Annotated in this window: 50 protein-coding genes and 2 pseudogenes (1 of these 52 running past the window's edge); 25 read left to right on the top strand and 27 right to left on the bottom strand. The window is 49.3% G+C overall.

The genetic code is table 11. From position 1 onward, the window contains the following. Positions 1–252 carry the beginning of an ADP-glyceromanno-heptose 6-epimerase gene (gene rfaD, locus E6C74_RS16725; RefSeq protein WP_136487192.1) on the bottom strand. 690 nt of this gene lie to the left of the window's left edge, so only the first 252 of its 942 coding nucleotides appear in the window; it begins with the start codon at positions 250–252; the stop codon falls past the left edge of the window. A 416-nt stretch (positions 253–668) separates the two neighbouring features. On the opposite strand from rfaD, the pseudogene E6C74_RS21165 reads away from it, so the two are divergent. The 10 genes and pseudogenes from E6C74_RS21165 to E6C74_RS16675 form a co-directional block, all read left to right on the top strand. Then, a pseudogene (locus tag E6C74_RS21165) lies at positions 669–929 on the top strand (glucose-1-phosphate thymidylyltransferase); the annotation flags it as partial. A gap of 171 nt (positions 930–1,100) precedes the next feature. Further along, entirely contained in the window at positions 1,101–2,228 is a 1,128-nt protein-coding gene (gene wecB / locus E6C74_RS16715) for a UDP-N-acetylglucosamine 2-epimerase (non-hydrolyzing) (protein ID WP_136487191.1), read from the top strand. 54 nt (positions 2,229–2,282) lie between these two features. After that, positions 2,283–3,443, top strand: coding sequence for a glycosyltransferase (locus E6C74_RS16710; RefSeq protein ID WP_136487190.1), 1,161 nt, complete (start codon positions 2,283–2,285; stop codon positions 3,441–3,443). Continuing rightward, on the top strand, positions 3,440–4,789 hold the full coding sequence (locus tag E6C74_RS16705) for a hypothetical protein (protein WP_136487189.1): 1,350 nt from the start codon (positions 3,440–3,442) through the stop codon (positions 4,787–4,789). The genes E6C74_RS16710 and E6C74_RS16705 overlap by 4 nt, the downstream gene beginning before the upstream one ends. A gap of 91 nt (positions 4,790–4,880) precedes the next feature. After that, complete coding sequence (locus tag E6C74_RS16700; protein ID WP_168797049.1) at positions 4,881–6,014, top strand: glycosyltransferase family 4 protein; 1,134 nt, start codon at positions 4,881–4,883, stop codon at positions 6,012–6,014. A 5-nt stretch (positions 6,015–6,019) separates the two neighbouring features. Beyond that, on the top strand, positions 6,020–6,616 hold the full coding sequence (locus tag E6C74_RS16695; RefSeq protein ID WP_136487187.1) for an acyltransferase: 597 nt from the start codon (positions 6,020–6,022) through the stop codon (positions 6,614–6,616). Further along, positions 6,606–7,094: a PssD/Cps14F family polysaccharide biosynthesis glycosyltransferase gene (gene pssD / locus E6C74_RS16690; protein ID WP_136487186.1), complete on the top strand. Its 489-nt coding sequence runs from the start codon at positions 6,606–6,608 to the stop codon at positions 7,092–7,094. The genes E6C74_RS16695 and pssD overlap by 11 nt, the downstream gene beginning before the upstream one ends. Then, a complete protein-coding gene (pssE, locus tag E6C74_RS16685; RefSeq protein WP_136487185.1) occupies positions 7,094–7,558 on the top strand; it encodes a PssE/Cps14G family polysaccharide biosynthesis glycosyltransferase in 465 nt (154 codons plus the stop codon). Before pssD ends, pssE begins: the two co-directional genes overlap by 1 nt. Positions 7,559–7,699: 141 nt before the next feature. After that, on the top strand, positions 7,700–8,803 hold the full coding sequence (locus E6C74_RS16680) for a glycosyltransferase (RefSeq protein ID WP_136487184.1): 1,104 nt from the start codon (positions 7,700–7,702) through the stop codon (positions 8,801–8,803). 6 nt (positions 8,804–8,809) lie between these two features. After that, positions 8,810–9,742 (top strand): glycosyltransferase family 2 protein, encoded by a 933-nt coding sequence (locus E6C74_RS16675; protein ID WP_136487183.1) that lies wholly within the window; start codon positions 8,810–8,812, stop codon positions 9,740–9,742. Between the two features lie 63 nt (positions 9,743–9,805). Here E6C74_RS16675 and wecA read toward each other — a convergent pair whose 3' ends face one another. After that, positions 9,806–10,858 carry a UDP-N-acetylglucosamine--undecaprenyl-phosphate N-acetylglucosaminephosphotransferase gene (gene wecA, locus E6C74_RS16670; protein ID WP_136487182.1) on the bottom strand — a complete coding sequence of 351 codons (1,053 nt, stop codon included), beginning with the start codon at positions 10,856–10,858 and terminating at the stop codon, positions 9,806–9,808. A gap of 281 nt (positions 10,859–11,139) precedes the next feature. Between wecA and E6C74_RS16665 the strand changes: the two are divergent. Continuing rightward, a pseudogene (locus E6C74_RS16665) lies at positions 11,140–12,228 on the top strand (MBL fold metallo-hydrolase); the annotation flags it as partial. 49 nt (positions 12,229–12,277) lie between these two features. On the opposite strand, the gene E6C74_RS16660 reads toward E6C74_RS16665, so the two are convergent. The 8 genes from E6C74_RS16660 to E6C74_RS16625 form a co-directional block, all read right to left on the bottom strand. Beyond that, positions 12,278–13,051 carry an ETEC_3214 domain-containing protein gene (locus E6C74_RS16660; RefSeq protein ID WP_136487181.1) on the bottom strand — a complete coding sequence of 258 codons (774 nt, stop codon included), beginning with the start codon at positions 13,049–13,051 and terminating at the stop codon, positions 12,278–12,280. A gap of 2 nt (positions 13,052–13,053) precedes the next feature. Then, positions 13,054–13,236 carry a hypothetical protein gene (locus E6C74_RS16655; RefSeq protein WP_136487180.1) on the bottom strand — a complete coding sequence of 61 codons (183 nt, stop codon included), beginning with the start codon at positions 13,234–13,236 and terminating at the stop codon, positions 13,054–13,056. 52 nt (positions 13,237–13,288) lie between these two features. Beyond that, on the bottom strand, positions 13,289–14,893 hold the full coding sequence (locus tag E6C74_RS16650; RefSeq protein ID WP_136487179.1) for a transglycosylase SLT domain-containing protein: 1,605 nt from the start codon (positions 14,891–14,893) through the stop codon (positions 13,289–13,291). A gap of 156 nt (positions 14,894–15,049) precedes the next feature. Beyond that, positions 15,050–15,646: an LPP20 family lipoprotein gene (locus E6C74_RS16645; protein ID WP_136487178.1), complete on the bottom strand. Its 597-nt coding sequence runs from the start codon at positions 15,644–15,646 to the stop codon at positions 15,050–15,052. A gap of 3 nt (positions 15,647–15,649) precedes the next feature. Next, complete coding sequence (locus tag E6C74_RS16640) at positions 15,650–16,663, bottom strand: hypothetical protein (protein WP_136487177.1); 1,014 nt, start codon at positions 16,661–16,663, stop codon at positions 15,650–15,652. Positions 16,664–16,760: 97 nt separating this feature from the next. Further along, positions 16,761–17,735 carry an LPP20 family lipoprotein gene (locus tag E6C74_RS16635; RefSeq protein WP_136487176.1) on the bottom strand — a complete coding sequence of 325 codons (975 nt, stop codon included), beginning with the start codon at positions 17,733–17,735 and terminating at the stop codon, positions 16,761–16,763. Positions 17,736–17,840: 105 nt separating this feature from the next. Further along, positions 17,841–18,485, bottom strand: a complete 645-nt coding sequence (locus E6C74_RS16630) for a uracil-DNA glycosylase family protein (RefSeq protein WP_136487175.1) — start codon at positions 18,483–18,485, stop codon at positions 17,841–17,843. Next, positions 18,485–19,411 carry a D-2-hydroxyacid dehydrogenase gene (locus E6C74_RS16625; RefSeq protein WP_136487174.1) on the bottom strand — a complete coding sequence of 309 codons (927 nt, stop codon included), beginning with the start codon at positions 19,409–19,411 and terminating at the stop codon, positions 18,485–18,487. Before E6C74_RS16625 ends, E6C74_RS16630 begins: the two co-directional genes overlap by 1 nt. Before the next feature lie 72 nt (positions 19,412–19,483). On the opposite strand from E6C74_RS16625, the gene E6C74_RS16620 reads away from it, so the two are divergent. Together E6C74_RS16620 and E6C74_RS16615 are read left to right on the top strand one after the other, a co-directional pair. Continuing rightward, complete coding sequence (locus tag E6C74_RS16620) at positions 19,484–20,089, top strand: DUF416 family protein (RefSeq protein WP_136487173.1); 606 nt, start codon at positions 19,484–19,486, stop codon at positions 20,087–20,089. Positions 20,090–20,472: 383 nt separating this feature from the next. Further along, positions 20,473–21,768 (top strand): mechanosensitive ion channel family protein, encoded by a 1,296-nt coding sequence (locus E6C74_RS16615; protein WP_136487172.1) that lies wholly within the window; start codon positions 20,473–20,475, stop codon positions 21,766–21,768. Between the two features lie 85 nt (positions 21,769–21,853). Here the strand turns inward: E6C74_RS16615 and E6C74_RS16610 are convergent, their stop codons facing one another. Continuing rightward, positions 21,854–22,933 carry a hemolysin family protein gene (locus E6C74_RS16610; protein WP_136487171.1) on the bottom strand — a complete coding sequence of 360 codons (1,080 nt, stop codon included), beginning with the start codon at positions 22,931–22,933 and terminating at the stop codon, positions 21,854–21,856. Between the two features lie 330 nt (positions 22,934–23,263). Between E6C74_RS16610 and hupA the strand changes: the two genes are divergently transcribed. Together hupA and E6C74_RS16600 are read left to right on the top strand one after the other, a co-directional pair. Beyond that, a complete protein-coding gene (gene hupA, locus E6C74_RS16605; protein WP_136487170.1) occupies positions 23,264–23,536 on the top strand; it encodes a nucleoid-associated protein HU-alpha in 273 nt (90 codons plus the stop codon). Positions 23,537–23,578: 42 nt separating this feature from the next. Continuing rightward, on the top strand, positions 23,579–24,286 hold the full coding sequence (locus tag E6C74_RS16600) for a DUF1481 domain-containing protein (protein WP_136487255.1): 708 nt from the start codon (positions 23,579–23,581) through the stop codon (positions 24,284–24,286). A 133-nt stretch (positions 24,287–24,419) separates the two neighbouring features. Here E6C74_RS16600 and purD read toward each other — a convergent pair whose 3' ends face one another. From purD to E6C74_RS16585, 3 genes are all read right to left on the bottom strand, one after another. Continuing rightward, positions 24,420–25,712: a phosphoribosylamine--glycine ligase gene (gene purD, locus E6C74_RS16595; protein ID WP_136487169.1), complete on the bottom strand. Its 1,293-nt coding sequence runs from the start codon at positions 25,710–25,712 to the stop codon at positions 24,420–24,422. A gap of 63 nt (positions 25,713–25,775) precedes the next feature. Beyond that, positions 25,776–27,368, bottom strand: coding sequence for a bifunctional phosphoribosylaminoimidazolecarboxamide formyltransferase/IMP cyclohydrolase (gene purH, locus E6C74_RS16590; protein WP_136487168.1), 1,593 nt, complete (start codon positions 27,366–27,368; stop codon positions 25,776–25,778). A gap of 107 nt (positions 27,369–27,475) precedes the next feature. After that, positions 27,476–27,604: a phosphoribosylamine--glycine ligase gene (locus E6C74_RS16585; protein WP_136487254.1), complete on the bottom strand. Its 129-nt coding sequence runs from the start codon at positions 27,602–27,604 to the stop codon at positions 27,476–27,478. 74 nt (positions 27,605–27,678) lie between these two features. Between E6C74_RS16585 and zntR the strand changes: the two genes are divergently transcribed. Next, positions 27,679–28,077, top strand: coding sequence for a Zn(2+)-responsive transcriptional regulator (gene zntR, locus E6C74_RS16580; RefSeq protein WP_136487167.1), 399 nt, complete (start codon positions 27,679–27,681; stop codon positions 28,075–28,077). Positions 28,078–28,209: 132 nt separating this feature from the next. Here the strand turns inward: zntR and E6C74_RS16575 are convergent, their stop codons facing one another. Together E6C74_RS16575 and E6C74_RS16570 are read right to left on the bottom strand one after the other, a co-directional pair. Further along, positions 28,210–30,300: a TonB-dependent receptor gene (locus E6C74_RS16575; protein WP_206208434.1), complete on the bottom strand. Its 2,091-nt coding sequence runs from the start codon at positions 30,298–30,300 to the stop codon at positions 28,210–28,212. 645 nt (positions 30,301–30,945) lie between these two features. Then, entirely contained in the window at positions 30,946–32,109 is a 1,164-nt protein-coding gene (locus tag E6C74_RS16570; RefSeq protein ID WP_136487165.1) for a 5-methyltetrahydropteroyltriglutamate--homocysteine S-methyltransferase, read from the bottom strand. A 276-nt stretch (positions 32,110–32,385) separates the two neighbouring features. Here E6C74_RS16570 and E6C74_RS16565 point away from each other — a divergent pair, with 276 nt between their 5' ends. Further along, a complete protein-coding gene (locus E6C74_RS16565; RefSeq protein ID WP_136487164.1) occupies positions 32,386–33,270 on the top strand; it encodes an AEC family transporter in 885 nt (294 codons plus the stop codon). 139 nt (positions 33,271–33,409) lie between these two features. Here E6C74_RS16565 and fis read toward each other — a convergent pair whose 3' ends face one another. From fis to E6C74_RS16520, 9 genes are all read right to left on the bottom strand, one after another. Then, positions 33,410–33,706, bottom strand: a complete 297-nt coding sequence (gene fis / locus E6C74_RS16560) for a DNA-binding transcriptional regulator Fis (protein ID WP_000462885.1) — start codon at positions 33,704–33,706, stop codon at positions 33,410–33,412. A 23-nt stretch (positions 33,707–33,729) separates the two neighbouring features. Next, entirely contained in the window at positions 33,730–34,698 is a 969-nt protein-coding gene (gene dusB, locus E6C74_RS16555; RefSeq protein WP_136487163.1) for a tRNA dihydrouridine synthase DusB, read from the bottom strand. A 139-nt stretch (positions 34,699–34,837) separates the two neighbouring features. Beyond that, positions 34,838–35,725 carry a 50S ribosomal protein L11 methyltransferase gene (gene prmA, locus E6C74_RS16550; RefSeq protein WP_136487162.1) on the bottom strand — a complete coding sequence of 296 codons (888 nt, stop codon included), beginning with the start codon at positions 35,723–35,725 and terminating at the stop codon, positions 34,838–34,840. A 205-nt stretch (positions 35,726–35,930) separates the two neighbouring features. Next, positions 35,931–37,274 carry an acetyl-CoA carboxylase biotin carboxylase subunit gene (accC, locus tag E6C74_RS16545; protein WP_136487161.1) on the bottom strand — a complete coding sequence of 448 codons (1,344 nt, stop codon included), beginning with the start codon at positions 37,272–37,274 and terminating at the stop codon, positions 35,931–35,933. 13 nt (positions 37,275–37,287) lie between these two features. Further along, entirely contained in the window at positions 37,288–37,746 is a 459-nt protein-coding gene (gene accB, locus E6C74_RS16540) for an acetyl-CoA carboxylase biotin carboxyl carrier protein (RefSeq protein WP_136487160.1), read from the bottom strand. A gap of 61 nt (positions 37,747–37,807) precedes the next feature. Then, a complete protein-coding gene (aroQ, locus tag E6C74_RS16535; protein ID WP_136487159.1) occupies positions 37,808–38,257 on the bottom strand; it encodes a type II 3-dehydroquinate dehydratase in 450 nt (149 codons plus the stop codon). A 307-nt stretch (positions 38,258–38,564) separates the two neighbouring features. Next, a complete protein-coding gene (acs, locus tag E6C74_RS16530) occupies positions 38,565–40,514 on the bottom strand; it encodes an acetate--CoA ligase (RefSeq protein WP_136487158.1) in 1,950 nt (649 codons plus the stop codon). A gap of 213 nt (positions 40,515–40,727) precedes the next feature. Next, positions 40,728–41,354: a 3'-5' exonuclease gene (locus E6C74_RS16525; RefSeq protein WP_136487157.1), complete on the bottom strand. Its 627-nt coding sequence runs from the start codon at positions 41,352–41,354 to the stop codon at positions 40,728–40,730. A gap of 13 nt (positions 41,355–41,367) precedes the next feature. Next, positions 41,368–43,191 (bottom strand): DUF294 nucleotidyltransferase-like domain-containing protein, encoded by a 1,824-nt coding sequence (locus E6C74_RS16520; protein ID WP_136487156.1) that lies wholly within the window; start codon positions 43,189–43,191, stop codon positions 41,368–41,370. Between the two features lie 288 nt (positions 43,192–43,479). Between E6C74_RS16520 and E6C74_RS16515 the strand changes: the two genes are divergently transcribed. Together E6C74_RS16515 and E6C74_RS16510 are read left to right on the top strand one after the other, a co-directional pair. Further along, complete coding sequence (locus tag E6C74_RS16515; protein WP_136487155.1) at positions 43,480–44,646, top strand: 3-phenylpropionate MFS transporter; 1,167 nt, start codon at positions 43,480–43,482, stop codon at positions 44,644–44,646. Positions 44,647–44,796: 150 nt separating this feature from the next. Beyond that, complete coding sequence (locus tag E6C74_RS16510; protein ID WP_136487154.1) at positions 44,797–48,231, top strand: PAS domain-containing hybrid sensor histidine kinase/response regulator; 3,435 nt, start codon at positions 44,797–44,799, stop codon at positions 48,229–48,231. Positions 48,232–48,322: 91 nt separating this feature from the next. Here the strand turns inward: E6C74_RS16510 and gppA are convergent, their stop codons facing one another. Both gppA and rhlB read right to left on the bottom strand, forming a co-directional pair. Further along, a complete protein-coding gene (gene gppA / locus E6C74_RS16505; protein ID WP_136487153.1) occupies positions 48,323–49,816 on the bottom strand; it encodes a guanosine-5'-triphosphate,3'-diphosphate diphosphatase in 1,494 nt (497 codons plus the stop codon). Positions 49,817–49,823: 7 nt separating this feature from the next. Continuing rightward, the gene (gene rhlB / locus E6C74_RS16500; RefSeq protein WP_136487152.1) at positions 49,824–51,170 is read right to left on the bottom strand and encodes an ATP-dependent RNA helicase RhlB; all 1,347 of its coding nucleotides are present in this window, start codon (positions 51,168–51,170) and stop codon (positions 49,824–49,826) included. A gap of 111 nt (positions 51,171–51,281) precedes the next feature. Between rhlB and trxA the strand changes: the two genes are divergently transcribed. From trxA to fre, 6 genes are all read left to right on the top strand, one after another. Further along, entirely contained in the window at positions 51,282–51,608 is a 327-nt protein-coding gene (gene trxA / locus E6C74_RS16495; protein WP_136487151.1) for a thioredoxin TrxA, read from the top strand. A gap of 196 nt (positions 51,609–51,804) precedes the next feature. Further along, on the top strand, positions 51,805–53,064 hold the full coding sequence (gene rho / locus E6C74_RS16490; RefSeq protein ID WP_136487150.1) for a transcription termination factor Rho: 1,260 nt from the start codon (positions 51,805–51,807) through the stop codon (positions 53,062–53,064). A gap of 101 nt (positions 53,065–53,165) precedes the next feature. Next, positions 53,166–54,164 (top strand): hypothetical protein, encoded by a 999-nt coding sequence (locus E6C74_RS16485; protein WP_136487149.1) that lies wholly within the window; start codon positions 53,166–53,168, stop codon positions 54,162–54,164. 131 nt (positions 54,165–54,295) lie between these two features. Continuing rightward, positions 54,296–56,149, top strand: coding sequence for a 4-hydroxy-3-polyprenylbenzoate decarboxylase (gene ubiD, locus E6C74_RS16480; protein ID WP_136487148.1), 1,854 nt, complete (start codon positions 54,296–54,298; stop codon positions 56,147–56,149). Next, entirely contained in the window at positions 56,146–56,415 is a 270-nt protein-coding gene (locus E6C74_RS16475) for a 2Fe-2S iron-sulfur cluster-binding protein (RefSeq protein WP_136487147.1), read from the top strand. The genes ubiD and E6C74_RS16475 overlap by 4 nt, the downstream gene beginning before the upstream one ends. Positions 56,416–56,430: 15 nt before the next feature. Next, a complete protein-coding gene (gene fre, locus E6C74_RS16470; protein WP_136487146.1) occupies positions 56,431–57,144 on the top strand; it encodes an NAD(P)H-flavin reductase in 714 nt (237 codons plus the stop codon). Positions 57,145–57,671 lie beyond the last annotated feature (527 nt).

Genomic DNA, 57,671 nt, shown 5'->3' with positions numbered 1-57,671 from the left:
CCACTCGGTGGTGGCTGAACAGGCACCTTCATGGAATACGGCTTCAATCGGGCCGAAATCATCACCGGCCATCACCTGAGTGAGAAAGTCGTCACGGTCCATGTAATCGGTGATCTGCAAATCAACCAGATTCTTAAATTTACGGCCATTTTTAAGATGATCGACCACCAGAATATCCGTGATACCACGGTCATTCAGAGCTTTCACAATATTGCTGCCAATCATGCCAGCACCACCAGTTACGATGATCATAATTACTTTCCACTTAATCCCATACTCTGTGCTGAATAGTAGCAGGGAAGGTCCGAAGGTTCTAGGGGGCTTTAGTATGTGTAAATTTATGAGATTATGAAATTATTCAATTGATAACTACTATTATTTATCGTGTATTCAAATGAATGAAGTTGAATAATCATCATCCGTAATGCCGTCTCAATAAATTGTCATTCTAATTATGACGTGCATAATAGTCGTGCGCTAAACGTGCACTATACATGTGGTTACCTCAGCGCAATGCTGAATAATCAAGTAGGGTTAATGGGTCAAATCTGACCGCGCAATAGGGTTCGCGCAAACACCAAAGGGCGGTAGCGTGATTTTTTCAAATCTCTGATATCGCTTTGATGGGAAGTGAAGTCTGAAGCAAGCGTTCGTAGAAAGTTAAGCGATACCTGAACTATGGGAGTCTGAACGTAGAGCTACTGGGACGCGGATTTGCGTGGCTAAATACTGGTACGCACAAAAGTCTCCATGAAGCCTCTTCTTTTGTTCAGACGATTGAAAATGTCCAGGGGCTCAAAATTGCCTGTTTAGAAGAAATGGCTTTTAACAGAGGTTGGCTAACAATCGAAAAGTTATCCTCCTTAGCGAAGTCAATGATTAAAAGTGATTATGGGCAGTATTTAATACGTTTTGTGAATAAAAAATAGTTCAAATGACAACTTTAGTAACAAAAATATTGACATGTTGAGTGCCACGCTACCAAATTTTTTATAAAATAAAGGTTATTAGACATATATAAACTTAGGCGCAGTGTATTTTTATCGTTAAGGCTGTGTTTATTTATGCAAAATATTGAATCGTATTAGAGTATATAGGAAATGAGAAAAAAAGTATTAATAGTATTTGGTACCAGGCCTGAAGCAATAAAAATGGCCCCTCTAGTGCATATCTTAGCTAATGATGAAAGGTTTGAATCAAAGGTCTGTGTAACGGCACAACACAGAGAGATGCTTGACCAAGTTCTGGAGTTATTCGAAATTCAACCTGATTATGATTTGAATATTATGCGTTCTGGTCAGTCGTTAAATGATATAACGGCACGAATATTATTGGAGTTGAAACCTGTGATCCAGAGCTATCAGCCTGACGTAGTACTTGTTCATGGTGATACTGCGACAACTTTTGCCGCTAGTCTAGCTGCTTATTACGAACGAGTCGCTGTTGGACATGTTGAGGCTGGGTTAAGGACTGGAGATATATATTCACCTTGGCCTGAAGAAGCTAATAGAAGGTTGACTGGCTCACTAGCTAAATTTCATTTTTCGCCTACAGATATGTCAAAAGATAATTTAATAAGAGAAAATTATCACGTTGATAATGTATTTGTCACGGGAAATACAGTGATAGATGCATTATTAATGACAAAAGAAAAAATTGACACCAATCCAAAGTTAAAAGAAGAAATAGCCTTAAATTTCCCTTTTTTAGATAAAGAAAAAAAACTAATTTTAGTAACCGGACATAGAAGAGAAAGCTTTGGTTCCGGATTTGAGCGGATTTGTAAGGCATTAGCCAAGGTCTCACAGATTCATCCCAATGTTCAAATTATCTATCCTATGCACTTAAACCCTAATGTCAGAGAACCTGTAAATAGGATATTGTCTCATATTGATAATGTGTTTTTAATTGAGCCACAACAATATTTACCATTTATATATTTAATGGATCGATCGCACATTATATTGACAGATTCTGGTGGTATCCAGGAAGAGGCGCCTTCTCTAGGTAAGCCTGTGTTAGTTATGAGAGATACGACAGAGCGACCGGAAGCAGTGCGTGCTGGAACAGTAAAGCTTGTAGGTACAGATGAAGACAAAATTGTAAATAGTATTAGTCAATTATTGGGTGATGATGATTTTTATTTCAACATGAGTATAGCAAATAATCCTTATGGTGATGGAAGCGCCTGTAAAAAAATAATCAACATATTATCTTCTTTGTTGTAGCTTTATTAGTTTCGCTATGATTAGTTATAATTGGTCACATTTTGGGGGAGTGACATGAAGGCAGTTGCATTTTATAGTAATGAAGATAAATACTGCTATGAGCATAGCTTAATGGAGGATGGGGTATCTGGCACATTATTTTCCACATTACAAGTTTGTATCGGATTACGAGATTTAGGATATAAAGTTTATATAATAGGTAACTATCCAACAAATGCTTTAATTGACGGTATTAACTATTGCAGTAGATCTAAAATATATTCTCTGACAGAGTTTGTTAAAGAGAAAAATATAAAAAATTTTATATACGTTAGTACGATATCAGTATTTACAGATCAACGCCTACCTTGTGACAAAGTCTATTATTGGTGTCATAACTGGATTGATATCAACCCATATGCCAAGGCTGTCAGTAATGGTCTTCTAGACGGATATATTTTTGTCAGTTACTATCATTTTATTATCACACTGATTAATTCAATAAAAAGACGAGAAAGCTTAACAGGTTTCTTTAAGTCGAAAGTCATGCATAATAGCTTAGATTTTGATCTAATTGACTCTTCGAAAGAAAAAGAAAGTATAGAAAGTATAGAAAGTATGGATGAAGTAAAACTAGCGTTTGTTGGTTATCCTTCAGTAAATAAAGGAATAATTGAAGCGTTAAATATTGCTTCAGAGATAGCTCGTTATAAAAAAGTTGTTTTTAGTATTTTTGGTGGAAAAGATCTTTATAGTCATAATGGGGGAGTTGAGGCAGATTTAAACCATTATTCCAACTTTAAGATAGTGGAGCATGGAACATTAGGTAGGCTTGAACTCTATGATGAGATCAGAAAGCAAGATGCGTTATTGGCAGGGTTGAGTGGTTCTGAGACATTTTGTGTTTCAATCGCAGAGTCTGTCTCATTAAACACACCAGTTATTACATCTTACATTGGTGGTCAAAACGAAATTATAACGGGGAAAAGTGCAATATTAGTTTATGAGAACGATGTTAATAGTTCACACAAAATCCTCACTCAATTAAAAAAAATTAACAAGAGTTTAGCTTTGGATAAGCCTCGGTTAAGGAAGCACTTTTCTAGAAATATAATCTCGTTGAGATGGCAGTATTTTTTGAATGATAAGCACTATTTTCCTCGATTTAGATACTTGTTTAGCTCTATGACTGTTATAATGAATTTTTTCTTTAGAAAAATAGTGAAGCGATCGTGAAGTCAACATTATTAATGGGTTTTCTTTCTAGAGCTGTGGTTCTTGGCGGAAATATAATATTGCTTCCGTTAATACTTAGAGGATTAAGTTCTGCTGAGTATTCAATCTGGATGATATTTTTGACTACTTTATCTCTAGCGATACTGTTAGATTGTGGATTTGCTTCAGTTATTTCTAGATACTATACATATGTATTATCTGGTTGTAAGCAGTTACCCATAGATGAATTGAAACTACATGAAGTAGACTCTAATTGTAAGGATGTCGATTATAGTCTGTTTACGCTTATATATAAGTTCACTAATTATCTTTATTTTTCTCTAGCAATACTTTCCTTAACCGCTCTTTATTTTATATGGGAGTTTTATTTATATGATCTTTCCATTAGTAAAAATATAGATATATTTTTACCATGGAGTATATTTTCATTGTCCATAATCATCACGTTATATTTTAATAAATTTAATGCTTATTTTTTCGGAATTAAAAAAGTAGAATCAATTTATAAAATATCTATGATTAGTGGGTTTTCCTATATAGTTATAGCGATTGTTTTATTAAACAAAGATTTGGGTCTGTTAGGACTGGCCATTTCCAAATTAATAAGTTCCTTACTATATTTGGCTTTTGGTCTATATGAGTTAAAAAATTCTAATGAATATAAATACCTAAATAACGAAAAGTATTTATTTAAAGATTATGTCGATATCTTTAAAAGAGTCCAAGTCGCTGCACGGAATACAGCGATTTTTACGTTTGGTTCTTTCTTGCTTAACAGGTCTTCTACATTTTTTATTGCAAAATACTTACCTGATAAAGATGCTGCTGGTTTGCTGTTAATGATAAATTTGATATCTACCATCACATCTGTAACTTATATATATATGAATACTAAAACTCCCATATTGAACACTGCTGTTTATCGTGGTAGAAAAGAGGATATAGTTAGTACTCAGAATGATATATTTTTAAAGTCTATCGTATTTTATCTTATTTCTGCTATGTCTCTGATTGTTATTGGAGACTTTCTATTAGAACTCATATCTAGCAACACAAGATTACCGAGTATAATAGTATCGTGTTTGGTTGTGTTTGTGTATACATTTGAAGTGATACTTGCAATCTCAACCAATTTCCTTATGTCTCACAATAACTTATGCTATGCAAAATATGTAGCATATTCAGGCTTGGCATTTGTGTTGATATCTTACCCTTTAATTCATTACTTCCCATATGCCGAAACCATTATTTTGTGCCAGTTGTTTGTTCAGTCTTTATATAATTTCTGGAAGTGGCCTCTCGTAGTATTCAATAAGATTAAAAATTATAAAAGTAAAACTGTATAAGGTTACATTGATAGTAATTGTAGGTCGTTCATGTGCTTAGATTTGAATATAGGTCAGGAATTATATAAATATTAGAAGTATGGAAGATAAAATGAAAAGTATTGCAATTATTAGTTCGCAATATCCTTCGGAAAGCAATCATTACGCTCACACATTTGTCCATCAACGCTCAAAATACTTTATAAAGATGGGTTATGAAGTTGTGGTTTATGTACCTGCGCTGGAAGATGTTAGCTATTTTTTTGAAGGGGTCAAAGTCGAGCAAGCTAGTTCGGAAAATATTTCCTATAAATTATCTCGTTATGACTGCGTATATCTGCATTTATTACATATAAAAAAACCCAATAAAAGACTGTCCGGACATTTTATATATGACCGTATTCTTAAAGATAACATACCTGTCGCATTGTATATTCATGGCGCTGAAGTTCAGAAGGTATCAAGTCGGAAATTTGAACTTGATTTCTCATTTAAAGGAATTATAACGGCATTATATAAGGATTATTACTACATACCTAAGGTAGCTAGTTTCTACAAAAAAATAATGAGTAGAGGCCGATTTGCGATTGCTACTCCATCTTTGTGGATGAAGCAAGAAGCTGAATCAAATTTAGGGGTTGATTTAAAAAACGTAAAAATAATCCCCAATGGGATAGATAGCAACAAATTCAAGCCGTTAGGTCTAAATCGCTATAAGAACAAATTACTATCCATACGCCAAATGACTAGTTCAAAATATGCAGTAGATATTTCGATCAAAGCTATGGTGCATTTACCAAATTATACATTAGACTTATATGGTAAAGGGCCTAAACTGGATGAATATAAACAATTAGCTCGTGATCTGAATGTGGATAGTCAAGTTAATTTTATCGAAGAGCTAATTCCAAACAAGAATATGGCAAGCACTATGAATAAATATAAATATTTTATGTGCCCAACTAGAATGGACGCACAGGGAGTATCTATGTGTGAAGCTATGTCATGTGGATGTGTTGTAATAACGAATAACAATACTGCAATACCTGAGTTTGTTAAAAATAAAGTTAATGGGATCTGTGAAGATACACCAGTAGAAATGGCTAATATGATTAAAAATCTTTCATCTAATGAGGTTGAATATCAATATATCTCTGAAGAAGCAAGAAAGTCTATGATAAAAATAGATATCGAAAATACTCTAAAAACTGAATTAGAAATGCTGCTATCTATAGGCAAGAGCTGATTTGTATGATAAAAATCATTCGACTATTTTTTCTAAAAAGTAAATCTATATTGGATATTATACATCCAATAATTATAAATATTTTTTCACTCGGTTCAGTAGATATTGGTAAGGGGGTGAAGATTTCTCTATCAGCTAAAGTTGATGTAGATAAAAGTGGATTGTTTATAATAGGTAATAAAAGTAGAGTACACCGGTTTTGTAAGTTTTCAACTTTAGGTGGCGAGATTATTATAGGTAAAAATACTACTGTCGGCGATAATGCTACTTTTCTCGGTAGAGGAAATATACGCATTGGCGATAATGTTATGTTTGCGGACAATACAAAAATAGTGGCTTTTCAACATGAATATGAAGATATATGCATACCTATTTCTTTGCAGCCGACAACCGTAAATAATATTGATATCGGAGATGATACTTGGGTTGGTATTAATGTCACTATTGTTGGTGATGTTACTCTCGGAAAACATTGTGTAATTGCCGCTGGTAGTGTTGTCACGAAATCTTTCCCAGACTATTCTTTGGTAGCAGGGATTCCTGCAAGATTAATTAAATATTATTGTTTTAATTCTAAGTGTTGGATTAGGTATGAAGAATAATTTAGCTATAGCTTATGGGAGTGGTGGGCATACTGCACAAGCTAAAAGATTAGAGAAATACCTTATTGACAATAGCTTAGCTGACCAAGATAAAATCTATTATATTCTAGAGTCGGATATTAATGAAGCATACAATTCTAACAATGCTTTGCTAGTTTCCCCATTAAGGCATAAATATAGTAATTTGTTAAGTATGGTTATGATTTTAAAAATACCTTTCAGTATTATTAAAATAAGTCGTTTCTTGATTAAGAATGACATATCTGTTGTTGTTTCTCCTGGGCCTGGTTGTGCAATAACATCTGCACTAAGTTGTAAGATTACACGGAAAAAATTTATCTTTATTGAATCATGGTCTAGATTTACGACACTTTCCTTCTCAGGAAGAATTTGTAAATTATTAGCTGATGATTTTTATGTTCAAAATAAATCACTTTTACGAATTAATAAATTTGCCAAGTACGTAGGTAAGCTTTAATGAACGTATTCGTAACTGTAGGTACTACACCATTTGACTCTTTGATTAAGTATATCGACCAATCAAAAATAGATGGTATTAGTGTTGTTATGCAAATCGCAACAGGTAAATATATACCACAGAATGCCGAGTTCTTTTCTTTTACTGAGAAAATTGACAAATATTATGACGAAGCTGATGTTATTATAACTCATGCCGGTGCAGGGTCTGTGTATAAGCTTTTAGAAAAGAGCAAAAAAATAATAGTATTCCCTAATATTGATAGAATAGATAGACACCAGTTAGAAATTGCTAATTTCATTTATACTAAAAATCTTGGTCTTATTGGTAGTACTAGTAAAATCCTAAAAGAACAAATATTTAAAGTAAATGAATCAATATACTCAGTTTATAAAAAAGATGATTTTTTTGCGGGTAAATATTTAAGGGAATTTTTGATTAACAATCACATGAAATGTAAGTGAATGCTCCATAAGTTTATTGGTTTTATAGGTATTTACTCCCCATTGTTTATATATAACGGCTAGGTTTTACCAAATTACAATTTATTTTAGACTAAGATTATTAAACGTTATTATATTTATTAGAAGAGAATTAATTCATCTATGATATTTGCGACAATTTTCCAAAACTTTGAAAAAGTTCACTTAACCAAAGATGTAGGAATGATACCAGCTGCTTTTGGAAGTGCTAGTGGTTGTCTTGTCTATTTGATCTATTGGGATAGAACTGGAAAAAAAATTAATCATGATTATGGGGATAATTTCGTATTAACTCCTTTATCTGCTAAGTCAAAATACGGTTTTATGTTCCGTGCATTTATTTTTTCTATCAAGAATAGAGTAACGATTGTACATTTGTTTCACTTAAAGCGAGAAACATATTTATTAGCTTTTTTCTTCAAAGTGTTTGGAAAGAAGATATATTTAAAAATGGACATGGACTCAACCAGGTTTCCTAAACTTAAACAGTTGTTGTCAAAGAAATCTAGCTTAAAATCTATATTGTTGAGGGGATTGCTACGCCTCCCAAATGTGATTAGTACCGAAAGTAAGCAGTTTTTTAATGTTCTACGTGAGTTTGACTTTTTAAATGACAGAGTAATTTACTTCCCTAACTCTCTATATACTCCTACCGTTAGTTGTGCACCATTACCTTGGGAAGCTAGGGTCAACAGGATATTAGTTGTTGGTCGTATTGGTGATTATCAGAAAAACAATGAAATGTTACTCGAAGCATTAAAGAGACTTCATTCTACTAACGGTTGGGAAATATTTTTGATAGGGCCTATTACCTCTGATTTTTCTAATAGTCTCCTTAGTTTTTATCGGGATAAACCATTGATGAAAGATTCAGTTAAATATGTGGGTGTTTTGGATAGAAAAAGTTTATTTGATTATTATTCTAATAGTAAGATTATGTTAGTTACATCTAGGTGGGAAATCCTCTCTTTAGCGATGGTGGAGTCCTCTTACATGGGAATGGCATTACTTACTACTAACGTAGATGGTTCTGATATTTTAACCAAAAATGGTGAGTTAGGCGAAATTATTGATAACGACTCTACGGAACAATTAAAATCTGCCTTGTTGAAGATATTTGACACATCCTATTTCTATGATGATTTTTTCAACGAAAGGATTAATTTTTTTAGAAGCGAATTTTGCTTAGACAAAAATATCAACCAATTAATTAAAAAGTTGAGGTAAACATTAATGTATTCCATTGTCTACGTTAACTATAAGTCAATAGACTTGGTCAAGAAGTCCATTGAAAGTGTGATTAAATATACTCTCCATCATGATTATGAAATAATTGTAGTTGATAACTGTTCGGGTGATGATCTCTCTGAATTGGAAATATTCTCAGAGATTAAATTAAAGTTAATTTATAATGATAGTAATAGCGGTTTTGGTTGCGCAGTTAATTTAGGTGCCAGACACGCTATCGGTAGGTATTTAATTCTACTTAACCCTGATGCATTTTTATGTGTAAATGCTGTAGAGAAAATTAATAGTTTTTATTCTGAAGAAGAAAGCCGTGCAGACTATGTATTGGGTGCTAATATAATCGACGAGGAGGGACAGTCAACGGTTTCTTTTGGTTGCTTCCCATCTTTGAAGCAAGAGTTGCTTAATGTTTCTTTGATAAGTTATATGTTTCCTGATTTTGTAAAAAATCTTTCTACATCTAAAAAAGTTGATAGGAACTTAGATCAACCTTTTGAAGTAGATTATGTCTCTGGCGCTTTCTGCTGTATACCAAAGGGAGTTTTTGAGCGTTTAGATGGATTTGATACTGATTTTTTCCTATATTTCGAAGAAACAGAGTTTTTTAAAAGATTTAGAGATAGTGGTGGAAGCTGTTTTATTTTACCAGAAATAATCATAACACATGCAGTGTCTTCAATTACGGGTGATAAAAGTGATTTTAAAATTAAAAATCTAGAAATTGGAAGATTTTTATATTTCAAGAAGACAAGAGGATTTATTGCTTTCTCTTTTTATAGAATGTTGCGTGCTATTACTACATTGCTACTTTTAGTTAAGAATAGGCGAGGTTTGTATTTTGACCTTTTTAAGCTTTGGATTTGTCCAAACTTATCTTCTTCGTTTAAAGAATATATTGATTCTAAACAAAAAACATAGTTTAATATTATTGTTTATTGATGACTCTTGCTAACCTTTTTATTAAAATTAATCAGATTCTGATTATTTGGACTTCAGCGATTTTCTTAAGAAAGATGTAATACGCCAAACATAAGTTAGTAGTGTTGCGTAAATAATAAAGCATGCTATAAAGGTATATAACATTATAGCCTCACTAATTTTTGCTACTTCACCAAATATACCAAAAGCTGCAAATCCCATTGCAATAGTGCATATTACAGCTAATGTTTGCTTTGAGCTTAGGCCTAATCGTTGAAAAATATGATGTAAATGTTCACGATCTGGTTTAAATGGTGAGTCACCACGCTTAATTCTACGCAGCATAATCGCGGCCATATCCATCAAAGGAACAGCAATTAACCAAAGAGCAGTTACCGGACGCATTGGTGGAGAAATGCCTGTTTGGCTGGAGTTTAGTAGCAACCAAATGACTGTAAAACCTATCATCATACTACCAGCATCGCCCATGAATATTTTTCGTTTACGTCCGAATATACCGAGATTCATAACAATGTAAGGCAGCATTACAGTTATAATAACTAAACATAAATAAGATAATTCATGTTGACCGTTAGCATTTAATAAAACAGCAATTGCTCCAAAAGTAACAATAGAAAGCCCACCCAGTAAACCATCAATACCATCCACCATATTAAAGGCATTAATGGCTCCAATTACTGCAACTACAGTGATGACCGAGCCAAACCAGCCGAGATTAATTGTCCCTGTCCCTAATATATTTCCTAAACTATGGAGCTCGATTCCAGTCACTTGCATCATCACTACAGATAAAGTGGCCTGGACGATGATTCTAACTTTGACACTTAAATCAAATTTATCATCAAGAGCACCAACAATCGTTAAGATAATGATGGAAACTACAAACAGCTGGCTGTGAGGTATGATGTCTGGTCGAAAGGTCAAAAACTGAGCTAAGACAATACTGGTTGAAATGCCACCCACTAGAGGCACTGCACCCTGATGCATTTTTCTGGCGTTAGGTCGGTCAACTAAACCTATGCGTGTTGCTACTTTTCTCATCAAGAAAAGAATCGCGAATGAGCTGAAAAGAATGAAGGTAAGTTCCAGAACCATAGCTAATCGTTTAGTCCGTTACGTTTGTTATTGCTGATATTTATAAAACGAAATTCTAACTCAAAACCAAAACTCCTCAAAGCCAGAATAGACAGACTGCCTGGATCATGTGGAATTTCACTACGCATATTCCACATTTTTTCAAATTCCATTATTTATCTTTATTTGGCATTTCTATCTTTTACCTGAGTACATTTGGTTTTTCCGTCTTATGTCAAACTTGGCCGTGCTTGTAGAGGCTATGCTGATTTCTCCAACGAGCCTAATTAAGGAAGTGCAGAATGCAACTGATTCATCATGGCGGTAAACATACAGTGACCGGCTCGTGCCACGAACTGCGGGTTGATGACCTGGCGATACTGATCGACTGCGGCATGTTTCAGGGCCAGGATGTGCAGGATGAAGAGGCCGAATTTGATATCGAGCCGATACAGGCGCTGCTGCTGACCCATGCCCATATTGACCATATCGGCCGTCTGCCGTGGCTGATTGCCCTAGGTTTCAGCGCGCCGATTTACTGCACGCCGGCCACGGCAGAGTTGATCCCGCTGATGCTGCAAGATGGCATGAAGCTGCAGTCGGATTTATCCGCCAAACAGCGTGAAGTGGTGCTGGATAAGATTGATCATCTGCTGGAGCCGGTTGAGTACGAGACGCTGTTTCGGATTGAATCGCCGCAGGGGCATATGCTGCAGTGTCAGTTTGTCCCGGCCGGACATATTCTCGGTTCAGCTTATGTGGAAATTCAGCTGCCCAATCAGGAAGTGATTATCTTCTCCGGCGATCTGGGACCGAGTAATACCCCTCTGCTGCCGGATCCGGTTGCGCCGATGCATGCCGATTACTTGGTGCTGGAAACCACCTATGGCGGTTCGCAGCATGACGGGGTGGAAGTGCGCGCGCAAAAGCTCAACGAGATTATTACTCGCTCGCTGGCTGATGGCGGCACGATTTTGATCCCGGCGTTCAGTGTCGGACGCACCCAGGAGCTGCTGTTTGATATTGAGCAGTTGGTTTATCAGCATCAGATCAAGGCCGACCTGCCGATTATTCTCGATTCACCGATGGCGCAAAAGGTGACGGAATCGTATCGCCGCTTTAAACAGTTGTGGGGTGAGGAGGCTAAGCAACGCCTGGAAATGCACCGTCATCCGCTCGCGTTTGACCAGTGTGTCCTGATTGAAGATCACCGCTCGCATCTGGCGCTGGTCAATCGCCTCGCCTCTACCGGTGAAGCCTCGATTGTGGTGGCGGCTTCCGGCATGTGCGAGGGCGGGCGGATTGTTGATTATCTCAAAGCCTTACTGCCGGATGAGCGCACCGATGTGATTTTTGCTGGCTTTCAGGCGCAAGGCACGTTAGGCCGCGCCCAGTGATACCGGACGCGGCCTTTTTATTTTCGGGTTCCGTTGTGACAGCTCAGGGCTGGATAAGGCGGAACTCGGATTTGGTCAGAATCGCATCTTCCAGTGCTGACAGGCCGATGGTGCTGTAACCGTAAAAGTTCGGAATCAGATTGTGACGCAGAGTTTGCGCGGCATCGCTGACATCATCGCCCAGCAGCATATCGTCAACCAGACGACCCAACTGGGCACGTTGCTGCTCACTCAGGCTGGTTTCAAAATCCGAGTAGCCGCTGACCGAGTTATACAGAGTATTGAACTCGCCGCCGGTGTTCTCTTCAATATAGTAGGTCAGCATACGCGACAGCGCCGCGCGCAGATCGCTCACGCCTTCCTGGTCGTCAAAGTGGCTGCGCAGCAGATCGCTGCCGCCGGACGATTTGCTGGTATCCGGCATAAAGCCGTTGGCCGGAAAGACCAGGTAGGCCGCAATCGCATCATCTTTGATCACTGCCGACAGCACAAAGCGGTCATCCTGATAATACTTGATCACATCACCGGCACCGGAGCGCTTGATGTAAACCGGTGCGCCCAGTGCTTCATCCAGCACGCTAGCCGAAGCGCGCACGTAGACTTTATCCAGCTTGTTCTGGGAGGGAATGTCGGTGAACTGGGCCAGCGAGAAATCGTAGATTTTCTCCAGCGCGTCCATGCTGTCATTAAAACTGCCCAGCGCAATCGCGACGATAGAGACCAGAGCGATGATTTTGCCCCACTGCTGTTTCAGTACACTGCCTTGTTCAGCCTGTGGCTGCCCGGACTGGTCCAGAGTTTGTTGCTGATTTGACATGACTACTCTTTCATCTCTTTCAGTTTATCGACAATGGCATCACCACTCTGACTGACCATTTCCGTCGCCAGGTCTTCGATGTTATCGAGCGAGTCCTGACCCAGCCAGTCAATGAGGGTGTCCTTATATTGCATACCGATATAGATACCGGTCACGATTAAAATTATCGGCATTAAGCGCAACATCGCCGCTGCTCCTGTTTCTGTTTCTGTTACTGTTGCTTGGCCCGCAAGAGGCTTAAAGCGCGCTTTGCGGTTGGTAGAGCGCAATACGTGCCGATACCTTTTTCAGATAATTCTTGGTTTCGTCGTAAGGCAGGTTGGTCATCAACTGCTGGTAAACCTGCTGCGGCGTCAGTTGGTTGATGGTGGTGGCGGCTTTACGAATATTGGTTGAACGATCCGGGTTAAAGGCGCGCGCCACGTTGCCAGCCCCTGTGTTATAGGCGGCGATGGTGCAGTACAGCCGGCTCTGCTCATCCTTAATGTTTTTCAGGTACTTGCTGTCGAGAATATGCAGATAGGCGGTACCGGTTTCGACGTTGACCGGCGGCTGATACAGTTCGGCTTCGCGCATGGGGGCATCAATGTTTCGTACCTGCAGATTGACATCGTGACCGGCGGTGGTCGGCACGATTTGCATCAGACCAAAGGCCGGCACGTGGGATTTTGCCTCCGGGCGGAACGCCGATTCACTGTGCATGATCGCCATGACCAGCGCCGGGTTGACCGAGAACTTTTCGCTCTCTTGCTGTGCTATCGGCTGATACTGCTGAGCACGTTTGGTCAGGCTGTTATTGGGCAGGCTGATCTTGTAGCTGACGATTTTTTTCACGGCAGGCTGAGATTTCTCGTTTGGCTGGCTGCTTTGGGTTTGTGCTGCCTTTGCTGCTTGCGCACTTGCCTTAGAAGCCGTCGCTTGCTGCGCGCCAGTTTCCGGCTGTTGCGTGCTGACGGTGACAATCTGACGCTCAGTTTGTTCGCCGTTATTATTTTGCTGACCGGCGGTGTTTTTCTCAGCGGCATTATCTTTAGAAACGGAAGCGTGTTTAGAAACAGCTTCGCGTTTAGAAACAGGATCGCTTTGAACCACGCTCTTCGTTGGCTCGCTGGTTGTACGCTCAGGTTCCGGTATGCCGAGTTCTGCCCGTTTGGCGCTGTACTGTTCACGGATTGCCTGGACGCGCAGTTTGGCTTCGTCAATCAGGGCCAGCTTTTTAATGTAGGCGCGCTGATAGATAAATTGATCACTGATGCCGATATTGGCCATCACCAGGCGTTCGGCCTGGACATCAAATTCGTTCATCTGGGCGCGGGTCTGGCTGAGGACAAAATCTGTTTCCCGTTTCTCTTCGGCGCCTGAGTATTTGACGCTCTGCTGGTATAGGGTCGCCTGATTCAGGTCGGCCGTTGCGCCATCCGGTAATGCGGTTTGTGCCAGTAGCAGTTGCTTGGCCTGCTCATCACTCATGCTGGCGTCGACCAGGACAGATACGGTTGCGGTGTTGTTCTGATAATCGACCACTTTTCTCACCGTACTGTCGGTGCTGTATTCCACATCTGTGGTGGCATCGGAGATTTGCGCGCTGCCCCACTGGTCAATCAATTGTTGGCGCTTGTGGTCGAGATCGCGGGTGTAATCTTCGCGCCACGTTTCGTATTCATTCAGGCGCTCATCGACCCATTTGGCAAACTCGGCAGAGCGATCCTGCGGATTGCGTACCTGGGCGGTGGCTTGGGTCAGTTCGGCGTCCTGGCTTGTCGTGGTCGCATGGGCGATAAAACTGCCGGAACAGAGAGCGGAGAGTGAAAGGGCGATAAGTGTTTTCGAAAATAGTCGCATTGGCAGGTCCTAACCAATCGATCAGCGAGTGAGACACCAGCAGGGAGAGTCCTTCTCCCTGCTGATATGATTTACCCGTCTGAATACTTCTGTATCAGGTTAAGCAGTGATGACCATGGCGAACCAGAGGGAAATCACGGCTTATCCGCTTTGATATCACATGGTTTTCAGTGAATTCAGCGCATTGCTAAGCTCTTGCTCAGCTTTCTCTGAATTGAACTGGCTCCACAGTTGAGACTCTTTGGCCGCCGCATCGACTACCTGATCCACGTTGGCCTGATAGGTCGCTTTGTCCATACCCACCAGTACGTACAGGCCGCCGGTCGGACTGACCTGGCTGACGATCAGCTTGCTGTTAGACAGGCTACGGGTCACCACGTTTTTGGTTACGCTTTCAAACGTCTCAACCACGCTTTCGATCGCGCCGGTTTCATCGGTATCGACCGAACTTTCCACCGCTTGTTTAAACAGGTTGTTGACGTCGGTCTGGAATTGCGCGGCCAGTTGTACGCGTGCTTCGTTGATGGCCACTTTGCGCATCACGCCCATACCCGCAACGCTTTTTTTGGCGTAACCCATGGCTCCGGCTTCCAGATCGTTTGGCATCACATCACAGATCCAGGCGGGTGCTTCTGTGGTTGGTGCATCCGGGAAAGTACACTGCGCGAACTGCTGCGCTTGCTCTACAGTTTGAGTGCTGTTACATGCCGCCAGCGACAGTGCCATCAGGCTCATTAATATCGTTTTTTTCATGGTTTATAGTCCCGCCGTTTCCATCATGTTTTTGGTGTGGCACTGCAAATCAAATAAGTTTTGGCACGTTGACGGTACGATTTTCGCCGCATCTCCAATATGCAGTTTCAGTGCTGTTTCTTCGTCGATGTTCACCCAGGAATATTTTGGCTTGATGCCGTGCTGAGGGTTGTTGACCACTTCACCTTCACCGACAGCAAAGGTTTCTTTCTCACCGGAAGCGTTTTTCATAATGGTGGAGAAAGAGACTTCGTCGTTTGGTTGCACGTTTTTGTCTGAACCCACACCGATTTTAACCATAGAGCCGGTTTCACACTGACGCAGCTCCAGTACCGAGGCTTGTGCTGCCAGCAGCTCTTTGATGTCGCCGCTATATTCAACCGCTTCTGCCGCCGCTTTGGTTGCCATGCCTTTGTAACTGGCCGGCGAGATAGGGCAACGTGAATCACGGGTTTCGCTGGTGGCGCTTTCATCGCCACTGATCTCAATGCGTTTCACCAGAGCCATATCCGGCAGGGAAACCACTTTGACGATCGCTTTGACGTCGACGGTAAAACTGCATTTCGACGGCACACGTTTGGTTTCGCCTTTTTTGGTTTTATAGGTGTAAGACTCACTGAAAGACGCCGACAAATCTGAGTTGGTGATTTCGGTCAGCACAGCGTAATCCGCAATCGGCACGCCCTTGGTGTTGTAACGGCCGCTTTGTTCTGCCAGCTTGATTTCACTTTTCAGTTTGTTGGCCAGTTTACGGTCGACCAGTTGAGTACCTGTGCTGATAACCTGACTTTCCAGTGAGTTACGCATACTCGACTTCATGCGTTTCTGTGCACTGTCTTCATATTCCATATCGACAGGTAATACGATCACTTTACGGTCTTCACTTGAGGCTGCGGTCACTGCCGCTTGTGCTAATGGCACGGCGGTATCCGGGGTACAGATGGCATCTTCCCCCATCAATTTACAGCCAGAAAGTAGAACCGACACACCCAGCGCCACTGCGGTTGGTTTGAACATAATAGACAACTCCATATTGTTATTTTCTTTATTTATTTGAACCCGGGATCTTGCTGGTTTAATACCAAGCTTTTCTTATGCAATCCCGTGCCTCTGTTTATTGAATTCCAAGTGAAGTCCACAGCCCTTGAGCGCTGACAGTGTCTGCGAAATTGCGCTCAGCCCCTTCTTTCGAGAAGGTATAATTGGTCAGTGAGTTACCACTGGAAATAATCTCGTGACTCGCGAGTATGTTGCCGTTACGACCCTGGAGTTTTAGTGTCGTAAACTGCGTAGAAATATAGGCTTGGCCGACCGTGCTCTGGCGCAACTGTGACGTTAATTTAAGTACGTGGGTGGTATTTGGGGTGCCGCTGAACGTGGTTTTCAGGCTTTGCTTGGAAAACTGCTCTGCCAGCAGCTCAGCGCTTTTTTGATCTTTGCGGCTGGCGGAGACGCGGATAACAATGCCGGACTGCGCTTGCGCCAGTGCCGAAGCCAGCTGGTCGATACTTTCTGCCTTAGGTATATCGTCCTGACCGAGGGCACGCAACATCGCCTGACGCACGGCAACGGCCTGAGCTTGCTCGCTTTGCGCGCGGTTGGCCAGCCACCACAACAGGGCATCCTGATGCTGGCGCTGTTGCAGCACGGCTTGTGCATGACGGTTACTCTGTTCAATCTCGGAGCGCAGCTGGCGCACCACGGTGTCGCGGCTGACTTTCGCCTGGACGTAGTAACCGATATCGTTCTTAGCGACCTGCGGATAATCGATGCCGGTCAGAGTGATATTGGCGGTTTTGCTGTTGACATGGTTATCGATGAGAGAACTGGCATGCTCAGACTGGTTACGGCTCTGGACGATGTCGCGTGAGACAAACGAGGAGTTGATTTGGGTCCAGAGCTGGGCATTGATTTGACTGAGTGCCGATTGCTTGGCCTGAGTCAGATTGAGGCCCTGACCGACGGCGGTGAGGTACTGCGGGTCATTGGTTGGTGGTGCGCTGTACCAGTCCGGCGCGGTGGTCGACTGACAGGCCAACAGCGCGAGACTGCATAAGCCGAGAATGAGCTTTCTTTTTATGGTTAGCATGTTATCAAATCAGTGGCACTACAAGACGTATTTGTGCACTGAATACTATATGTATGTGTTTTTGAGATAAACGCATTTCTTGGTAGAGTGTCACATTTTTATGAGTCAGATCAGGTTTTTGACTTTTTTCTGACAATTGAGAATGTCATGTAATTGCTTAGATAAAAAGGGCACAACCTCGGTTTCGAACCATGGGTTTTTCTTCAACCACAAAGTATTACGCGGTGACGGATGCGGCAGCGGCACATAGTGCGGCGCCCAGAGTTGCCACTGGCGCACGGTTTCGGTCAGAGTCTTTGGCTTCTCTGGCTGAGTGACCCCGGATAAATAATAGTTCTGCGCGTACTGGCCGATCAGCAGTGTCAGTTCAATATTGGGCAGTTGCTGTAATACTTTGGCGTGCCACAGTGGCGCGCACTCTTTGCGTGGCGGCAGGTCGCCGCTTTTGCCCCGCCCGGGGTAGCACAGCCCCATTGGCATGATGGCAACCTGGCGCGGGTCGTAAAAGGTGTCGCGGTCGATGTTGAGCCAGCTGCGCAGCCGGTCGCCGCTTGGGTCGTTCCATGGCACGGAGCTTTGGTGCACTTTAAGCCCCGGCGCCTGGCCGATGATCAGGATGCGTGCATCGCCATGAGCCTGAATCACCGGGTTAGCGCCGAGTGGCAAATCGGGTTCGCACACCCGGCAGTGACGGATCTCCTCCAGCAGCGGCTGCAGCGGATCGGTGGTGGGAATGTCTGCGCGGCGCATCAGTAACCTTTACTGAAATCGATACGGTGCTGGAGGCGGAAGCCGTCGCGCCACAGGGCGTAGTTGGCGGCAAAAATTTCCACGACCTGCTCAGGGAAGCTCAGCGCAGCAATGTGTGGCGTGACGGTAATCGCCGTATGGCGCCAGAATGGATGGTCAGCGGTCAGTGGCTCGCTGACAAACACATCGAGAAAAGCGTGCGCCAGCTGGCCGGCGTCGATGGCCGGGATTAGATCGTCTTCCACCAGAGTTTTGCCACGTCCGACATTAAACAGCAATGCCTGGTGACAGTGGGCAAAAGTCTCCGCGCCGAGCAGGCCAATGGTGTCCGGTGTATTGGGCAGGGTGTTGACTATGATGTCTGCTTTCGCCAGTGCCGCGCCCAGTTCGTTGACATGATAGGTGGTGGTGAACTGGCTCTGTTTGGGCGGAATGCCAGAACGGTTGACGCCAATCACTTCCAGACCGAAGGCACTGGCTACCTTGGCCAGATGGCTGCCAATGGAACCGGTGCCGAGTATGGTCATTGTTTTGCCGCTCAGTGACTGATAGAGGTGCGGTTGCCACCGTTGCTGAGTTTGCTGCTGTTGATAGCAGGCAAAATGGCGGTAATGGCTTATCGCGTAGCCCAGCACGTATTCGGCGATTTGCTGGCCGAAGATGCCTTTGACATTGGTCAGCTCATAATCCTGGCGCAAGCCCGGTGCCATCAGGGCGTCGACCCCGGCATAGGCCGACTGCAGCCAGGTGAGGCGCGGGAAGTCATTCAGGTACGGTGCGGCCATTGGCGGTGCAGCCAGTAACAGGGTGGCTTCATCCCGGTTGGTGGTGATGGTCAGGTCCGGCAGATTGAGCGTTTCAATCGCCCGGCGATAGAGCTCATCATGCTCGGTTAAAATATACAGCTGATGCGTAAAATTGTTCATAGATGCGCCTTTTTTCCCCGCTGGTTATCCAGTACACTTCCGCTGTCTTTATCCGCAACGAATTGAGTGACCATGTTACAGACATCAAATGGGTTACAGAACCCTTTGCAACTTCGCCTTGAGAAGTTCGAACCTTGGCAACAGATTACCTTTATGGCGAGCCTGTGTGAACGCATGTACCCAAATTACGCCATGTTCTGTGAACATACCCAATTTGCGGATCCGCGTCGTTACCGTGATATTCTCGATGCGGTGTGGGAACTGATGACGGTGAAAAACGCCAAAATCAACTTCGAGCGTCAGCTGGAAAAGCTGGAGGAGTTGATCCCGACGTCAGAAGAGTTTGATATTTACATGGTGTATCCGGCGATTGATGCCTGTGAAGCACTGGCGACTCTGCTGCACGGTCTGCTCGATCGTGACGGTTTGTACGAATCGATGCAGAAAGTCAGCCAGATCTCGGTCCAGACTGTGGCTCAACTGGAAGAAGCACAAACCGGTGAGAGCATCAGCAACGCTAACCAGAAAGAGAATGAAGCGGTGTGCGGTGAATGGGATGTGCAGTGGGCGCTGTACCGTCCGCTGCGTGAAGCGACCGAGCGCGATATCGAGCTGATTAAAGACCTGCGTTTTGAGCTGCGTGATGAGTGCGTCAGCAACATTGGTATTGAACTTTAATCCTCTTGGTTCGGATGGATGGTGAGAAGCAGGCTTTTTAGCCTGCTTTTTTTATGTTGTTTGTCTCGTCCTGAAATGTGTCTCGTCCTGAAATGTGTTTACACATTGAGGACGAATGATGACTACTTGCCTCTTAGGTTTTGCAAGTCGAGCCTGTCTCGGTAAATCGGGTTTATTTCTGAAAATCGTGCCTGTTTGTGTAAATCAGGGAGCAAGGTACGGCAAAGCAGCATGTTCATTTCAGCGTTTTTTCAATGTCAGGTCGGGTTTTTGTTATAAAAGATGACGGACACACAAAACGCCATCTGAATACGGTACCATGCTCAATGTCTGTGCGTAGTGTGGTGCTGGGTTATCCGGCGGCAAAGTAATAAGGAGAGGGTATGTGGCAGTCTGTTGAAAACTGGCTGAGCCAGAACGGCATTGAAATGACGCAGTTAATGCAGATTTCGAAGGCATTGGGGCTGATTGTCCTGATTGCGGTCGTGGTGCATTTTATTTTGCAGCGCGGCATTGTCGGTACGCTCAAGCGCCGCGCGGATCAATCACGTGCGATGTGGCGCCATGCGCTGTTCTCCGGTAAGTTATTCAGCCGTATTTTCCTGGTTATTCAGGGCATGCTGATCGGCATACAGGCTAATCTCTGGCTGTCGCAGGAAAGCATCATCCGCGAATGGATCGTGACGCTGGTGGCCTTGTGGGTGGTGTTGTTTACCCTACTGGCGCTGTTCTCGGCGCTGGATGTGGCCGATACCCTGCTGGCGCGCACGGCCTTCGGACGCAATATGCCGGTACGCGGCATCGTCCAGAGCCTGAAAATCGTCTTCTTTGTCATCGCTGCACTGCTGGCGACCTCGATTATGGTCGACAAGTCGCCGGTGATCCTGCTTAGTGGCCTGGGTGCGATGACCGCAGTTATTATGCTGGTGTTCCGTGACCCGATCCTGGGCCTGGTGGCGGGGGTGCAACTCTCTGCCAACAAGATGCTCAGTGTCGGTGACTGGCTGGAGATGCCGAAATACGGTGCCGACGGCGATGTGATTGATATCAGCCTGACCACGGTTAAAGTGCAGAACTGGGACAAAACCATTACCACCATCCCGACTTATTCGCTGATCTCCGACTCGTTTAAAAACTGGAAAGGGATGCAGGTTTCCGGTGGCCGGCGTATCAAGCGCAGTGTGCTGATTGATGCCACCAGTGTGCATTTTCTGTCGCCGCAGGAAGTGGAGCAATTGACCCGCGCCAAATTGCTCGAGCCCTATCTGAAACACAAAGTGGAAGAGATCAGTGCTTTTAACCAGCGTCATAACTATGACGACGGCAGCCTGATTAACGGCCGTCATCTCACCAACCTTGGCAGTTTGCGTGCTTATCTGGAACGTTATCTGCGTGCCCATCCGGAAATCCACCAGTCGATGACCCTGATGGTGCGCCAATTAGCACCGACGCATGAAGGTATTGCGATGGAGTTGTACTGCTTTGCGGCCAATACCGAGTGGGTTGAATATGAGCGTATTCAGTCGGATCTCTTTGACCATGTTTATGCGGTGCTGCCGCAGTTTGGTCTGCGCGTGGCGCAGGCGCCGACCGGCAGTGACTTTCGCCGTTTAAGCCCGGCTGCGCCGCAAGCCTGGATTGAACCCGCGCTGAATGACGAGCGGGCCTCACAGCAGTAACCGCTGCTGCCAACCGATAAAAAAGCGCCGCTCTGCAATCAGGGCGGCGCTTTTTTCTGCGTACTGTCAGGCGCTGAGATAGCGGTTAGAAACCGGATTTGGTTTGATCGTCCTCATCATCGCGGCTCTCACGTACCCCGTGCTCGGCTTTCCAGCGTTCCCAGCGTTCGGTGGCGAGCTTTTGCATATCGGTGGTGCGGTCAGCTTCATCGATGATCTCTTCTCCCAGCAGGTGTTCAAAGATGTCTTCCAGGGTCAGCAGCCCCTGTACTGTGCCGTATTCATCCACCACCAGGGCCAGTTGCAGTCGTCTTTGCATCATCTGCTCAAACGCAACCGGCAAGGTCTGGGTGTTGAGCAGGACATGGATCGGACGCATTACCGCGCCCAGCTGCTTGCTGCCCAGCTTGTTCTGCTGCAGACGGAACAGCTCCAGGCGGTGGACGAAGCCGATAATGTTATCGGTGGTTTCGGTGTAGATCAGCGGGCGCGAAAACGGCGTATCACGGTGCTGGGTCAGGAACTCATCAATGGTCAGCTCGGCCGGAACCCGGAACAGCACCGTACGCGGCGTCATCACCTGGGTGACCAGTACATCGCGGATCGCGAGCAGGTTGTGCAGCATTTTCGACTCACCTTCCGCCAGTTCGCCGCTTTCATCGGCCAGCATCGCCATCGCCGACAGCTCTTCACGCATGCGCGGCAACTGACTGTTGCTGGCCAAACGGCGAGTGATCTGCTGCGAAAACCAGACGAAGGGGGCCAGAATCCAGACCATCCAGCGCAAAATGACCGCGGTGAGCGGCGCCAACTGGCGCCAGTAAGTGGCGCCGATAGTCTTCGGCACGATCTCCGACAGTACCAGAATACCGAGCGTGAGTGCGGCAGAGAACAGGCCAAGCCACTCGCTGCCGAATACCAGCGCGGCCTGGGCGCCGGCACTGGCCGCGCCTATGGTATGGGCAATGGTGTTTAAGGTCAGGATCGAGGCCAACGGGCGGTCGATATCCGCTTTGAGCTGAGCCAGCTTGTCTGATGACGGGTGGGATTGTTGGCGCAACTGCGCCAGGTAACTGGGCGTAATACTCAGTAGTACGGCTTCCAGGACAGAACAGATAAACGATACGCCAATCGCAATCGCGACGTAAATCGTAAGCAAAAACATGGAGCTTCCTTAATGGTTCATCTACCCCGCTAAGGGTGACATTATGTGACGAAAAAACAACAGCAACTGCTGCTTTTTTGTCTGCACTCAATCAGGTAAAAGCCTTGATATGACAAGGCTTAAAGAGGATTTTCCTGCTAGAGCCAGGGATATTTTGCGTTAAAAATAAGTCAGGCGCTCGCGGCATTGGGTAACAAATTGTGAGTGAATACTCATATTATGGTTAAAACTACGTCAGAGAGACACAAGTTACGCGACAAACCTTTGCCAGACGGGGCATTTATGCTTTAGAGTGAACTCAATTCGATAACCTATGAGAAGGGAAACCTAATGAACAAGACCCAATTAATCGACTTTATTGCCGAAAAAGCAGACCTGTCTAAAGCTCAGGCAAAAGCTGCTCTGGAAGCGACTCTGGGCGCGGTTGAAGGCGCACTGAAAGAGGGTGACCAGGTTCAACTAATTGGTTTTGGTACATTCAAAGTAAATCACCGCGCAGCGCGCACCGGTCGTAACCCTAAGACTGGCGAAGAGATCAAAATCGAAGCAGCTAACGTACCAGCGTTCGTTGCTGGTAAAGCACTGAAAGATTCAGTGAAATAATCTATACTACGCCGAGATTCTTAGTCTCGGCGTTTTTTCATGATGAAACCATTTCTTCTCTCCGCTTTCAGTGCGGCCTTATTGGCCGGATGCGCCACTTCTCTTCCGTACGATCCCCTGCAGCTCCAGCAAATCAGTGATTACAGTGGCGGTGAAACCGCAGGCGACGCGACCAGCTTTTACTGGACCAGCGCGCGGCAGGATCAGACTGTCTCTGCGGCTGATTACGTGGTTTCGCAGCGATTTGGCTGGTATCAGTCCAATTATCGCTGGGACGAAGGTGAATTGCGCGAAGTGGTTCGCGAGGGTATGCAGCCGAAAGAGCGCCAGCTGGTGCCTTACCGGGTGCAGATCCGCTTTGATAAAAACGGTGATGCGATTTATCAGCAGTACCGGGTCGATGGCAAAGTCCTGCCACTCAATCAGAATCAGCTCGCTCAGTACCAGCAGCAGGCCAGTGAGCTGGTTGAGAAAACCAGACAGCTCGACAGCCAGGGGCTGACCCTAATTCAGGGCATCTGGGATGGGGAGGTGTTTGAAAGCTGCTCCGACACCGACTACAGCAAGGTCGAATTCAATCAGACTCTGCCGGATTTTGTCGTCAGCCGGTTATCCTCGCTCGACAGTTATGTCGCATTTCTTGGTTCGGCGGATAAACAGACGGTACGCATCGACCAAATCCTCATTCTGGATGATGACAGCCACGACTGTGTGAAACGCCCGGCTCTGATCGCTGAGCAGGACGGATAAGGTTTGACTCTGCTGATGCAGATCAGAAATGCATAAAAGAAAAGGCGCTCAATGAGCGCCTTTGGTCTGTCTGAGCCTTGGTGAAAATACCGAGGCTTAACTGAGGAGCGAACCGGTCACTCCGTCAGCCTGCTTATTTTTCCGCCTGCTCGCGTGCAATTGCACGGTAGCCGATGTCATTGCGGTGGAACATGCCGTCCCAGCTGATTTGTTTCGCCAGCTGGTAAGCGCGTTGCTGCGCTTCAAGCACAGTGTTGCCCAGCGCGGTTGCGCACAGTACGCGGCCGCCGTTGGTCACCACCTGGCCATCTTGGTCTGTGGTACCGGCGTGGAACACTTTCTCGCCTTCCACGTCTGTGGTTGGCAGGCCGGAGATGACATCGCCTTTAGCGTAATCGCCCGGGTAGCCGCCAGCGGCCAGGACGATACCGATTGAGGCACGTGGATCCCACTTAGATTCAACCTGGTCCAGTTTGCCGTCGATAGCCGCCAGACACAGTTCCACCATGTCAGACTGCATACGCATCATGATGGGTTGCGTTTCCGGATCGCCGAAGCGGCAGTTGAACTCAATCACTTTTGGCGCGCCGGATGCGTCGATCATCAGGCCAGCGTACAGGAAGCCAGTGTACGGGTGGCCTTCAGAAGCCATGCCGTTCACGGTCGGGTAAATTACTTCCTGCATGATGCGGTCGTGGATTTCCTGAGTGACCACTGGCGCCGGAGAGTAAGCACCCATACCGCCCGTGTTCGGGCCGGTGTCTTTGTCGCCGACACGTTTGTGATCCTGGCTGGTGGCCATCGGCAGAACGTTTTTGCCGTCAACCATAACGATAAAGCTGGCTTCTTCGCCGTCCAGGAACTCTTCGATCACCACGCGGCTGCCGGCATCGCCAAACGCGTTGCCAGCCAGCATGTCTTTGATCGCATCTTCAGCTTCTTGCAGCGTCATCGCGACGATAACGCCTTTACCTGCCGCCAGACCGTCGGCTTTAACGACGATTGGTGCGCCTTGCTCACGAACGTAAGCCAGCGCCGGTTCGATTTCAGTGAAGTTAGCGTAAGCCGCCGTCGGGATGTTGTGGCGTGCCAGGAAGTCCTTGGTGAACGCTTTTGAGCCTTCCAGCTGCGCCGCTGCTTCGGTCGGTCCAAAGATTGGCAGGCCAGCGGCGCGGAATGCATCCACCACACCAATAACCAGTGGCGCTTCCGGACCGACGATAGTCAGTTCAATCGCGTTGTCCTGGGCAAACGCTACCAGGCCAGGTACATCTTCTACGCCGATGTTGACGTTTTGCAGTTTCGCTTCCAGCGCAGTACCCGCATTACCTGGTGCAATGAACACGGTCTTAACCGCAGGGTTTTGCGCGACTTTCCAGCCCAGTGCGTGCTCACGACCACCAGAACCGATAATTAAAACTTGCATAATCTATCCTAACGAAAAGAATAAATGCCCAGGGCTAATCAGCCCCGGGACCTCATAAATAAATTAGTGACGGAAGTGACGCATACCAGTGAAGATCATCGCCATGCCGTGCTCGTCTGCTGCTGCGATAACTTCGTCATCACGCATTGAGCCGCCTGGCTGAATCACACACTTGATGCCCGCTTCGGCGGCTGCATCGATACCGTCACGGAACGGGAAGAACGCATCCGATGCCATTACTGAACCGGCCACTTCCAGATTCTCATCCGCGGCTTTGATACCGGCGATTTTCGCCGAGTATACGCGGCTCATCTGGCCTGCGCCGACACCGATAGTCATGTCGCCTTTTGCGTACACGATAGCGTTTGATTTAACGTATTTCGCGACTTTCCAGCAGAACAGCGCATCTTTCAGCTCTTCTTCGCTTGGCTGGCGCTTAGACACCACTTTCAGGTCATCCAGAGTCACCATACCCTGGTCACGGTCCTGTACCAGCAGACCACCGTTAACACGTTTCAGATCGAAACCTGTGGTCTTGGTTGACCATTCGCCACACTCCAGCAGACGGACGTTTTTCTTCGCCGCTACCACTTCAACCGCTTCGGCAGAAACTTTCGGTGCGATGATCACTTCCACGAACTGACGCTCAACGATAGCTGATGCCGTTTTAGCATCCAGCTCCTGGTTGAAGGCGATGATGCCGCCGAACGCAGAGGTCGGGTCAGTCTGGTAAGCGCGGTTGTACGCTTCCAGAATGTCGCTGCCCAGTGCCACACCACAAGGGTTGGCGTGCTTAACGATCACACACGCTGGTTCTGCGAACTCTTTCACGCATTCCAGTGCGGCGTCAGTGTCAGCGATGTTGTTGTAAGACAGAGCTTTACCCTGAATTTGACGCGCAGTAGAGACGGACGCTTCTTGCGGGTTCGCTTCCACGTAGAACGCGGCGTTCTGGTGGCTGTTTTCGCCGTAACGCATGTCTTGTTTCTTGATGAACTGCTGGTTGAAAGTGCGCGGGAACTGAGATTCTTCGTCGCCTTCTTTGTTCTCGCCGTAGCTTGCTACCATGGTACCGAAGTAGTTCGCGATCATACCGTCGTAGGCGGCAGTGTGCTCGAATGCGGCAATAGCCAGGTCGAAACGGGTATTCAGAGTCAGCGATTTGTCGTTGGCATCCATTTCTGCGATGACGCGATCGTAGTCGGTTGCGTTCACGATGATGGTCACGTCTTTATGGTTTTTCGCTGCAGAGCGAACCATAGTCGGGCCACCGATATCGATGTTTTCTACCGCATCTTCCAGTGAACAGCCTTGTTTGGCAACGGTTGCTGCGAATGGGTAGAGGTTCACGACTACCATGTCGATTGGGTTAATGGCGTGAGTGGCCATTACGTCATCATCCTGACCGCGACGGCCCAGGATGCCACCATGAACTTTCGGGTGCAGCGTTTTTACGCGCCCATCCATCATTTCTGGGAAACCGGTGTAATCGGAGACTTCAGTCACAGCGATACCTTTTTCAGCCAGCAGACGAGCCGTACCGCCAGTAGACAGGATATCAACACCGCGCTCAGCGAGCGCTTGTGCGAACTCAACAATGCCAGTTTTATCTGATACGCTGATCAGTGCACGGCGAATAGGACGAGCGTTATTCATGCTTCCATTTTCCTTTAATTCATGGAGTTAATGACGAAAGATGTTTGCCAAAAGTGTTCATGGGTGACGCAGAGGGGAATTTTTTATCCGTTCTGATCACAGCTTGGTCAGTTTTGGTAAAGACCTTTGTTCCAGGCTTTCAGGATGGCGCGTATTCTAACCAATTTATTACAAAAGATCTCGCGCAATCGTTTGGCATGGGAAAAATAATAGCTAAAAACTGGTTTTTCAAGCAAAAAAAGTAGCCAAGCAGTCAATGGGCGATACTATATTTCCAACGGGAGATACTATGTTTCCAATGAGAGATACTATGTTTCAAATCGGAGAATTAGCCAAACGGTGCCAAGTTTCCACCGATACGCTGCGTTTTTACGAGAAAAATGCGCTGATCGCACCGGCCGGACGCAGTGAGTCCGGCTATCGTTTGTATGATGAAAATAATTTAAAACAGGTTAGTTTTATTCTCAAAGCGAAGGCGCTCGGTCTGAGCCTGGAGGAGATCCGCGAATTACTCGAGATTCGTTTGGAGGCCAGTGAACACAGTTGCGCTGAAGCCAAAGCGATTACCAGTGCCAAACTGCAGGTGATTGATGACAAGATTGCCGAGCTGACCCGGATTCGTGCCGCGCTGCAGAAAATCAATGATGCCTGCTGCGGGGATATCGATGATGATGCGACCCACTGCTCGATTCTGGCTGCGCTGGAATAGCCGCGCTGCGTGATGATGGTGTGTCCGCGCTGAAAAAAAACAGAGCCAACCCGAAGGCTGGCTCTGGCATTGCTCAGATTGCTTTGAGTCTCCCGAAGGTTACTGGCAACCTTGTTAGAATGTCATGCTGACTCAGAAGTCGTAATTCACCGATACCCAGTAGTTACGGCCTGGGTTCACGTAACCTGACGTTGAGCGTGAAGTATCGAAGTAATCACCCGCGTATTCGCCGCCAATCACCTCCAGATCGGTGAAGTCTTTATCCAGCAGGTTGTACACCGCACCGTTCAGTTTCAGATCTTTGGTAATTGCGTAAGTGGCGCCCATGTTGACCACAGTCCAGGCTTTCAGGTTGCCTTTCTGGTCCATGATCGATTTCTGCGTATCGCTCAGGTTGTCGTAGTTGCTGGTGTAACGCGGCGTTTTACCATGGTATTCCGCACCCAGCCAGGCATCCAGTGACTCGCTGGCAATCCAGCGCACTTTGGCGTTCGCCATGTGTTTGGCCGTGTTACCAAATGGTGCACCGTCGTCATCGCCGCCGACCTGCTCGCTGTGGGTGTAGGTGTAGTTCAGGTTCATCGACAGATCATCGCGGAACAGCGGGAAGGATGAACCGACTTCGACCCCTTCAATTTTCGCTTTACCGACGTTTTCGTATGATGTCGTTGTGCTGTCGACATCGTAAGACTGGATCGCATTCTTGTAGTGGTTAACGAATACAGTCACGTTGGCTTTGAAGTTGTTGTCACCTTCGTAGTAAACACCAGTTTCGTAACTGGTGCTCTCTTCCGGATCCAGATCCGGGTTACCGATGACGTTAACGGTGCCACGGCCGGAGATACCGCTGATACCGTCATGCAGTTGCGCCAGGCTCGGCGTGCGGTAACCGGTGCTGACACCGCCTTTGACGGTCCAGTTCTGGTTGGCATTCCATACCAGGTAGGCACGCGGGCTGACGTGACTACCGAATGAATCGTGGTGCTCGTAACGGGCGCCCAGAGTCAGGATCAGTGGATCGGCAAGATACCAGTCATCTTCCGCAAACAGGGCAAAGGTGTCTTGCTTAAAGGTTTCACCGGTTTTTTCCAGTACCACGCCATCTTTCATCTCTGCATGCCAGTACTGACCACCGATGGTGACAGAGTGGTCTGAACCGATATCAGTCATCAGTTTGCTGTTGACGATAGTGTTGCTGTTTTCCAGTTTACGATCTTTACCTATGGTTGCGCCGCTGAAGCCAGAGCGTGAAGTCAGCAGACGACCTTCGTTTTCAGTCACCATGTAAGAGGCATCGGACTGGATGCGACCGAAGTCAAAAGTGGATTCGTGACCGATAATGAGCTGATCTTCGTTGAATTTCAGCTCATCTTCATAACCACCACCGGAAGTGCCGACATCGCCCAACTGGCTGTCGCTGTTGTCATAAGTCTGGCGAGCGATATGACCGTCAACAAACACAGTGTGATCGTCGTTGATGTTGTAGCTCAGCTTACCGCCGATGTTGTAGTTGTCGCTCTCAGTCGGGTAAGGCGTACGGGATGCGCTGTTTTCGCTCAGCGAGGTAATGCTTGAACCTTCACGGTGCTTGATGGTGCCGCGCAGGTTGAGGTTCAGCTTGTCCTCAACTAACGGACCGGAAGTGTTGAAGCTCAGCGATGAGGTATCACCCCATTTATCGTGTTCCTGCAGGTTGTAACCTGCGCTGACGTTACCGACCCATTCTTTCTGATTCTTCTTGGTGATGATGTTGACCACACCACCAATCGCGTCAGAACCGTACAGGGTCGACATCGGGCCGCGGATCACTTCGATATGGTCAATCGCAGACAGCGGTGGTACGAAGCCATTGCCCATCTCACCAAAGCCGTTTGGTGTGGTGTCTGAACTGGCGGTTTGGCGGATACCGTCAATCAGGATCAGGGTATGGCTGCTGCTCATACCGCGGATGCTGATGTTGAGGCCACCGGTTTTACCTGTGCTGCTGCGCACGTCAACGCCTTCCAGGCCACTCAGCGCTTCACCGAGATCCATGTAGTTTTTCTCGGCCAGATCTTGCTGGCTGACTACTGAAATTGATGCCGGAGCATCGGTGATTTTTTTCTCTAAACCTGCATTGGCTGTGACCACCAGAGTTTCATCGGCGGCGGTTGCCGCAACACTGTTCACGGCATATAAGCTGGACAGAATAGAGATAGCTAGGGCTGAGTAGTGGAACTTCACGATTGTAAATCCTTGAAACAAAACGTTGAGAGGAGCGCATTATATTTACTAATGTTAACAATTATCAATACCATTCGTATTGGTGCTTGTGTCAGTAATGGCACGCAGAGTTGAGATGTGCTGACAGATATATTGATAGGGATGATGATTGGTTGCTCAAGAACTGCCCGGGTTGGGCAGTGAAAACCGGCTTGATACGCGGTTTGTGTAGCCATTATCTGAACTTATGCGAACAGATCTTTAGAATGTAAGTTTTTGTAAATAAATGTTATTTAATATATTTTTTCTTTGAGTAATGGGGCGAGGGCGGGCTGTGCGTTTTAAACGCGGCAGTAACGCAGGCAGTAAATCAGGCACTTGCATAGAGTGCTGGCAAACAAACGGAACCGGTCTTTAATGTGCAGGATGTGGGATGAGGTATTCCGTATTTGGAACGAATTATTTTCGCTCAGCAGTGTCCGTGGCGCTTTCGGCTGGAGATGAAGCACGTGCTTATTGGGGTTCAGAGGCGGGTTTGAGCCTGTTTTTAGCTGTCCGGCAGATAAAAAAGAGCGAACCAGACGGCTCGCTCAAAATGGGGTAAAGGGCTGCGGCATGTCCGGCGCAGCCAAATTTTGTCATAGCGTGTTGGCGCCAGTCGGGGATTTACCCCCACACCTCATCGGCGACCTGTTTGACCAGGGCGATTTTGGCCCACTGCTGCGCTTCACTCAGGGCGTTGCCTTCTTCGGTGGAGGCGAAGCCGCATTGGGTGCTGAGGCACAGATTCTCCAGTGGTACGTACTGAGCTGCTTCTTTAATGCGCGCGACGATCGCGTCTGCCGGTTCCAGCTGACCTTCTTTGGAGGACACCAGCCCCAGCACCACTTGTTTGCTGGGGGCCAGTTTGGCGAGCGGGGCAAAGTCACCAGCGCGGTCGGTATCAAACTCAAGATAAAACGCCGAGACGGCAGACTCACCGAGCAGCACATCCGCGACCGGTGCGTAACCACCCGTTGCGGCCCAGGTTGAGCGGTAGTTGCCACGACAGACGTGGGTGGTGAGGACCAGATCCTGCGGCGCGCCAAGCAGCGCTGCGTTATTCACCTTCACCAGTTTATTCAGCAGCGGTTGAATCGCGCCCTGATGATCAAAGCCGTTCTCGTGGCTGTGGCCGCAGCCGCACGCGGCATCATTTTTTACGCTCGCTTGGGCGACTTTCGGGTCGGTCAGCATGCCCCAGGTACAATCGTCGAGTTGCAGGTTGCGGCAGCCGGCGGCGTACAATTCAGCGATAAAGGTCTGATAAGCGGCGGCGATGTCGGCCAGCAGCTCGGCTTCATCCGGGTAGATGCTCTCGGTGTGGGCTTTATTGCACGGACGCAACAGCTCTTTTAAAAACTGGGCCGGGGCAGGGATGGTCAGGCGCGGGGTGACACCTGGCGCAGCCAACGGTAGCAGAAACTTGAAATGTTCAATAAACGGGTGGTTGTGGCCGGAGATTTTGCCGCTCAGGCGGGTGCTTTCGGCGCGGGTTTCAACCGCGGCAAACTGGTAACCCTGCTCGATCTGCGCTTTTTCGACACCATTCAGCCCCCACATGAAATCGAGATGCCACCAACTGCGGCGAAACTCGCCATCGGTAATCACGTTCAGGCCGGCCTGTTGCTGCTTTTCCACCAGTTCAGTGATGGCACGATCTTCCACCGCGGTCAGTTGCGCTTGGTCGATAGTACCACTGGCGAAATCACGACGGGCCTGATGCAGATAATCCGGGCGAAGGTAACTGCCGACAACGTCAGCACGAAAAGGAGGAAGTACAGTAGACATAGCAAGGCGCCTCTCGGTGAATTATTAATGGGTGTAGGGTTAAATTATCGGATGTCCGGACGGCTGTTAAGGGATGCTTTTTCATGCTGAGTATGAAATTAATTCACTATAGAGTGGCAAAGGCATGCTGTGATGAAGATCGGATGAATTTTCAGCGTGATTGATTTGTGCTTGCCCGCAATGCCTTGTAGATTAGGACCTTGTTTGCTGCTTTGGCGGCCTCGCCGCTCTGCTATCCCCGGGCTGTGCCGGGACCAACCTGTGTAAGGACACACCATGCTGGCTGCATTTATTGTCGCAATTCTCCCGGTGCTTATGATTGCGCTGCTCGGCGCTCTGCTGAGTAAAAAGACTGCTTATCTGGATGATCCCAACCTGCCACGGCTGGTGGTCAATGTTGCGATGCCGTGCCTGCTGCTGCACTCGATGCTTGGCAGTCACATTGATTTTCTTGGTATGAGCAAGTTGGTGCTGGGCGCAGTTACGGCATTGCTGGCAATGGTGGTGGTAACCTGGCTGGTGCTCAAAGCAACGGGCCAGCCACTGCGTTTTTACCTGCCGGTGCTGGTTAACCCGAATACCGGTAACCTGGGTATTCCGATCGCTTACTCTCTGCTTGGTGAGCAGGGATTGGCCGGCGCGGTGATCATCTCTTCGATTATTGAAATCAGCCACTTTACCTTAGGGATGGGCATGATGTCCGGCACCTATTCAGCGCGCAAGCTGGTGGCCAATCCGCCGATGCTGGCGTTGCTGGTCAGTGCCGTATTGCTTGGGCTGAATGTGCCGATTCCGGAGTTTCTGCTGCGGGCGTTCGATATGATCGGCAGTATTACCGTGCCGGTGATGCTACTGATGCTGGGCCGCGCCCTGGCGCACATGAAGGTGCGTGAAGCGCCCTGGTTTAAGCTGGCGCTGATGTCGGTCTACCGTCCGCTGATTGGCCTGTTGACCGCCTGGGGCGCTGCGCTGCTGTTCCAGCTGTCGCCGCTGCATACCGCCAACCTGATGATCGCCTGCTCGATGCCGGTCGCGGTGCTGAATTATCTGTTCGCGACCCGCTTTAACGGCCCGGTCAATGACGTCGCCGGTCTCACTTTTCTGACTCTACCGACTGCGCTGGTGGCGCTGGTGATTATCAAGTTATGGGTGATTGTGTAGGCAGAGGTGTACGGGATTACCCCGACATAAACAATTCTTGTCACATCCAAGAGCCCGCCATTTGGCGGGCTCTTTGATCAGCTATAAAAAAAGCCAAACCCGCTTGGGTTTGGCTTTGAATGCTTGCACTAATTGGAAATTAGTTCATGCCGTATTTTTTCAGTTTCTTACGAAGAGTACCACGGTTGATACCCATCATGGTTGCTGCGCGAGTCTGGTTGCCGCGAGTGTACTGCATGATAGTGTCTAGGAGTGGTTGTTCAACTTCAGCTAGAACTAATTCGTAAAGTTCTGTGACTTCCTGACCGTTTAATTGAGCCAGGTAGTTTTTAAGAGACGCTTTAACTGAATCACGTAGTGGCTTTTGCGTGATTTGATCTTGTGAAGTTACGGTAGTTACTGTTAAAGCTTCTGAAGTCAGATTTTGTTCGAACATATTCGGTCTAGCTCTTCTCTTAATTATGATGCAACGTTATCAAAATAACCTTCCAATACCTCTAACTGCAGTGGTGCTGCTTCGATGGCATTGAAGGTACGGCGAAACTCACTCGCCTGCTCATGTTCTTTGAGATACCACCCAACGTGCTTGCGCGCGATGCGTGGGCCTAAATACTCACCATAAAACTGATGGAGAGCCTTCACATGACCAAGCAGGATGTCTTTCACTTCCGCATAGGGAAGATCAGGCATCGTGGTGCCGTTTTCCAAATAGTGTTGGATTTCCTGGAAAATCCAAGGACGTCCCTGGGCAGGGCGTCCAATCATTAAAGCGTCCGCGCCGGTGTACTCCAGCACATACCTGGCCTTCTCCGGACAATCGATATCACCGTTAGCGATGACCGGAATTTGAATAGCCTGTTTGACCGCTTTAATGCTGTCGTATTCCGCCTCACCTTTGTACATGCAGGTACGGGTTCGCCCATGAAGCGCCAGTGCCTGAATGCCGCAGTCTTCGGCAAGTTTAGCGATTTGGACGCAGTTTTTATTGTCTGTGTCCCAGCCGGTCCGGGTTTTCAGTGTCACAGGGACACTCACTGCATCCACTACCGCTTTCAGGATGTCTTCGATCACATCCGGGTAGCGCAGCAGGGCAGAACCAGCCAGCTTCTTGTTCACTTTCTTTGCCGGGCAGCCCATGTTGATGTCGATGATTTGCGCACCGTTCTCAACGCTGAACTGGGCCGCATCGGCCATCAGCTGTGGGTCGCTTCCCGCAATCTGTACAGAGCGAATGCCCGATTCGCCTTCATGCACCATGCGGTTTCTCGACTTGTCTGTTTTCCACAGAGCCGGGTTAGCGGACATCATTTCACTGACGGCCATACCAGCCCCGTAACGGAGGCACAACTCTCGAAACGGTCTGTCGGTGACACCAGCCATAGGTGCGACGATTAGATTGTTCTTAAGTTGATAATTTCCGATTTTCAAAACGTGTTCACAGCTTCATACCAGCAAGGGCGCGCATTTTACGCATTTTTTCGATGCGTGAAAAGACTAATATTTGAGCATTTACAAAATGTTTTGGTAAATGGTCTATTTTTCAGTCAATTAGCGCGCAAAGTCTTATCTAGCCTTGTTTGCGACCGGACACACGGCACCATTCTTCCTTCTCTGCGATAGGATCCAGTTGCAGTTCATCACGGTAATAATCAGCCACATCTTCGGCCTGAGTGTTAAGCACGCCGGACATCGCCAGCAGACCGCCTGGTTTAATCAGGCTCTTGATCACCGGTGACAGCTCACGCAGCGGGCCGGCCAGAATGTTGGCGACCACGACGTCCGCCACCAGGCCTTGTGGCTGGTCTTGTGGCAGGAAGACTTCAATCTGGTCAGCCACGCCGTTACGTTCAGCGTTATCTTTACTCGCCAGCAGCGCCTGCGGGTCGATATCGATACCGATCACGCGTGCGGCGCCGAGTTTAATCGCGGCAATCGCCAGGATGCCGGAGCCACAACCGAAGTCGATGACGGTTTTGCCCGCCAGATCGAGGGAGTCAAGCCATTGCAGACACAGCGCTGTGGTCGGGTGGGTACCGGTGCCGAACGCCAGACCCGGATCAAGCAGGACATTCACTGCGCTCGGATCCGGAATATCGCGCCAGCTCGGGCAAATCCACAGACGTTCGCCGAACTTCATCGGGTGGAAGTTATCCATCCACTCGCGTTCCCAGTCTTTATCTTCGATCTGCTCAACTTTATGGGCAAAATCCTGCGCCAACAGCTGGCTATGACGAATCTGTTCCAGTACCCAGGCAGTGTCTGCTTCGGCATCGTAAAGGGCAAGAACGTCGGTATCGCCCCACAAACGGGTTTCACCCGGCAGAGGCTCAAACACAGGGGTGTCTTTTGCATCCATGAAGGTGACCGACAGCGCACCGGTTTCTTCCATCAGCATGTCACTGATGGCTTCTGCGTTTTCGTTGGTCGCATTGAGTTTAATTTGAATCCAAGGCATGGCTCTTGCTCTCTTCAGTTCGTTCAGTTGGCGCAGAGTGTAGCAGATTTAGCGAGCTTTTATAGAAGCAGTGGCGTTTGTACTCCAGCAGCAGCTTGTGTAGCGCGGCTGCGTCTTTTAGCGCAGTCATATCACTGACAAAGGGCGGCGCATAAAAACAAAGATGCCCACCGAGGTGGGCATCTTTGATGAAATCAGCAGGGGATTATTGCAGACCCAGCTTTTTCTCCAGATAGTGGATGTTCGTGCCACCGTGCTGGAAGTTTTCATCTTTCATGATTTCTTGCTGCAGCGGGATGTTGGTCTTAATGCCTTCCACAATCATCTCTTCCAGTGCATTACGCATACGGGCAATCGCGACATCACGGTTTTCACCGAAAGTGATCAGTTTACCGATCATTGAGTCGTAGTATGCCGGTACCGTGTAGCCGGAGTAGATGTGTGATTCCCAACGAACGCCCATACCACCTGGTGAGTGGAAACGGGTGATCTTGCCCGGACATGGCAGGAAGCGCTCTGGATCTTCTGCGTTGATACGACATTCCATCGCATGGCCGCGGATCTTGATGTCATCCTGAGTGAATGACAGAGGCTGACCGGCCGCGATACGCAGCTGTTCTTTGATCAGGTCAACGCCAGTCACCATTTCGGTCACCGGGTGTTCAACCTGGATACGGGTGTTCATTTCAATGAAGTAGAACTCGCCGTTTTCGTACAGGAACTCAAACGTACCTGCGCCGCGGTAACCGATTTCGATACACGCACGGGTACAACGTTCACCGATGTACTTACGCATCTCTTCAGTGATGCCTGGTGCCGGAGCTTCTTCTACCACTTTCTGGTGACGACGCTGCATTGAACAGTCACGTTCACCCAGGTGGATAGCGCCGCCCTGGCCGTCAGCCAGAACCTGAACTTCAACGTGACGTGGGTTTTCCAGGAATTTCTCCATGTACACCATGTCGTTGTTGAATGCTGCACGTGCTTCTGCGCGGGTCATGTTGATGGCGTTGATCAGTTCTTTCTCAGAACGAACCACGCGCATACCACGACCGCCGCCGCCGCCCGATGCTTTGATGATGACCGGGTAGCCGATGCGTTTCGCGTGCGCTTTGTTCTTCGCTTCGTCGCCGTCCAGCGGGCCGTCAGAGCCTGGTACACATGGTACGCCCGCTTTTTTCATCGCGTTGATTGCTGACACTTTGTCACCCATCAGGCGAATGGTGTCCGCTTTAGGACCCACGAAGATAAAGCCGCTGCGCTCAACTTGTTCAGCGAAGTCTGCGTTCTCAGACAGGAAGCCGTAACCCGGGTGGATAGCAATCGCACCGGTCACTTCTGCCGCCGAGATGATACGCGGAATGTTCAGGTAGCTGTCGATGCCTTTCGCAGGACCGATACAGACAGTTTCATCAGCCAGCAGGACGTGTTTCAGATCACGGTCTGCGGTTGAGTGTACGGCAACAGTTTTGATGCCTAATTCTTTACATGCACGAAGGATACGAAGCGCGATTTCGCCTCGGTTCGCGATGACTAACTTATCTAGCATAACAGCGCCTCGATTATTCGATGACTACAAGCGGCTGGTCGAATTCTACTGGCTGGCCGTCTTCTACCAGGATCTCAGTTACCACACCAGATTTGTCCGCTTCGATTTGGTTCATCATTTTCATCGCTTCAACGATACACAGCGTATCGCCAACAGAAACTTTCTGACCGACTTCGATGAATGACGCCGCATCCGGGCTTGGAGAGCGGTAGAACGTACCAACCATTGGAGAAAGAACCATGTGACCAGTTTGCACTTTAGCAGCTGGAGCTTCTGCTGGTGCCGCCACTGGTGCTGCTGCAGGAGCTGGTGCCGCAACTGGCGCAGGCGCCGCTGCGTACTGAATCGGTGCTACTGGTGCAACGCCGTTACGACTGATGCGTACCGATTCTTCACCTTCTGAAATTTCCAGCTCAGCAATGCCAGACTCTTCAACCAATTCGATAAGCTTCTTGATTTTACGAATATCCATTGTTTCTTTCTCTTTTATCTTGTGAGTAAGACAGCCCTAAAGGGCTGCAGAGTGTTTGGGGTTACTTTGTTTGCAGCGCACGAATGGCAGCAGACAAAGCGAATTCATAACCTTGTGCACCTAAGCCGCAAATCACGCCCTGTGCTTTATCAGACAGGTAGGAGTGATGACGGAACGGTTCACGAGCATGTACATTTGACAAATGCACCTCGATAAAGGGAATCGCTACGCCCAGCAGAGCATCACGCAGCGCTACGCTGCTATGGGTGAATGCGGCCGGATTGATAATGATGAAATCCACTTTACCGTAAGCCTGGTGAATGGCTTCGATAAGCTCATATTCGCGATTCGACTGGAGATGTTCCAACTCAACGTCAGCGCTTTCTGCCTGTTGCTGCAGCTTAGCTACAATTTGTTCCAGCGTGTTTGAACCGTAGTGGGCTGGCTCGCGCAAGCCTAATAAGTTCAAGTTTGGACCATTTAGTACCAGAATGCGTAATTTTGCTGACATTGTGTTGTTATCTCCGTTTATAATGTTGTAATTACGAATATTCCCATATTATCGCAGATCCGCGAGATTTTTTTTGTCAAAAAAACGCGGATTTTATTAAATTGACCAAGATTATAGCTAATTCATAGCAAATGGCAGCAATTTACTGGTCTAATCACCTAGTTAGGCGTCAGCGACTGGGCTCAGGTTAACAGATTGGTAAAAAAGAAAGGGGCGTCCTGTGGCTGGATAACGGCTTGCCGGGACTGAAAAACAAAACTCCGGGCAGGTTTCCCCGACCGGAGTTTAACGTATGGATTTTGCTGGTTTAATTCAGCTGTTGATTTTCGGCAATCAGTTTGTCGACCACGCTTGGATCGGCCAGAGTTGAGGTATCACCCAGGTTACTGGTATCGCCGGTGGCAATCTTGCGCAGGATACGACGCATGATTTTTCCTGAGCGGGTTTTTGGCAGTGCATCGGTCCAGTGCAGGACATCCGGGGTGGCAATTGGGCCGATTTCCTTACGTACCCAGTCTTTGACTTCTTTGTGCAGGTCCGCGCTCGGGAACACGCCGTCATTGAGAGTAATGTAAGCGTAAATCGCCTGTCCCTTGATATCGTGTGGAACGCCGACCACAGCGGCTTCCGCAATCTTGTCAAACGCCACCAGCGCGGATTCGATTTCTGCAGTCCCCATGCGGTGTCCGGACACGTTGAGGACGTCATCGACCCGGCCGGTAATCCAGAAGTAATCGTCTTCATCACGGCGTGCGCCGTCACCGGTAAAGTACATGCCTTTAAAGGTGGAGAAGTAGGTTTGCTCGAAGCGTTCGTGATCGCCGTACACGGTGCGCATCTGGCCCGGCCATGAATCGAGGATCACCAGGTTACCTTCGGCTGCGCCTTCAATGATGTCACCGCTGTTATCAACCAAGGCGGGTTGCACGCCGAAAAACGGACGAGTGGCTGAGCCTGGTTTCAGTTCGGTTGCGCCCGGCAGCGGCGTGATCAGGATGCCGCCGGTTTCCGTTTGCCACCAGGTATCCACAATCGGTGATGTTTCATTACCAATGGTTTTGTAGTACCACTCCCAGGCTTCCGGGTTAATCGGTTCGCCCACCGAGCCCATGATACGCAGGCTGCTGCGGGAAGTGCCTTGGACCGCTTCGTCACCTTTCGCCATCAGCGCACGGATTGCGGTTGGCGCAGTGTAAAGAATGCTGACCTGGTGTTTGTCGACCACTTCGCTCATGCGTGCTGTGCTTGGATAATTGGGCACACCTTCAAACAGGATTGTTTTGGCGCCGTTGGCAAGTGGTCCGTATATCAGGTAAGTGTGGCCGGTGATCCAGCCCACATCCGCGGTACACCAGAAAATATCGTCAGGCTGGTAATCAAAGACGTATTTAAACGTCATGGTCGCATACACCAGATAACCACCTGTGGTGTGCAGTACGCCTTTTGGTTTGCCGGTTGAGCCTGAGGTATACAGGATAAACAGCGGATCTTCGGCGTTCATCTCTTCCGGCGGACAGACATCAGAAACGCTCGCGACGGCATCATGCCACCACACGTCGCGATGCTCATGCCAGGCGACATCGCCGCCGGTGCGCTGGAATACGATGACTTTGCTGATGTTTTTTACTTCCGGATGGGTCAGGGCTTCATCCACGTTTTTCTTCAGCGGTACTGCGCGTCCGCCGCGCACGCCTTCATCGGCAGTCACGACCAGTTTGGCATCGGAGTCGATGATACGCCCGGCCAGTGCTTCCGGAGAGAAGCCGCCGAAGACCACGGTATGCACCGCACCGATACGGGTACAGGCCAGCATCGCCACGGCGGCTTCCGGCACCATCGGCATGTAGAGACACACCACATCGCCTTTGCGAACGCCCTGAGCTTTCAGTGCGTTGGAGAAGCGGCACACTTCGCGGTGCAGCTGATTAAACGTCAGAGTCTTGTCGTCGGCCGGATCATCGCCTTCCCAGATGATGGCCACTTCGTCACCGCGCTCAGCCAGATGGCGGTCAATACAGTTGGCCGACACGTTGAGGGTGCCGTCTTCAAACCAGCGGATGTCGACATGGCCGGTATCAAATGAGGTATTTTTTACTTGGGTGAATGGCTTGATCCAATCGACAATTTTGCCGTGTTCACTCCAGAACCCTTCCGGATCAGAGACAGACTGCTGGTACATCGCCAGGTAGGTATCGTTATCTGCATGGGTATTCGCTTTGATGTTCGCTTTGACCGGATAAATGTGGGCTTCACTCATTGCTTATTCTCCTTGTGAATACAGCCAGTTCCTTTCGCGCCGTGTTTCAAACACGGGGCAAGAAATCGAATCTGCCTATAACTGTTAGCCACAGGCCGGGTTTGCACAATTAGACTTTAGGATGAATGCCGACTTTTTATTGGAAAAATAGAGAGTTAAATAGTTTTTTGCGAGCTGGGTCAGGCTGTGTGGTACGCCGTGGACCGGCTGTAGTCAGGACGGAGAGGTGAAGGTGGGCAAATCGCCCTTGGTCAGACGTACAAACACCAGCGCAGCGGCGATGGCGTCCTGCAGCGCGTCATGTTTGTCCTGCAGCGGCAGATCAAGATGGCGGCAGATGGCATCCAGGCTGAGATCAAAATAGGCATTGGGCAGGTGGCGTTCCAGTTTGTCATGGTAGATCTGGCTGACTTCAATCAGGTCGTTAGGCAGCGGAAAGCCGAAATGCTTACGGCAGGCAATATCGAGAATCGTCTTATCATAGCGAATGTGATAGCCGACCAGAGGATGGTTGCCGATAAACTCAATCAGGCGGCTCAGCGCCTCTTTTTCGCTCAGGCCGTCGGCCAGATCCTGATGGCGCATACGATGGATGCGTACTGAACCGGAATCGAGCGACTGCGGGGCGCGCAGCCGTACTTCAAACGGCTGGCTGGTAAGAATACGGTTATCAATAATTTTGGTCGCCGCTATGGTGACCAGTTCGGCGCGTTTGGGATCCAGGCTGGTGGTTTCGCAGTCGAGCGACACAAACACCTGACTCTCAGGCTTGGTAAACAGTGCCTGATAAGGGGAGCCTTGCAGTCTGTGATGCCAGTAGCGGCGCGTTAGCCAGTTCATCGTTACCTGCCGGTCAGTCGCGAATCTGATAGTGGTAGCCGAGCCACTGTTTGAATTTCTTCACCACATGCAGGCTGTGGCGCAGCAGATCGCGTTCCGCACGGTCGAGCTGTTTCAAATCCAGAGTGTTGGCATTGTGCTGGTTACTCAGTTGCTGGGCGAGGCGCAGTTTGAAAAACTGTTTCAGTGCTTCACTGAGGTTATCGCCGGTCTCCTGTTCCAGCACTTTACGCTCGACCAGGGCTTCAATACGACGGAAGGTATTGTTGACATCGAGCTTGTATTCCAGACTCAGCGCCCGGATGCCGTGCACAATCGGAAAGATGCCGCCTTGTTTGATATCCAGGCCGGATTTGGCGCTTTTGACATTGCCAAACAAGGTGAGCGGTACGGAAAAACTCAGCGCAGGACGGGTAAATTCGGTCAGAATCAGCTCCTGATCGGCCATCAGATCTCTCAGATGCTGCTGCACCGGTTCAAGTAACTGTTTATTGCCGGCCACGGCATGCGCATCGGCCATGATGGCGATGTCCATCACCTGCTCAGGCCGGGCGGCTCTGACCCAACTGCTCAGAGTCTGTTTCCAGGCACTTTGTGATTTCACCCACTTCGGATTGTTGACCATCACTTTGCCGGGGCAGAGCGGATAACCGAGTTGCAGCAGGGTATGGGTCAGAGTCTGCATGATACTGTCGCACTGATGCCATTGCAGGCCATCTTTAATGACCAGCGCATTATCCTGATCGGTTTTCAGGATCTGCTCACCGCGCCCCTCAGAGCCGAGTACCAGCAGACAGACATGATCGTGCAGCGCTGGTGGCACCACCAGTTCAAACGCTTTTTCAATGATTTGCTCGTTGACCGCCGAAATCAGTTCCATCACAAAGCGGGTGCGTACGCCGCGGCGGCTGAGGCTTTCCACCAACTGGCGCTGTTTATTTGAGGCCAGTGCCAGCTCTTCGATGCTGGTCGCGCGCGCAATTGCCAGGGTCAGGACATGGGAATGGGTCGAAAAGGTACTCAGGATCTGAATCATATCCAGGATACCGACCGCCTGATTGCCTTCACATACCATCAGGCGTTTCACCTTGTGGCGGGTCATCATCACCATGGCGTTGAACAGGAACTCGCCCTGATCGACATGCAGCACCGGAAACGTTGCGATGTCACCGACCGGCGCATCGATCGCGATATCATCCAGCATCACTGCATGCAGCATATTGGTCCGGGTGACGATGGCATACGGATGTTCACGGCTCTCTGTCAGACGCGGGTCGTCGTCTGAGAGCCTGACCAGTGCCGCATCGACGCCGCTCTCTTTCATCTGCCGGGTGACGTGCTGCAGCGGCTGCTCCGGACTGAGCAGCATCGGCGGGGTGAAAATAGAGCGGTCGACCTGAGTAAGAATGAACTCGGCGATATTTTGCTGTTGCTGCGCAGCTTCAATCAGCTCCTGTCGCCTGGCCAGATTGTTATCAAAGTAGGCCGCGAATTCGCCGTTGTTGTTATACAGCTCGAGAAAGACCGGCTGCGGCAGCAGGTAACTCAGGGTATCTTCCAGGGCGATGTAATGGTGCTTGCTCTGGCCCTCAAACAGTGAACGCACATCGAACATGTCGTCGTTGGCGTAGTGGGCGTAAACCTCGCTGCCGTCTGCCGAGCGCTCTTCCACCGTGCCTTTGATCAGCACAAACAGCTGTGAACACGCCTGGCCGCTATGCAGTATGGTCTCGCGTTCACGATAGTAGGCCACGTCGAGCGAAGCGCGCAGATGTTTTTGCTGGCTTTCGCTCAGACGATCGAACGGTGGCGAGTGCATGTTAAATTTATCCGGCATGGCGGCTATCCTGGGAATGTTCTCAGTTTAAGTGTGACAAATTTCTTTCGCCTCTCCAGACGACTTTGGTCTAATGGCCGCGGTTCCTGGCAGGCGGGTCACAGTAAAACAAGCGCTATTTTGCAGAAAAGAGGAAACAGTGCGTTGAGTAAACAGCACTTTTTCCGCTCCGGTTGGCGCTGCATAATAACCGGGCTGTCAGGCTGGATTGCCTGAGCAGTGGTTCGGGCTCGTCACACTTGCTGTGCTGGCGATGCGCGCGGTTGATTTTTGTTGTTAGGACACATCATGTTTAACCCTTCTCCTTTTGGCTGGGTAGCTCAGTACTTCAGCGGCTTCTTTTTTGCGTACGGGGTCTACCTGCCGTTCTGGTCAGTGTGGTTTAAAGAGCAGGGCGTCTCAGCCACCGACATCGGTTTACTGGTCGGGATCGGTCTGGTGACGCGCTGTGTCGCTAATCTGCTGATTACCCGGGTTGTACACCGGGTCGAACATCTTCTGCCGGCGCTGCGCTGGCTCAGTTTTGCCCTGCTGCTGTTTATTCTCTTCCACCTGTTTGCCGGGGGGAACTTCTGGATGCTGGCGCTGGCAACGGTCCTGGTCAACTTGTGTCTCGGGCCGATCATTCCGCTCTCCGATGCCACTGCCAACCACTATGCCAAACTTAATCTGCTCGATTACGGCAGTGCCCGCTTGTGGGGCTCGGCCGCTTTTGTGGCCGGTACGGTCGCCGTTGGCCAGTTAGTCGCGCGCTACGGTGCCGTGATGATCGTCTACACCGCGATGTTTGGCGCCCTGGTGTGTCTGCTGCTCAGTCTGCGTCATCCACGCCACAAGCCGGTCACAGAAGTGGACGATCACGGCGTACGTCCGAAGCTGCTGCAGGTGCTGCGCGAATGGCCGGTGGTTAAGTTTCTTGCCCTGACCGCGCTGATTCAGGGCAGTCATGCCGCTTATTACGCCTTTAGTGCGGTGTACTGGAAGCAGGCGGGGTACTCGGAAGATATCACCAGTTACTTATGGGGCTTGGCGGTGGTGGCCGAGCTGGTTGTGTTCGCATTCAGTAAGCGTCTGTTTGCCGGCTGGAGCCTGCGCCTGCTATTTACCGTTGCAGCGGTGGGGGTAATGTTGCGCTGGGGAATAGTGGCGTCAACCACGTCGCTTGCTCTGCTGGTGCTGGTGCAACTGCTGCATGGCGTAACTTTTGCTACCGCCCATCTGGCGGCCGTGCAGTATATCCAGCGCGCGCCGACCACCAAGATTGTCTCCTTGCAGGCGCTGTATAACGCGGTGGCACTGGGTGCGTTTACCGCGCTGATGACCATGGTGAGCGGCTGGGTGTATGACTCGGCCGGTGCCGGCACCATGTTCTGGATGATGGCGGTCATGGGGCTGCTGGCACTGCTGATTAAAGTCGAGGCGCCGCAGTCGTCACTCAAAACTCGTGTGGCGTGAAGCCATAGTTAGGGTTAATGGCAGAAAGCGGAGTCTGATGCACAGATTTCATGCAGCGTGATTGAGCTGATCCGTTATCCTTTGTTTAATAAAAGCCTTGCCGGAGCGCAGGGCTTTTTTGTGGCTGGATTGCGAAAACAAGGATAACAAATGCAAGGATGGTTGGTGATACCGGTATCGCTTATGTACCTAGGGGTTTTGTTTCTGATTGCCTGGTACGGCGATCGGCAGACAAACTGGCTGGCCAAATGGCGGCCGTGGATCTACAGCCTGTCGATAGCGGTCTATTGTTCGTCCTGGACCTTTTACGGTACGGTCGGTCAGGCCAGTGCCAATCCCTGGTCGTTCCTGCCTATTTATATTGCGCCGATCCTGGTGTTTGCCTTTGGCTGGCGCATTCTGGCCCGCCTGATCCTTATCGCCAAGCGTGAGCACATTACCTCAATTGCCGATTTTATCGGTGCCCGTTATGGTAAATCCCAGGGCCTGGCGGTGTTGGTAACCCTGATTGCGGTGGCCGGGATTCTGCCCTATATCGCGTTGCAGTTGCGCGGGATCACCATGGGGCTAAATATTGTCGCGCCCGATCTGCGCACCGAATTTGGTTACCAGGACATCAATGTCTCCTGGTTTGTGGTCCTGGCGCTGGCGTTGTTTACCATGTTGTTCGGTACCCGCCATATCGATACCACTGAACATCACCGCGGCATGATGATGGCGATAGCGTTTGAGTCGATCGTTAAGCTGGTCGCGTTTCTGGTGGTCGGGCTGTTCATCGTGTTTCTGGCGCTGCGCAGTGACAGCATAAACCTGCTCGAAACCGCGCGCAGTACTTATCAGTCACCGAACTGGCCGACGCTGCTGGTGCACACGCTGCTGACCATGATGGCAATCATCTGTCTGCCGCGTCAGTTCCATACCATGGTGGTGGAGAATGAGCGCGCCCAGGATCTGCATACCGCGCGCTGGCTGTTTCCGCTTTATCTGATCCTGATGGGTATTTTTGTGCTGCCGATTGCCTGGATTGGCCAGAGCATGCTCAGTGGTACCTCGGCCGATACCTTTGTCATCAGTTTACCGATGTCGGTCGGGGCGGAAGACATTGCTCTGCTGGCGTTTCTCGGCGGCACCTCGGCCGCTTCCGGCATGGTCATCGTCTCGACCATCGCGCTCGCGATTATGGTCTCCAACGATCTGGTGATGCCGCTGCTGCTGCGCCGTATGCGCCTGGCGCAGCGTAATCATCGCCATTTCTCCGGCCTGCTGGTGGTGATCCGACGCAGCCTGATCTTCGCGCTGCTGATGGGCGCATGGGGATTCTATCTGGCACTGGATGCGATTCCGTCCCTGTCGGCGATAGGCTTTCTCTCTTTTTCTGCCATTACTCAGTTCGCGCCGGCGCTGATCGGCGGCATGTACTGGCGTGAAGGCAATCGTAAAGGGGTGTATGTCGGTCTGGCAGTCGGTTTTACCCTGTGGCTGGTGACCCTGATGACTGCCACGAATATGTTGGCCGGTGATGAGCAGAGTAACGTGCTGCTGTGGTTGATTACTCCGCCTGAGGTTATTGCCAGTCTCGGTCTGAAAAGTGCTGACTGGGGTATGTTGCTCAGTGTCAGTGTCAATGCGCTATGTTATGTGCTGGTCTCAATGGTGACCCGCTGCAGCCTGAGTGAACGTTTGCAGTCGGCGGCGTTTGTTGGTACACCGCTGCCGGAAAACGAGAATATGAGCCTGTATCAGAGCCGGGTAACGGTGGCCGAGCTGGAAATGCTGGCTTCACGCTTTGTTGGGCGCTCGCGGGTGCGCAGTGCGTTCAGTCAGTATTGGAGTCAGCAGCGAGAAACCCTGATGCCTAATCAGCAGGCTCCGTCCACTCTGATTCGTCATACCGAGCGGGTGCTGGCCGGGGTATTCGGCGCGTCGTCGGCCAAGCTGGTGCTGACCTCGGCGCTGCAGGGGCGCAATATGCAGCTGGAAGAGGTCGCGACGATTGTTGATGAAGCCTCCGAGCTGTACGACTTTAGTCGCGGCCTGTTGCAGGGCGCGATTGAGCATATCGGGCAGGGTATTGCGGTGGTGGATAAACAGCTGCGGCTGGTAGCCTGGAACCAGCGTTATCTTGAGTTGTTCGATTTTCCGCTCGGCCTGATTCAGGTCGGGAGACCGATTGCCGATGTGATTCGCCATAATGCCGAGCAAGGCTTATGTGGTCCGGGTGACCCGGAAGATCATGTGCGGCGCCGGGTGTATCACCTCGAACAGGGCACCCGACACACTTCATCGCGGGTTCGTCCTGACGGGCGGGTGATTGAAGTGCAGGGTAACCCGATGCCGGGCGGTGGGTTTGTGATGAGCTTTACCGACATCACGGTATTCCGCGATGCCGAGCAGGCATTGAAAGAAGCCAACGAAACTCTGGAAGAGCGCGTGCTGGATCGCACCCGTGAGCTGGAAAAACTCAACCAGCAACTGGTCTCGGCAACCCAGCGTTCAGAGCTCGAGTCACGTTCTAAGTCCCGCTTCCTGGCCGCGGTCAGCCACGATCTGATGCAACCGCTCAATGCGGCGCGTCTGTTTGCCTCTTCTCTGGCGGAAGTGGCTAAAGATGATGAGGCCCGTCGCCTATCCCACCATATCGAAAGTGCGCTCAGTGCGGCGGAAGATTTGATTGGTGACCTGCTCGATATCTCGCGCCTTGAGTCCGGCAAGCTGGAAATTCATCCGCAAAGTTTTGCCATTAAAGATGTGCTGGCTAATCTCAATGCCGAATTTAGTGCACTGGCGCGTCAGCAGGGCGTTACCTTCGCTATGGTGCCGTCTTCTTTATACGTCCGCTCAGATCCGAAACTGCTGCGCCGCGTGGTGCAGAACTTCCTTACCAACGCGTTTCGCTATAACCCGCATGGCAAAGTGCTGCTCGGGGTACGTAATCTGGGTGACCAGGTGCGAATCGATGTGTGGGATAACGGTATTGGTATCGAAGAGGATAAACAGCAGGAGATTTTTGAAGAGTTCAACCGTGGCGGGCAGGTGCGCTCCGAGCAGGGGCTGGGATTGGGGCTGGCGATTTCGAAAGGCATTGCCCATGTGCTGGGGCATGAAATTTCGATGCGCTCCTGGCCAGGGCGGGGCAGTGTCTTTTCCATTACGCTCGATAAAGCCGTACCGGTCGATCCGGTGGCACCGGTTAGCGCCGCGCCGCAGAGTGTGCCTGAGCTGCTCTCATTGCGGGTGCTGTGTGTCGATAATGAGGAAGACATTCTGGTCGGGATGCGTGACCTGCTGGAACGCTGGGGCTGTGAAGTGCGCACTGCCACCGATCTGGTGACCAGCCTGCGCGCGCTGGATAATCACTGGGTGCCGGATGTGGTGCTGTCGGACTACCGGCTCGATCAGGGCCGGACCGGGCTGGAAGTGTTGCAGCAGTGTCGCCTGCGTCTCGGTGACTGCTTTGAGGGTATCGTGATCAGTGCTGACCGCAGCGAAGATATTCTCGACGGGATTAAATCCAACGGCTTTGGCTTCATCGCCAAACCGGTCAAGCCGCTTAAACTGCGCGCGCTGCTCAATCGGGTGGCATGAGTTCGCAATGATTTCGTTACTAAACGTCAATAAAAAACGCCCTCATAAGAGGGCGTTTGAGCTTTTGGGTTGCCATGATCCTTTTGCTGCTTTAGCTGGCAAGCAGGGTCAATGGCCAGCCGATATCGGTCTGGCGGTTAGCCTCCAGTTCCAGTTCGGCATACGTCAGCGGGTTGGCCTGCAGCCACGCATTGCTGATACTCAGGGTCAGTTTGTCGCCTTCTGCACTGAGGGCAAACTCCGGCTCCAGCGCCGGGTTACGACGATGGCTGAGGATGACCGCGAGACGGAACAGGCGTAGTACCCGTTTACTGCTACTGCTCGACAATGCATGTTGCTCCGGCAGTGAAGTCAGTTGCTCACGGTAACGGCGTGCCAGCTCCCCCAGGTAGTGTTTCTGGGCACGGGTAAAACCTGGCAAATCAAGATGCTGTAGCAGATAGGCACTGTGCTCGCCGCCTTTTTTAAAGTCGATCGACAAACCGATTTCGTGTAACTGGGCGACACTGCGCAGCAGCATCTCGGCCTGCGGTTCACCGACCCACTCATCGCCGCCGCACTGCGCAAGCAGTTTACTGGCCAGAGTAGCGACCTGGTCGGCATAAGTTTCATCCAGCTGGTAACGGCTCTGTACACTGGCGATGGTGCGGGCTCGGATATCATCCTGGCGCAGGCCAGCGACCATTTCATACACCAGCCCTTCACGCAGCGCGCCACCGGCCAGGGTCATCGCTTCAATATTAAGTGATTCAAACACCGCGATCAGAATCGACAAACCGCTTGGGAATACCAGGGCACGTTCCAGAGTCAGGCCTTCGATTTCCAGTTCTTCGAGATGGTCCGACAGCATGGCCTGCTTTTGCAGCCGCTTCAGTTTGGCTAAAGTGATGACTTCATCCATCCCCTGTGCCAGCATGATTTCCTGCAGTGCCTGCACAGTACCGCTGGCACCGACGCACACATCCCAGCCCAGAGCGGTATACTGCTCCAGGATTGGCTCCAGCATCTGCTTGGCCGCGTGGATGGCGTTATTGAAATTGGTGCTGTTGAGCTGGCGATCCTTAAAGTGCCGCTCCAGCCAGGTTACACAGCCCATTTTCAAACTGGTCAGTGCCTTTGCCTCAAACCCTTCACCGATAATCAGCTCTGTGCTGGCGCCGCCGATATCAACGACCAGCCGACGTCCCATGCCTCCGGAGGTATGGGCGACACCTTTATAGATGGTCGCCGCTTCTTCCTCACCCGAAATGACTTCAATCGGATGGCCGAGAATGGTATTGGCTCTGGCAAGAAACGCATCCACATTGGTCGCGGTACGCAGAGTCGCGGTACCGACGATACGGATATTCTCATCAGGAATATCCTGCAGACGTTCGGCAAACAGGCTCAGGCAATCCCAGCCACGTTGCATCGCTTCTTGGCTCAGCGCATTGTGCTCGTCCAGACCAGCTGCCAGGCGAACTTTACGCTTGATTTTGGCCATGGTCTGAACGCTGCCCTCAATGTGGCGCACAATCAGCATGTGAAAGCTGTTCGACCCGAGGTCGATAGCCGCATACAGCGGTGAAGAGACGGCTTGACTCATAGACGGCTTACGAATCCTTTTTCTGGTTCTGGTTCTGGTTCTGGTTCTGGTTCTGGCGGTTGCGCGGCGGACGCGAACGGCGCTGCGATTTACCACGGTTGTTATTGTTGCCTGAGCGAGAGCCACCAGTGTTGGTACGACGCTGCTGAGTAGAACGCATGGTCAGCGGTTTTGGCAGATCAGTCAGCAGAGCTGAAGGATCGTATTCGGAAACCGGGATAGTGTGTTCGATGTACTCTTCGATACCCGGCAGGTTAATCGCGTACTCTTCACAGGCAAAGCTGAGTGAGTTACCGCTTTCGCCAGCGCGACCGGTACGGCCGATACGGTGTACGTAGTCTTCGCTGTCATCCGGCAGATCGTAGTTAAACACGTGGGTTACCTGCGGAATATGCAGACCACGGGCAGCCACGTCGGTAGCAACCAGTATATCCACTTCACCTTTGGTGAACTGCGCCAGAATACGCTCACGTTTTTTCTGTGGTACGTCGCCGGTCAGCAGACCAACACGGTGCCCGTCGGCAGCCAGGTGGCCCCAGATCTGTTCACAGCGGTGTTTGGTGTTGGCGAAAATGATGGCGCGATCCGGCCACTCTTCCTCGATAAGTGTCTGCAGCAGCGACATTTTGTGCTCATTCGACGGGTAGAACAGCTCTTCTTTAATGCGGTGTCCGGTTTTCTGGGTAGGTTCCACCACCACGTGTTCCGGATTGTGCATGTGTTCGAAGGCCAGCTCCTGCACACGGTACGACAGTGTTGCAGAGAACAGCATGTTGAGACGGTCTTTGGCTTCCGGCATGCGACGGAACAAGAAACGGATGTCTTTAATAAAGCCGAGATCGAACATACGGTCAGCTTCATCCAGCACGACAGCCTGAATCGCGTTCAGGTTAAACACGCGCTGTTTGTAGAAATCGATGATACGGCCGGTGGTGCCGATCAGAATGTCCACACCTTCCTGCAGTTTACCCAACTGCTTATCATAGCTTTCGCCGCCGTAGGCCAAACCGGCCTTAATACCGGTACTTTCGACCAGTGACTCGGCATCGTTGTAAATCTGAATCGCCAGTTCACGCGTTGGCGCCATGATAATGGCACGCGGCTGCGTTGGCTGACGACCTTCAACAGGTGGTGTTTTCAGCAAATGGTGGAATGTAGCAGTAAGAAACGCGAGCGTTTTACCAGTGCCCGTTTGGGCCTGGCCTGCGATGTCTTGGCCGGCGAGCAGTACCGGCAACGCCGAAGCTTGGATCGGGGTGCAGTATTCAAACCCTTTTTTTTCCAATCCTTCAATGACTTGCGGATGTAAACCGAAGTCGGCGAACTTGTGCTCTGTGATATGCGTCTTTTTCATAGGTATAGAATATCAGCTTAGGCTTGCAATACGGAAGTAAATACATTCCAATAGAGCATCTATTTACTGGTTAGTATGCAACCAGTTCAGAAAAACACACTGGAGTGGAAGATGAGTGATAAAATTGTGCAGCTTTCTGACGATAGTTTTGAAGCAGATGTGATCAAAGCTGCAGGCCCTGTTCTTGTTGATTTTTGGGCAGAATGGTGTGGTCCTTGTAAGATGATTGCGCCTATTCTTGATGAAATCGCTGAAGAGTACGAAGGCAAACTCACTATCGGCAAACTGAACATTGACCACAACGCTGGTACACCACCTAAGTTCGGTATTCGTGGCATTCCAACGCTTCTGCTGTTCAAAGACGGCAGCGTTGCAGCAACTAAAGTTGGTGCGCTATCTAAGACTCAGCTGAAAGAATTCTTGGACGCCAACCTGTAAAAACACGCCCCAAACCGTACATAGCAATATGTGCGGTTTTGTTTTTGGTAAAAAACATTTTCTAGACTAGGCTAATATTTAGTGCTAGTTTATCGCACGTTAATTAAACAAATGTTCACTTCTTGGTCAATCCTGAGACCAAATCCATCTTAACTTAAAAACAGATCCTATTTTGACTAAACAAGTATCCACCACAATGAATCTAACAGAATTGAAGAACAGACCTGTGTCTGATCTTGTGAAACTTGGTGAGAGTCTGGGCCTTGAAAACCTGGCGCGCCTGAGAAAACAAGACATCATTTTCGCCATCCTAAAAGCGCATGCGAAAAGTGGTGAAGATATTTTTGGTGACGGGGTCTTGGAAATTCTTCAAGACGGTTTTGGTTTCTTACGCAGTGCAGACAGCTCATATCTGGCCGGTCCTGACGACATTTATGTGTCACCAAGCCAGATTCGTCGTTTCAACTTGCGTACCGGTGACTCAATAGCTGGCAAAATCCGTCCGCCAAAAGAAGGCGAGCGTTACTTTGCACTGTTGAAAGTGAACACAGTTAACGACGACAAACCGGATAATGCCCGTAACAAGATCCTGTTCGAAAACTTAACGCCGCTGCACGCCAACGAACGTATGGTGATGGAGCGTGGTAACGGTTCGACTGAAGACATCACCGCACGCGTACTCGATTTGGCAGCGCCGATTGGTAAAGGTCAGCGTGGCCTGATCGTTGCTCCGCCGAAAGCGGGTAAAACCATGCTGCTGCAAAACATCGCGCAGAGCATTGCCAGCAACCACCCTGAGTGTGTGCTGATGGTACTGCTGATTGACGAACGTCCGGAAGAAGTGACCGAGATGCAGCGTCTGGTTAAAGGTGAAGTGATTGCTTCGACTTTTGATGAACCAGCTTCTCGTCACGTACAAGTGGCAGAAATGGTGATTGAAAAAGCCAAGCGTCTGGTTGAACATAAGAAAGACGTCGTTATCCTGCTTGACTCTATCACTCGTCTGGCACGTGCCTACAACACCGTGGTACCTTCATCAGGTAAGGTGCTGACTGGTGGTGTGGATGCCAACGCACTGCACCGTCCGAAGCGTTTCTTTGGCGCGGCCCGTAATGTTGAAGAGGGTGGCAGCCTGACTATCATCGCGACTGCGCTGGTGGATACGGGTTCGAAGATGGATGAGGTGATCTACGAAGAGTTCAAGGGTACAGGTAACATGGAACTGCATCTGAATCGTAAGATTGCAGAAAAACGTGTTTTCCCTGCTATCGACTTCAATCGTTCAGGTACCCGTCGTGAAGAGTTGCTGACCAAAACCGATGAGCTGCAGAAGATGTGGATCCTACGTAAAATTGTGCACCCGATGGGTGAAACCGACGCAATGGAGTTCCTCATCGACAAACTGGCGATGACCAAGACCAACGATGAGTTCTTTGACGCCATGCGTCGTCAATAACAATCAACAGGTTAAAAAAACACCACCCAATGGGTGGTGTTTTTGTTTGCATTCTGGCCAGTAAGCATCGACAATGGCTGAAATGTTAACAGGAGGTTAATATGCAACAAGGAATGTTGTGCACATTTCTCCTTACTTTTTCACTCAGTATGATGCCCGCCCGGGCGGTGGAAATTTCCCCGCAGCAGCGTGAGCAGTTATTGCAAGACAGCCAGCTGCAACAGAAAGTAGCGGAACTGGTCGAAATGGCGGTGAAGGATGATGTCGATGCGCTGAATTTTGCTCTGCAACGGCTGGCCCTGCCGCAACAGGAAGCGGTGCGTTATCTGCTGTTGCAGCATCTCGATCAGAGCCAACTGGTATTGACACCGTATATGGTCAATTTTATCGAATCGCAGCGTCAGGCGGTTCCGGTCTATCAGACCATGGAGAAAGGAGAGGGCTACGAGTTTTCGGTTCCGGCGTTTGATTACCAGAGCATTGCGAACCGGTTAATCAAGCAGTGGAATCAGGATCAGCGTGTGCTGGATTTGGTGTTTAAAGCCGAGCGCTATGAACTCAACCTGCAGCAGTGGCTATCCGGGCATGAACACCTGGTTCAGGCCAGAGAAGCGCTGCTGATCCGTGAGCTCGGCAATTTGTCTCCGCCTGCGGTCAAAGCGCTGACAGAGCAGCTGACTCAGGCCCCGGTGACCAGTTGGTTACCCACTTCCTCTTTGATGGTGCGTCTGGCACAGGTCAGTGAAGATCCCCAGGTTTACAAACTGTTATGGCTGATGCGCGCCGACTTCTATATTGAGCAGGAGCTGGATCGCCTCGCCCGTCTGGCCCGCCAGGGTGACGAATTTGCCATCGGGCAACTGATGGTGGCGGAGGGTAATCCACGTCTGAAAGCCCAGGCTTTGCAGGATCTGGCGCGTCTCAATCCGATGAGTGATGAAGTGAAAGCTTTTCTGGTGTCGCGTCTCGGCCGTGCCGACGATGCGCCGATAGTGGCACAGGCATTGGCCGAGCAGGGGTATCAATCGTGGCTCAACGATCTGCTGGTCAATAACCGTGAGGTCAAGCGACACGCTATCTTACAGGTTCTTTCTCAGTGATGTTTTCGGTTTTCCGGGCACACCTGTGCAGACAAAGGCGTTGTTTATAACGATTCTATACAGCAAAAGGGGGAGCGTAACTCCCTCTTTTTGTTATACTGCCTGCAGATTAACCAGCCATCAGAAGCCCTATGAGTTTTAAGGATTTACGCGAATTTCTCGACCATCTTGAGCAGCATGGTCAGCTAAAACGCATTACTCACCCGATTGACCCTCATTATGAAATGACAGAGATCAGCGATCGCACGCTGCGCGCAGGCGGTCCGGCTCTGTTGTTTGAAAATCCGATTGGTTCCGATATCCCGGTGCTGACGAATTTGTTTGGTACGCCGGAGCGGGTCGCGATTGGGATGGGACGCAGTCATGCCAAAGAGCTGCGTGAAGTAGGTAAACTACTCGCTTATCTTAAAGAGCCAGAGCCGCCACGTGGCTTTAAAGACGCACTGGATAAACTGCCGGTGTTCAAACAGGTCCTCAATATGCCGGCCAAGCGTCTGCGTCAGGCGGCTTGCCAGCAGATAGTCTGGCAGGGCGATGAGGTGGACCTGGATAAGATTCCGGTCATGAGCTGCTGGGCTGATGATGTCGCCCCGTTGCTGACCTGGGGCCTGACTGTGACCCGCGGACCAAACAAAAAGCGCCAGAATCTCGGTATTTATCGTCAGCAAAAAATTGCTAAGAACAAAATCATCATGCGCTGGCTGGCTCACCGTGGCGGTGCACTGGATTTGCGTGACTGGATGGAAACCAACCCGGGTGAACCTTTCCCGGTTTCGGTCGCTTTCGGAGCGGATCCGGCCACTATTCTCGGCGCGGTCACACCGGTGCCGGACACCTTATCCGAATATGCGTTTGCAGGTTTGCTGCGCGGCAGTAAAACGGAAGTCGTCAAGTCAATCAGTAATGATTTGGAAGTACCGGCCAGCGCTGAAATTGTGCTGGAAGGTTACATTGACCCGAATGAGTTTGCCGATGAAGGTCCGTATGGCGATCACACCGGTTATTACAATGAGGTCGAGCGGCACCGCGTGTTTACGGTCACCCATGTGACCATGCGGCAAAAGCCGATTTATCACAGTACCTACACTGGACGTCCGCCGGATGAGCCTGCGGTATTAGGGGTCGCACTCAACGAAGTATTTGTCCCGATTCTGCAAAAGCAGTTCCCGGAAATTGAGGATTTCTACCTGCCACCGGAAGGATGCTCCTACCGTATGGCGGTGGTGACCATGAAGAAGCAGTATCCGGGTCATGCCAAACGGGTGATGATGGGGGTATGGTCTTTCCTGCGTCAGTTTATGTACACCAAATATGTGATTGTGTGCGATGAGGCGGTCAATGCCCGTGACTGGAGCGAAGTGATTGCGGCCATGACCACCCATATGGATCCGGTGCGCGATACTCTGATGATTGAGCATACGCCGATTGATTCACTCGATTTCGCCTCACCTGTGGTCGGACTGGGTTCGAAAATGGGGCTGGATGCTACGATTAAGTGGGATGCGGAACTGGCGATGTCAGCGCCAGTGAGCACTGCAGAGAAAAGTGACATTCCGGCTGAGGCAATGCAGGCATTTAAACAGCAGCATCCACAAATCATCGATATTCATCTTCCAGCCTCAGCGGATAATCGTTTTGTGCTGGTCTCTATGTATAAAGAGATGGCGGGGCAGTCCAGAGCCGTATTAGATGCGTTGCAAACTTTCGTTGCTGATTATGTTGATGCCAAGTTTGTTGTGCTGTGTGATGAAGACGTCAATATCCATGACTGGCATGACATTATCTGGGCTATTACTACCCGGATGGATCCGGCGCGTGATACGTTACGGATTCCGGCCTGCGACCAGCAGAGTTCGAAACTGTGCCTGGATGCCACCAACAAATATCCCGGAGAGGTTGAACGTGAGTGGGGGACGCCGATTAAAAAGGATCCTAAACTAGTAGCAAAAATCGACCAAATCTGGGACAAATTAGATATCCTATGACCTACACTGTACGTTTGCTTCCGAGTAATATTCAGTTTGAGGTAGAAAAAGGCCAGACGGTGTTGGATGCTGCGCTCAACCAGCATGTTTCATTTCCGCACCGTTGCCAGGTAGGAGCCTGTGCAGCCTGCCTGTGCCGTAAAGTAGAAGGTGAGGTGAGTTACCACCTGGAGCCTATGCTCACAGAGAGGGAGCAAGCCGAAGGATGGGTATTTCCCTGTCAGGCCTTCGCTGAAAGTCATTTAGTACTTACTTTCGAGGAGTAGGTAAGAAGGAAGCTCATGACCATTAAATGTAAAGTAAAGTCTATCCAGCCATTAGCCAGCAACACTTTCCAGATCTTGCTGCACCCGGAAGCACCGGTTGCGTTTAAAGCTGGCCAGTATCTGATGGTAGTAATGGGCGAGAAAGACAAGCGCCCGTTTTCGATTGCCAGTAGCCCGTGTCGCCACGAAGGTGAACTGGAACTGCACATCGGTGCGGCAGAACATAATGCTTACGCGCAGGATGTGGTGAACGCGATGCGTCAGGCGCTGGAAGAAAATGGTGACATCACGATTGATGCACCGCACGGTGATGCCTGGGTAAAAGAAGACAGCGAACGTCCGCTGTTGCTGGTCGCCGGCGGTACCGGCTTTAGCTATGTGCGTTCTATTCTTGATCATTGTGTGGCCCAGAAGAAGACCAATCCTATCTATCTGTACTGGGGTGGCCGTGATGCGAACCAGCTGTATGCTAAAGATGAACTGACTCAAATTGCCGCTCAATATGACAATGTGCATTTTATTCCGGTAGTGGAACAAGCAGAAGCTAACTGGCAGGGCAAAGTGGGTAATGTGCTTCAGGCCATCAGTCAGGATTTCGAATCACTTGCTGATTACGATATCTATATCGCCGGTCGATTTGAGATGGCGGGCGCGGCAAGAGAGATGTTTACTCAGAACAAACAGGCGCTGAGTGAACGTATGTTTGCGGATGCGTACGCATTTATCTAACTGTGACTACAGCGCAGATAAAGAAAAGAGGGCTAAAATGCCCTCTTTTTCATCATTTCGATGCTTTATTCAGCGAATGGCCGTTTTTTTAAAGTTTTTTGCAAAAAGCCCTTGCGCCATTTTAAAACCTCCCTATAATGCCGCCTCACTGACACGGCAGACGCCGCAAGGCTTCAGCGCTGGTCAGCGAGGTGAAAAGCTTCTGAGAAATAAATTTGAAAAAGTGTTTGACTCTTCAAATTAACTCGCTAGAATGCACCTCCGCTTTGAGAAGAAAGTTTCGAAAGGCAACGCTCTTTAACAATATAAACCTATCAATCTGTGTGGGCACTCGTTGATGATAATCGAAGATGATTCTAAAGAATCAACTTAGGTATCAATGAACTGAGTGACCAATTTGAATGAGTCATCATTCGAGCACAGTCAATTCATTACCATTCTGTTGGAATGGTAATAGCTTTGAATTACTAAGGTAATTTGAAGTCAGTATTCATTGAGCCTCCCCTAATTATTTAGGGAATCAAATC

It is taken from the genome of Vibrio sp. H11 (genome assembly GCF_004804295.1).
GTDB classification, from domain to species: domain Bacteria; phylum Pseudomonadota; class Gammaproteobacteria; order Enterobacterales; family Vibrionaceae; genus Vibrio; species Vibrio ostreae.
Note: the sequence above shows the minus strand (reverse complement) of the source record. Positions and strands in the feature narration are given on the sequence as shown.

Excerpts from the sequence above, each read along its gene's own strand:
- purD (WP_136487169.1), bottom strand. The coding sequence starts at position 25,712 with ATGCAAGTTTTAATTATCGGTTCTGGTGGTCGTGAGCACGCACTGGGC.
- purH (WP_136487168.1), bottom strand. The coding sequence starts at position 27,368 with ATGAATAACGCTCGTCCTATTCGCCGTGCACTGATCAGCGTATCAGAT.
- rhlB (WP_136487152.1), bottom strand. The coding sequence starts at position 51,170 with ATGAAAAAGACGCATATCACAGAGCACAAGTTCGCCGACTTCGGTTTA.
- E6C74_RS16520 (WP_136487156.1), bottom strand. The coding sequence starts at position 43,191 with ATGCCGGATAAATTTAACATGCACTCGCCACCGTTCGATCGTCTGAGC.
- E6C74_RS16640 (WP_136487177.1), bottom strand. The coding sequence starts at position 16,663 with ATGTTCAAACCAACCGCAGTGGCGCTGGGTGTGTCGGTTCTACTTTCT.
- ubiD (WP_136487148.1), top strand. The coding sequence starts at position 54,296 with ATGAGTTTTAAGGATTTACGCGAATTTCTCGACCATCTTGAGCAGCAT.
- fre (WP_136487146.1), top strand. The coding sequence starts at position 56,431 with ATGACCATTAAATGTAAAGTAAAGTCTATCCAGCCATTAGCCAGCAAC.
- E6C74_RS16615 (WP_136487172.1), top strand. The coding sequence starts at position 20,473 with ATGTGGCAGTCTGTTGAAAACTGGCTGAGCCAGAACGGCATTGAAATG.
- E6C74_RS16675 (WP_136487183.1), top strand. The coding sequence starts at position 8,810 with ATGTATTCCATTGTCTACGTTAACTATAAGTCAATAGACTTGGTCAAG.
- accC (WP_136487161.1), bottom strand. The coding sequence starts at position 37,274 with ATGCTAGATAAGTTAGTCATCGCGAACCGAGGCGAAATCGCGCTTCGT.
- E6C74_RS16515 (WP_136487155.1), top strand. The coding sequence starts at position 43,480 with ATGTTTAACCCTTCTCCTTTTGGCTGGGTAGCTCAGTACTTCAGCGGC.
- hupA (WP_136487170.1), top strand. The coding sequence starts at position 23,264 with ATGAACAAGACCCAATTAATCGACTTTATTGCCGAAAAAGCAGACCTG.
- E6C74_RS16700 (WP_168797049.1), top strand. The coding sequence starts at position 4,881 with ATGAAAAGTATTGCAATTATTAGTTCGCAATATCCTTCGGAAAGCAAT.
- prmA (WP_136487162.1), bottom strand. The coding sequence starts at position 35,725 with ATGCCTTGGATTCAAATTAAACTCAATGCGACCAACGAAAACGCAGAA.
- E6C74_RS16600 (WP_136487255.1), top strand. The coding sequence starts at position 23,579 with ATGAAACCATTTCTTCTCTCCGCTTTCAGTGCGGCCTTATTGGCCGGA.
- pssE (WP_136487185.1), top strand. The coding sequence starts at position 7,094 with ATGAACGTATTCGTAACTGTAGGTACTACACCATTTGACTCTTTGATT.
- E6C74_RS16570 (WP_136487165.1), bottom strand. The coding sequence starts at position 32,109 with ATGTCTACTGTACTTCCTCCTTTTCGTGCTGACGTTGTCGGCAGTTAC.
- E6C74_RS16485 (WP_136487149.1), top strand. The coding sequence starts at position 53,166 with ATGCAACAAGGAATGTTGTGCACATTTCTCCTTACTTTTTCACTCAGT.
- trxA (WP_136487151.1), top strand. The coding sequence starts at position 51,282 with ATGAGTGATAAAATTGTGCAGCTTTCTGACGATAGTTTTGAAGCAGAT.
- acs (WP_136487158.1), bottom strand. The coding sequence starts at position 40,514 with ATGAGTGAAGCCCACATTTATCCGGTCAAAGCGAACATCAAAGCGAAT.
- E6C74_RS16650 (WP_136487179.1), bottom strand. The coding sequence starts at position 14,893 with ATGCGACTATTTTCGAAAACACTTATCGCCCTTTCACTCTCCGCTCTC.
- E6C74_RS16645 (WP_136487178.1), bottom strand. The coding sequence starts at position 15,646 with ATGAAAAAAACGATATTAATGAGCCTGATGGCACTGTCGCTGGCGGCA.
- E6C74_RS16655 (WP_136487180.1), bottom strand. The coding sequence starts at position 13,236 with ATGTTGCGCTTAATGCCGATAATTTTAATCGTGACCGGTATCTATATC.
- E6C74_RS16695 (WP_136487187.1), top strand. The coding sequence starts at position 6,020 with ATGATAAAAATCATTCGACTATTTTTTCTAAAAAGTAAATCTATATTG.
- accB (WP_136487160.1), bottom strand. The coding sequence starts at position 37,746 with ATGGATATTCGTAAAATCAAGAAGCTTATCGAATTGGTTGAAGAGTCT.
- zntR (WP_136487167.1), top strand. The coding sequence starts at position 27,679 with ATGTTTCAAATCGGAGAATTAGCCAAACGGTGCCAAGTTTCCACCGAT.
- E6C74_RS16660 (WP_136487181.1), bottom strand. The coding sequence starts at position 13,051 with ATGTCAAATCAGCAACAAACTCTGGACCAGTCCGGGCAGCCACAGGCT.
- E6C74_RS16475 (WP_136487147.1), top strand. The coding sequence starts at position 56,146 with ATGACCTACACTGTACGTTTGCTTCCGAGTAATATTCAGTTTGAGGTA.
- E6C74_RS16525 (WP_136487157.1), bottom strand. The coding sequence starts at position 41,354 with ATGAACTGGCTAACGCGCCGCTACTGGCATCACAGACTGCAAGGCTCC.
- wecB (WP_136487191.1), top strand. The coding sequence starts at position 1,101 with ATGAGAAAAAAAGTATTAATAGTATTTGGTACCAGGCCTGAAGCAATA.
- E6C74_RS16625 (WP_136487174.1), bottom strand. The coding sequence starts at position 19,411 with ATGAACAATTTTACGCATCAGCTGTATATTTTAACCGAGCATGATGAG.
- E6C74_RS16565 (WP_136487164.1), top strand. The coding sequence starts at position 32,386 with ATGCTGGCTGCATTTATTGTCGCAATTCTCCCGGTGCTTATGATTGCG.
- E6C74_RS16610 (WP_136487171.1), bottom strand. The coding sequence starts at position 22,933 with ATGTTTTTGCTTACGATTTACGTCGCGATTGCGATTGGCGTATCGTTT.
- pssD (WP_136487186.1), top strand. The coding sequence starts at position 6,606 with ATGAAGAATAATTTAGCTATAGCTTATGGGAGTGGTGGGCATACTGCA.
- E6C74_RS16710 (WP_136487190.1), top strand. The coding sequence starts at position 2,283 with ATGAAGGCAGTTGCATTTTATAGTAATGAAGATAAATACTGCTATGAG.
- rho (WP_136487150.1), top strand. The coding sequence starts at position 51,805 with ATGAATCTAACAGAATTGAAGAACAGACCTGTGTCTGATCTTGTGAAA.
- fis (WP_000462885.1), bottom strand. The coding sequence starts at position 33,706 with ATGTTCGAACAAAATCTGACTTCAGAAGCTTTAACAGTAACTACCGTA.
- E6C74_RS16630 (WP_136487175.1), bottom strand. The coding sequence starts at position 18,485 with ATGCGCCGCGCAGACATTCCCACCACCGATCCGCTGCAGCCGCTGCTG.
- gppA (WP_136487153.1), bottom strand. The coding sequence starts at position 49,816 with ATGAGTCAAGCCGTCTCTTCACCGCTGTATGCGGCTATCGACCTCGGG.
- wecA (WP_136487182.1), bottom strand. The coding sequence starts at position 10,858 with ATGGTTCTGGAACTTACCTTCATTCTTTTCAGCTCATTCGCGATTCTT.
- E6C74_RS16680 (WP_136487184.1), top strand. The coding sequence starts at position 7,700 with ATGATATTTGCGACAATTTTCCAAAACTTTGAAAAAGTTCACTTAACC.
- E6C74_RS16620 (WP_136487173.1), top strand. The coding sequence starts at position 19,484 with ATGTTACAGACATCAAATGGGTTACAGAACCCTTTGCAACTTCGCCTT.
- E6C74_RS16635 (WP_136487176.1), bottom strand. The coding sequence starts at position 17,735 with ATGCTAACCATAAAAAGAAAGCTCATTCTCGGCTTATGCAGTCTCGCG.
- E6C74_RS16510 (WP_136487154.1), top strand. The coding sequence starts at position 44,797 with ATGCAAGGATGGTTGGTGATACCGGTATCGCTTATGTACCTAGGGGTT.
- aroQ (WP_136487159.1), bottom strand. The coding sequence starts at position 38,257 with ATGTCAGCAAAATTACGCATTCTGGTACTAAATGGTCCAAACTTGAAC.